58 protein-coding genes, 1 tRNA gene and 1 riboswitch (1 of these 60 only partly in view) are annotated in these 55545 nt (G+C 68.9%); of the genes, 20 read left to right on the forward strand and 39 right to left on the reverse strand.

Features of this window, described 5'->3' with window-relative positions:
* Positions 1 to 534 precede the first annotated feature (534 nt).
* The 4 genes from RS84_RS06715 to RS84_RS06730 form a co-directional block, all read right to left on the reverse strand.
* Positions 535 to 607: transfer RNA gene (locus tag RS84_RS06715), tRNA-Ala, on the reverse strand.
* 41 nt (positions 608 to 648) lie between these two features.
* Positions 649 to 1503: a hypothetical protein gene (locus RS84_RS06720; protein ID WP_045257031.1), complete on the reverse strand. Its 855-nt coding sequence runs from the start codon at positions 1501 to 1503 to the stop codon at positions 649 to 651.
* Positions 1504 to 1669: 166 nt separating this feature from the next.
* Entirely contained in the window at positions 1670 to 2500 is an 831-nt protein-coding gene (locus RS84_RS06725) for an SDR family oxidoreductase (protein ID WP_045257462.1), read from the reverse strand.
* Positions 2501 to 2535: 35 nt separating this feature from the next.
* A complete protein-coding gene (locus RS84_RS06730) occupies positions 2536 to 3297 on the reverse strand; it encodes an SDR family NAD(P)-dependent oxidoreductase (RefSeq protein ID WP_045257463.1) in 762 nt (253 codons plus the stop codon).
* Positions 3298 to 3549: 252 nt separating this feature from the next.
* Between RS84_RS06730 and RS84_RS06735 the strand changes: the two genes are divergently transcribed.
* The gene (locus RS84_RS06735; protein ID WP_045257032.1) at positions 3550 to 3909 is read left to right on the forward strand and encodes a DUF488 domain-containing protein; all 360 of its coding nucleotides are present in this window, start codon (positions 3550 to 3552) and stop codon (positions 3907 to 3909) included.
* Between the two features lie 113 nt (positions 3910 to 4022).
* Positions 4023 to 4748, forward strand: a complete 726-nt coding sequence (locus RS84_RS06740) for an aminoglycoside 3'-phosphotransferase (protein WP_045257033.1) — start codon at positions 4023 to 4025, stop codon at positions 4746 to 4748.
* 1 nt (position 4749) lies between these two features.
* On the opposite strand, the gene RS84_RS06745 is transcribed toward RS84_RS06740, so the two are convergent.
* From RS84_RS06745 to RS84_RS06755, 3 genes are all read right to left on the reverse strand, one after another.
* Positions 4750 to 5541 (reverse strand): energy-coupling factor transporter transmembrane component T family protein, encoded by a 792-nt coding sequence (locus RS84_RS06745; protein WP_045257034.1) that lies wholly within the window; start codon positions 5539 to 5541, stop codon positions 4750 to 4752.
* Positions 5538 to 6998 carry an ABC transporter ATP-binding protein gene (locus tag RS84_RS06750; protein ID WP_235281412.1) on the reverse strand — a complete coding sequence of 487 codons (1461 nt, stop codon included), beginning with the start codon at positions 6996 to 6998 and terminating at the stop codon, positions 5538 to 5540. Before RS84_RS06750 ends, RS84_RS06745 begins: the two co-directional genes overlap by 4 nt.
* A complete protein-coding gene (locus RS84_RS06755) occupies positions 6995 to 7633 on the reverse strand; it encodes an ECF transporter S component (RefSeq protein ID WP_045257035.1) in 639 nt (212 codons plus the stop codon). Before RS84_RS06755 ends, RS84_RS06750 begins: the two co-directional genes overlap by 4 nt.
* Positions 7624 to 7735: riboswitch (TPP riboswitch) on the reverse strand. It overlaps the preceding gene by 10 nt.
* A 55-nt stretch (positions 7736 to 7790) precedes the next feature.
* Between RS84_RS06755 and RS84_RS06760 the strand changes: the two genes are divergently transcribed.
* Positions 7791 to 9257, forward strand: a complete 1467-nt coding sequence (locus RS84_RS06760) for a hypothetical protein (RefSeq protein WP_052676261.1) — start codon at positions 7791 to 7793, stop codon at positions 9255 to 9257.
* 181 nt (positions 9258 to 9438) lie between these two features.
* Here RS84_RS06760 and RS84_RS06765 read toward each other — a convergent pair whose 3' ends face one another.
* Positions 9439 to 11694, reverse strand: coding sequence for an ABC transporter ATP-binding protein (locus RS84_RS06765; RefSeq protein WP_052676262.1), 2256 nt, complete (start codon positions 11692 to 11694; stop codon positions 9439 to 9441).
* Complete coding sequence (locus tag RS84_RS06770) at positions 11691 to 13418, reverse strand: ABC transporter ATP-binding protein (RefSeq protein WP_045257036.1); 1728 nt, start codon at positions 13416 to 13418, stop codon at positions 11691 to 11693. Before RS84_RS06770 ends, RS84_RS06765 begins: the two co-directional genes overlap by 4 nt.
* Before the next feature lie 263 nt (positions 13419 to 13681).
* On the opposite strand from RS84_RS06770, the gene RS84_RS06775 reads away from it, so the two are divergent.
* Together RS84_RS06775 and RS84_RS06780 are read left to right on the forward strand one after the other, a co-directional pair.
* Positions 13682 to 14698, forward strand: coding sequence for a hypothetical protein (locus tag RS84_RS06775; RefSeq protein WP_152641777.1), 1017 nt, complete (start codon positions 13682 to 13684; stop codon positions 14696 to 14698).
* Positions 14695 to 15066, forward strand: coding sequence for a GntR family transcriptional regulator (locus RS84_RS06780; protein WP_045257038.1), 372 nt, complete (start codon positions 14695 to 14697; stop codon positions 15064 to 15066). Before RS84_RS06775 ends, RS84_RS06780 begins: the two co-directional genes overlap by 4 nt.
* 14 nt (positions 15067 to 15080) lie before the next feature.
* Here RS84_RS06780 and RS84_RS06785 read toward each other — a convergent pair whose 3' ends face one another.
* A complete protein-coding gene (locus RS84_RS06785; RefSeq protein ID WP_045257039.1) occupies positions 15081 to 16142 on the reverse strand; it encodes an enoyl-CoA hydratase/isomerase family protein in 1062 nt (353 codons plus the stop codon).
* A gap of 111 nt (positions 16143 to 16253) precedes the next feature.
* On the opposite strand from RS84_RS06785, the gene RS84_RS19430 reads away from it, so the two are divergent.
* Entirely contained in the window at positions 16254 to 18113 is a 1860-nt protein-coding gene (locus tag RS84_RS19430) for an ATP-binding cassette domain-containing protein (protein ID WP_200891992.1), read from the forward strand.
* Positions 18114 to 18182: 69 nt separating this feature from the next.
* Here RS84_RS19430 and RS84_RS06795 read toward each other — a convergent pair whose 3' ends face one another.
* From RS84_RS06795 to hemE, 11 genes are all read right to left on the reverse strand, one after another.
* Entirely contained in the window at positions 18183 to 18632 is a 450-nt protein-coding gene (locus RS84_RS06795; protein WP_045257040.1) for a hypothetical protein, read from the reverse strand.
* Positions 18633 to 18739: 107 nt separating this feature from the next.
* Positions 18740 to 20062, reverse strand: coding sequence for a glutamate-1-semialdehyde 2,1-aminomutase (gene hemL / locus RS84_RS06800; RefSeq protein WP_045257041.1), 1323 nt, complete (start codon positions 20060 to 20062; stop codon positions 18740 to 18742).
* Between the two features lie 138 nt (positions 20063 to 20200).
* Positions 20201 to 21178, reverse strand: a complete 978-nt coding sequence (hemB, locus tag RS84_RS06805; protein ID WP_045257042.1) for a porphobilinogen synthase — start codon at positions 21176 to 21178, stop codon at positions 20201 to 20203.
* Complete coding sequence (locus tag RS84_RS06810; RefSeq protein WP_045257043.1) at positions 21175 to 21969, reverse strand: uroporphyrinogen-III synthase; 795 nt, start codon at positions 21967 to 21969, stop codon at positions 21175 to 21177. Before RS84_RS06810 ends, hemB begins: the two co-directional genes overlap by 4 nt.
* Complete coding sequence (gene hemC / locus RS84_RS06815) at positions 21966 to 22961, reverse strand: hydroxymethylbilane synthase (RefSeq protein ID WP_045257044.1); 996 nt, start codon at positions 22959 to 22961, stop codon at positions 21966 to 21968. Before hemC ends, RS84_RS06810 begins: the two co-directional genes overlap by 4 nt.
* A gap of 7 nt (positions 22962 to 22968) precedes the next feature.
* The gene (gene hemQ, locus RS84_RS06820) at positions 22969 to 23646 is read right to left on the reverse strand and encodes a hydrogen peroxide-dependent heme synthase (RefSeq protein WP_045257045.1); all 678 of its coding nucleotides are present in this window, start codon (positions 23644 to 23646) and stop codon (positions 22969 to 22971) included.
* A gap of 78 nt (positions 23647 to 23724) precedes the next feature.
* The gene (locus RS84_RS06825) at positions 23725 to 24012 is read right to left on the reverse strand and encodes a hypothetical protein (RefSeq protein WP_045257046.1); all 288 of its coding nucleotides are present in this window, start codon (positions 24010 to 24012) and stop codon (positions 23725 to 23727) included.
* Positions 23999 to 24406: a phage holin family protein gene (locus RS84_RS06830; RefSeq protein ID WP_045257047.1), complete on the reverse strand. Its 408-nt coding sequence runs from the start codon at positions 24404 to 24406 to the stop codon at positions 23999 to 24001. Before RS84_RS06830 ends, RS84_RS06825 begins: the two co-directional genes overlap by 14 nt.
* A 1-nt stretch (position 24407) precedes the next feature.
* A complete protein-coding gene (locus tag RS84_RS06835; RefSeq protein ID WP_045257048.1) occupies positions 24408 to 24812 on the reverse strand; it encodes a hypothetical protein in 405 nt (134 codons plus the stop codon).
* Positions 24813 to 24923: 111 nt separating this feature from the next.
* Positions 24924 to 26450, reverse strand: coding sequence for a protoporphyrinogen/coproporphyrinogen oxidase (locus RS84_RS06840; RefSeq protein WP_045257468.1), 1527 nt, complete (start codon positions 26448 to 26450; stop codon positions 24924 to 24926).
* Positions 26451 to 26595: 145 nt separating this feature from the next.
* Positions 26596 to 27618 carry a uroporphyrinogen decarboxylase gene (gene hemE / locus RS84_RS06845; RefSeq protein ID WP_045257049.1) on the reverse strand — a complete coding sequence of 341 codons (1023 nt, stop codon included), beginning with the start codon at positions 27616 to 27618 and terminating at the stop codon, positions 26596 to 26598.
* Positions 27619 to 27676: 58 nt separating this feature from the next.
* Here hemE and RS84_RS06850 point away from each other — a divergent pair, with 58 nt between their 5' ends.
* Together RS84_RS06850 and RS84_RS06855 are read left to right on the forward strand one after the other, a co-directional pair.
* Entirely contained in the window at positions 27677 to 28990 is a 1314-nt protein-coding gene (locus tag RS84_RS06850; RefSeq protein WP_045257050.1) for a glutamyl-tRNA reductase, read from the forward strand.
* 124 nt (positions 28991 to 29114) lie between these two features.
* The gene (locus RS84_RS06855) at positions 29115 to 29690 is read left to right on the forward strand and encodes an HhH-GPD-type base excision DNA repair protein (protein WP_045257051.1); all 576 of its coding nucleotides are present in this window, start codon (positions 29115 to 29117) and stop codon (positions 29688 to 29690) included.
* Between the two features lie 61 nt (positions 29691 to 29751).
* On the opposite strand, the gene RS84_RS06860 is transcribed toward RS84_RS06855, so the two are convergent.
* The gene (locus RS84_RS06860) at positions 29752 to 30366 is read right to left on the reverse strand and encodes a hypothetical protein (protein ID WP_045257052.1); all 615 of its coding nucleotides are present in this window, start codon (positions 30364 to 30366) and stop codon (positions 29752 to 29754) included.
* Positions 30367 to 30451: 85 nt separating this feature from the next.
* A complete protein-coding gene (locus tag RS84_RS06865; protein WP_045257053.1) occupies positions 30452 to 31585 on the reverse strand; it encodes an epoxide hydrolase family protein in 1134 nt (377 codons plus the stop codon).
* A gap of 69 nt (positions 31586 to 31654) precedes the next feature.
* On the opposite strand from RS84_RS06865, the gene RS84_RS06870 reads away from it, so the two are divergent.
* The gene (locus RS84_RS06870; RefSeq protein WP_045257054.1) at positions 31655 to 32665 is read left to right on the forward strand and encodes a helix-turn-helix transcriptional regulator; all 1011 of its coding nucleotides are present in this window, start codon (positions 31655 to 31657) and stop codon (positions 32663 to 32665) included.
* A 314-nt stretch (positions 32666 to 32979) separates the two neighbouring features.
* Here RS84_RS06870 and RS84_RS06875 read toward each other — a convergent pair whose 3' ends face one another.
* From RS84_RS06875 to RS84_RS06885, 3 genes are all read right to left on the reverse strand, one after another.
* Positions 32980 to 34365 (reverse strand): glycine--tRNA ligase, encoded by a 1386-nt coding sequence (locus RS84_RS06875; protein ID WP_045257055.1) that lies wholly within the window; start codon positions 34363 to 34365, stop codon positions 32980 to 32982.
* A 70-nt stretch (positions 34366 to 34435) separates the two neighbouring features.
* Positions 34436 to 35071, reverse strand: coding sequence for a hypothetical protein (locus RS84_RS06880; protein ID WP_052676263.1), 636 nt, complete (start codon positions 35069 to 35071; stop codon positions 34436 to 34438).
* 7 nt (positions 35072 to 35078) lie between these two features.
* Positions 35079 to 35768: a GNAT family N-acetyltransferase gene (locus RS84_RS06885; protein WP_045257056.1), complete on the reverse strand. Its 690-nt coding sequence runs from the start codon at positions 35766 to 35768 to the stop codon at positions 35079 to 35081.
* Between the two features lie 99 nt (positions 35769 to 35867).
* Here RS84_RS06885 and RS84_RS06890 point away from each other — a divergent pair, with 99 nt between their 5' ends.
* On the forward strand, positions 35868 to 36278 hold the full coding sequence (locus RS84_RS06890) for a VOC family protein (RefSeq protein ID WP_045257057.1): 411 nt from the start codon (positions 35868 to 35870) through the stop codon (positions 36276 to 36278).
* 34 nt (positions 36279 to 36312) lie between these two features.
* Here RS84_RS06890 and RS84_RS06895 read toward each other — a convergent pair whose 3' ends face one another.
* The 6 genes from RS84_RS06895 to RS84_RS06920 form a co-directional block, all read right to left on the reverse strand.
* Positions 36313 to 36906, reverse strand: a complete 594-nt coding sequence (locus RS84_RS06895) for a dihydrofolate reductase family protein (RefSeq protein WP_045257058.1) — start codon at positions 36904 to 36906, stop codon at positions 36313 to 36315.
* A 58-nt stretch (positions 36907 to 36964) separates the two neighbouring features.
* Positions 36965 to 37366: a hypothetical protein gene (locus RS84_RS06900; RefSeq protein ID WP_045257059.1), complete on the reverse strand. Its 402-nt coding sequence runs from the start codon at positions 37364 to 37366 to the stop codon at positions 36965 to 36967.
* Between the two features lie 25 nt (positions 37367 to 37391).
* The gene (locus RS84_RS06905; RefSeq protein ID WP_045257060.1) at positions 37392 to 38333 is read right to left on the reverse strand and encodes a serine hydrolase; all 942 of its coding nucleotides are present in this window, start codon (positions 38331 to 38333) and stop codon (positions 37392 to 37394) included.
* Positions 38334 to 38446: 113 nt separating this feature from the next.
* The gene (locus RS84_RS06910) at positions 38447 to 40405 is read right to left on the reverse strand and encodes a M13 family metallopeptidase (RefSeq protein WP_045257061.1); all 1959 of its coding nucleotides are present in this window, start codon (positions 40403 to 40405) and stop codon (positions 38447 to 38449) included.
* A gap of 45 nt (positions 40406 to 40450) precedes the next feature.
* Positions 40451 to 41608 carry a sensor histidine kinase gene (locus RS84_RS06915; protein ID WP_052676264.1) on the reverse strand — a complete coding sequence of 386 codons (1158 nt, stop codon included), beginning with the start codon at positions 41606 to 41608 and terminating at the stop codon, positions 40451 to 40453.
* A complete protein-coding gene (locus RS84_RS06920) occupies positions 41605 to 42300 on the reverse strand; it encodes a response regulator transcription factor (protein WP_045257063.1) in 696 nt (231 codons plus the stop codon). Before RS84_RS06920 ends, RS84_RS06915 begins: the two co-directional genes overlap by 4 nt.
* A 147-nt stretch (positions 42301 to 42447) precedes the next feature.
* On the opposite strand from RS84_RS06920, the gene RS84_RS06925 reads away from it, so the two are divergent.
* Both RS84_RS06925 and RS84_RS06930 read left to right on the forward strand, forming a co-directional pair.
* Positions 42448 to 42879, forward strand: a complete 432-nt coding sequence (locus tag RS84_RS06925) for a DM13 domain-containing protein (protein WP_045257064.1) — start codon at positions 42448 to 42450, stop codon at positions 42877 to 42879.
* A gap of 26 nt (positions 42880 to 42905) precedes the next feature.
* Positions 42906 to 43349 (forward strand): DoxX family protein, encoded by a 444-nt coding sequence (locus RS84_RS06930; RefSeq protein ID WP_235281413.1) that lies wholly within the window; start codon positions 42906 to 42908, stop codon positions 43347 to 43349.
* 16 nt (positions 43350 to 43365) lie between these two features.
* Here the strand turns inward: RS84_RS06930 and RS84_RS06935 are convergent, their stop codons facing one another.
* Positions 43366 to 43923, reverse strand: a complete 558-nt coding sequence (locus RS84_RS06935) for a DUF1992 domain-containing protein (protein ID WP_045257066.1) — start codon at positions 43921 to 43923, stop codon at positions 43366 to 43368.
* 81 nt (positions 43924 to 44004) lie between these two features.
* On the opposite strand from RS84_RS06935, the gene RS84_RS06940 reads away from it, so the two are divergent.
* Both RS84_RS06940 and RS84_RS06945 read left to right on the forward strand, forming a co-directional pair.
* Complete coding sequence (locus RS84_RS06940) at positions 44005 to 45315, forward strand: MATE family efflux transporter (protein WP_045257067.1); 1311 nt, start codon at positions 44005 to 44007, stop codon at positions 45313 to 45315.
* A gap of 137 nt (positions 45316 to 45452) precedes the next feature.
* Positions 45453 to 45677, forward strand: a complete 225-nt coding sequence (locus RS84_RS06945) for a hypothetical protein (protein ID WP_045257470.1) — start codon at positions 45453 to 45455, stop codon at positions 45675 to 45677.
* A 6-nt stretch (positions 45678 to 45683) separates the two neighbouring features.
* Here the strand turns inward: RS84_RS06945 and RS84_RS06950 are convergent, their stop codons facing one another.
* From RS84_RS06950 to RS84_RS06960, 3 genes are read right to left on the reverse strand one after another with little or no spacing between them, the layout of a single operon-like run.
* On the reverse strand, positions 45684 to 46091 hold the full coding sequence (locus RS84_RS06950) for a DUF732 domain-containing protein (RefSeq protein ID WP_045257068.1): 408 nt from the start codon (positions 46089 to 46091) through the stop codon (positions 45684 to 45686).
* Entirely contained in the window at positions 46088 to 46729 is a 642-nt protein-coding gene (locus RS84_RS06955; protein ID WP_045257069.1) for a TrmH family RNA methyltransferase, read from the reverse strand. The genes RS84_RS06950 and RS84_RS06955 overlap by 4 nt, the downstream gene beginning before the upstream one ends.
* A 35-nt stretch (positions 46730 to 46764) precedes the next feature.
* Positions 46765 to 47187: a hypothetical protein gene (locus RS84_RS06960; protein WP_045257070.1), complete on the reverse strand. Its 423-nt coding sequence runs from the start codon at positions 47185 to 47187 to the stop codon at positions 46765 to 46767.
* Between the two features lie 99 nt (positions 47188 to 47286).
* Between RS84_RS06960 and RS84_RS06965 the strand changes: the two genes are divergently transcribed.
* Positions 47287 to 48579: an Nramp family divalent metal transporter gene (locus RS84_RS06965; RefSeq protein WP_045257071.1), complete on the forward strand. Its 1293-nt coding sequence runs from the start codon at positions 47287 to 47289 to the stop codon at positions 48577 to 48579.
* Positions 48580 to 48687: 108 nt separating this feature from the next.
* Here RS84_RS06965 and RS84_RS06970 read toward each other — a convergent pair whose 3' ends face one another.
* Entirely contained in the window at positions 48688 to 51225 is a 2538-nt protein-coding gene (locus RS84_RS06970; RefSeq protein ID WP_045257072.1) for a rhamnogalacturonan lyase, read from the reverse strand.
* A 144-nt stretch (positions 51226 to 51369) separates the two neighbouring features.
* Between RS84_RS06970 and RS84_RS06975 the strand changes: the two genes are divergently transcribed.
* Genes RS84_RS06975 through RS84_RS19435 form a run of 5 tightly spaced genes read left to right on the forward strand, consistent with a single transcriptional unit; the run spans position 51370 to position 53896 of the window.
* On the forward strand, positions 51370 to 51663 hold the full coding sequence (locus tag RS84_RS06975; RefSeq protein WP_045257073.1) for a hypothetical protein: 294 nt from the start codon (positions 51370 to 51372) through the stop codon (positions 51661 to 51663).
* 9 nt (positions 51664 to 51672) lie between these two features.
* Entirely contained in the window at positions 51673 to 52302 is a 630-nt protein-coding gene (locus RS84_RS06980; RefSeq protein WP_045257074.1) for a metal-dependent transcriptional regulator, read from the forward strand.
* Between the two features lie 41 nt (positions 52303 to 52343).
* On the forward strand, positions 52344 to 53156 hold the full coding sequence (locus tag RS84_RS06985) for an HAD-IIA family hydrolase (protein ID WP_045257075.1): 813 nt from the start codon (positions 52344 to 52346) through the stop codon (positions 53154 to 53156).
* 3 nt (positions 53157 to 53159) lie between these two features.
* Positions 53160 to 53729, forward strand: coding sequence for a YdeI/OmpD-associated family protein (locus RS84_RS06990; protein ID WP_045257076.1), 570 nt, complete (start codon positions 53160 to 53162; stop codon positions 53727 to 53729).
* On the forward strand, positions 53726 to 53896 hold the full coding sequence (locus tag RS84_RS19435) for a hypothetical protein (protein ID WP_192625230.1): 171 nt from the start codon (positions 53726 to 53728) through the stop codon (positions 53894 to 53896). The genes RS84_RS06990 and RS84_RS19435 overlap by 4 nt, the downstream gene beginning before the upstream one ends.
* A 2-nt stretch (positions 53897 to 53898) precedes the next feature.
* Here the strand turns inward: RS84_RS19435 and RS84_RS06995 are convergent, their stop codons facing one another.
* Both RS84_RS06995 and RS84_RS07000 read right to left on the reverse strand, forming a co-directional pair.
* The gene (locus RS84_RS06995; protein ID WP_045257077.1) at positions 53899 to 55524 is read right to left on the reverse strand and encodes an ABC transporter ATP-binding protein; all 1626 of its coding nucleotides are present in this window, start codon (positions 55522 to 55524) and stop codon (positions 53899 to 53901) included.
* Positions 55521 to 55545: the 3' end of a serine hydrolase domain-containing protein gene (locus tag RS84_RS07000; protein WP_052676266.1), read on the reverse strand. 1061 nt of this gene lie beyond the right edge of the window; only the last 25 of its 1086 coding nucleotides appear in the window; the start codon falls outside the window, past its right edge — the gene reads right to left on this strand; it ends in the stop codon at positions 55521 to 55523. The genes RS84_RS06995 and RS84_RS07000 overlap by 4 nt, the downstream gene beginning before the upstream one ends.

Genomic DNA, 55545 nt, shown 5'->3' on the forward strand with positions numbered 1-55545 from the left:
CCCCACCGAAGTGGAGTCGAGGTTATTTGGCATTTGACAAGTGCACGCTGTTGAGTTCTCAAGGATCGGACGCTCCCCCGACCCAACCATCACAGTCAGGCCCGAAGGGCAACTTCTCAATCTTACCGAAGCGATCCGGCCTGTCAAATCGACACGCCGCAGGCTTCGAAGCTGATCTTGCTACCAGGCGCTTACCGCGCCGAGGCAACTTGACTAGCTTATCCGCTTCCCGATCGAAGTCAAATCGACTCGATCCGGATCCGGAAGCTCCACGTCAGACAGAAGTATGTCTGCGATCTTCTCCGAGGAGCTGATCGGGTGGAGGTGGTTCTCCGCTTGAGGGGGGTAAGGCTCTCGGCCTCTCCGCTTCCCTGTGGGGCGAACAAGTAATAAGTTACGTGGATTCCGGGGATCGGGCAAATCAGGCCGATCCGCCGGGCGTGTCGCGGATGGCGCCGCACATCGCGCGGCACATCTGGCGGAGACAGAAGAAGCCCCCTCCGAGCTGAGCTCGGACGGGGCTTCCTGGTTCTGTGGACCTAAGGGGATTCGAACCCCTGACCTCCTCGATGCGAACGAGGCGCGCTACCAACTGCGCCATAGGCCCTTGAACTCGTCTACGTTATCACGCAGATCCGGGCGTTCGCGTCATCCGGCCGATCGACGGGCGAGCAGCTCGCGGACATGCGCCTCGATCTCCGCATCGTCGACGAAGCCCATCTTCGCGTAGGGCGACGAAGCCGCGGGCAGCTGCACAGGAGCCGGCGGCGCCATCTGCTCTGCGCGCTCGCGCAGCTCGGCCAGTCGCGCGGCCTTGCGGCGCTCGGTCTGTGCGTCATGCTGAGCCATCGCCGCCTGCGCGCGCGACCCGCTCATCGAGACGAGAGGCTCCGGCAGCGGACGAGGAGTCCACGTGGCCGTGCCCTGATCGTGCAGGGGCGGCGCCTCCCGACGTTCTGCGGGTTCGCTCCGCTCCGTGCTCCGTCGCGCGGCACGGGCTGCCCGCGCTGCGACCGCGGACATCCGCTGCAGGATGGCTGATGCGATCACCACGACCGCACCGCCCAGCCACAGCAGCAGCTGCGCCTGCGTGGCGATGAGCTGCCACACGCCGACGCCGACGGCGGCGATTCCGAGGAACAGCAGCACGGTGGCGGTGAGACGGACACGACGACGGGCGCGCGCCTGACGCACCACGGGGTCGGCCTTCGTCGCAGCCAGCTCCTCGCGCAGCAGCATGAGCTCGGCCGCTTCCTTCTCGGACTGCAGCCGCTTTGCGAGCCTCTGTTGGGCGAGAGCCGTCCTGGCGGTCAGCTCGAGGCGGACCTCCCCGGGCGTCTCGCTCGTCTCGGCGAGCACGCGAAGAGCCTGATTCAGACGGACGGCATTGCGCTCCGCGGCGTTGTACTGGAAGCGCCCGCGCCACGACGGCAGCAGATAGAGCATCCACAGGAGCACAGCGACGAGGACGATCACGCCCCCACTCAGCACCGGCCCATCCATATCGACAACGGTAAGGGAACAGTGGCCCTGCGGGGGACGGCGCGAACGCGTGTCGCGATCGGATCACGACACAGTTCGGGGCCGACGCGCCTGATGTCGGATCGGATGACGGCATCCGCTCTTCGAAAAGCGTGTCGGCCCCGAGGCTGCGCCCGTGTGCAGGACCTCAGTCCAGGAAGATGTCCGGGAAGAGGCGGTCGTCCGGAGTGCCCGGAACCGCGGCGTACTTCGAGAAGTCGGTGACGCCGTCGGCCTCGAGGACATCCTCGACGATGAGCGTCTGACCCGTGTACTGCGCGGCGGGCTTGGTGAGCACCGAGTACGCGGCATCCGCATAGATCTCCGCGGTGCGGCTCGCAGCCATCACCTTGTCTCCGCCGAGCAGATTCTGAACGGCGGCCGTCGCGATCGTCGTGCGGGGCCAGAGGGTGTTCGCGGCGATCCCGTCGCGGGCGAACTCCGCAGCGAGGCCCATCGTGACCATCGTCATGCCGAACTTCGCGAGCGTGTATCCGGTGTGCGCGCCCAGCCACTTCGGGGTGGGATTCAGCGGCGGCGAGAGCGACAGGATGTGCGGGTTCGACGCGTCCCGCAGAACCGGCACCGCCGCGCGCGACAGCATGAACGTCCCTCGGACGTTGACGTCCTGCATCAGGTCGTACTTCTTCGCATTCAGCTCGAGAGATCGGGACAGATCGATCACGCTGGCGTTGTTGATGACGATGTCGATTCCGCCGAACTCGCCCTGCGTCTTGAGCACCGCTTCGGTGATGTCGTCGTCGTCGCGCACGTCGCCGACGATGGGCAGGGCCTGACCGCCGGCGGCGCGGATCTGCTCGGCCGCGGTGTGGATCGTGCCTTCGAGCTTCGGGTGCGGTGTGTCGGTCTTCGCGAGCATTGCGATGTTCGCGCCGTCTCGCGCCGCACGCAGCGCGATGGCGAGGCCGATACCGCGGCTGCCGCCCGACATCAGGATGGTCTTGCCTGCCAGTGACATGGTCGTCTCCTCGTTCGGGCTCATTTCAGCCGGGCTCATTTCGGCGCCATGCGGATCGCGCCGTCGAGACGGATCGTCTCGCCGTTCAGGTACGAGTTCTCGATGATCTGCTGCGCGAGGGCCGCGTACTCGTCAGGCCGGCCCAGTCGCGAGGGGAACGGGACCTGCTGTCCGAGAGAGTCCTGCGCGGCCTGCGGCAGGCCCATCAGCATGGGCGTCTCCATGATTCCTGGCGCGATCGTGCAGACGCGGATGCCGTGGCGCGCGAGCTCGCGGGCGACGGGGAGCGTCATGGCGTGCACCCCGCCCTTCGACGCCGAGTAGGCGGGCTGGCCGATCTGGCCGTCGAACGCCGCCACACTCGCGGTGTTGATGATCACGCCGCGCTCCCCGGATTCGGTGGGGTCGTTCTTCGCGATCACGGCGGATGCCTGAGAGAGGACGTTGAACGTGCCGACGAGGTTGATGCGGATGATCCGCTCGAAGTCGGCGAGCACCGCAGGGTTGCCGTCGCGGTCGAGCACCTTGGCGGGCGGGGCGATACCTGCGCAGTTCACGACGATGCGCAGTGGAGCCGCGGCCTGGGCAGCGGCGACTGCCGCCTGGATCTCGTCGACGCTCGTCACATCGGCTGGGGCGAACTGCCCGCCGAGCTCTTCTGCGAGCTCGGCGCCCTTCGAGGACGCCAAGTCGACGATGGTGACATGACCGCCCTGGGCGGCGATGCGGCGGGCGGTGGCGAGGCCGAGCCCGGAGGCGCCGCCGGTGATCAGCGCGCCGTGACCTGTGATCTGCATCGTGAGTTCTCCTTCGAACATCGTTGCGCGGGCATCGGAGACCAGACCCTGCGTGTGCGACTGAGTACCAGCATAAGTGGTCCCGAGTGTCGTGAGCATCCGCGTGCCCGGATGCGCTCAGACTAGGACATCGTGAGCGGTGAGGCGACTGGCCGGGCGCGGTTCCGACGGGTTCCAGGCGAGGTGACCGCGCAGGAGTGAGCGAAGACTCCGAGACTGGCGGGACGATGCGGGACGCGGGATGCTGAAGGCATGGACCTTCGTCGCAAGCGAGCGTATGACACCGCCGATCCCTCAGACGGGTTCCGCGTGCTCGTCGACCGGCTGTGGCCCCGAGGCGTCTCCAAGGAGCGTGCCGCGATCGATCTGTGGGCGAAGGACACGGCGCCCACCCCTGAGCTCCGGCACGACTGGCATGCGGCTCCGGACAGCGAATGGGGCGTCTACGCCGACCGCTACCGCGCGCAGCTCGCTGGCGAATCGGGCCCAGCGCTTCGGGAGCTCACCGACGCGCTGCGGCAGCATCCGATCGTCACCCTCGTCTACGCGGCGCACGACCCTGAGCACAACCACGCCGTCGTGCTGGAAGAGGCACTGCGCGCGCTGCTCTGAACGCCAGTCGGTTCACGACTCCTCAACAAGCGAGCAGATCGGGCACCGATCAGCCGGATCCCACCGATTCTGCGCCATTCTTGAGGAGTCATGAACAGCCCCTGGTGCACCCTGTGAGCATTCCCGCCCTCGACATAGTCGTGCCCGAGCGCGTGCGCGAGCTGGCGCGCGGCGCGGCCCTCACCCCGGTGTGGCTGAACAACATCGGCGGGCTGACCTTCCGCACCGGCGACGGCCGCTACATCAAATGGGGGCCGCACGATGCCGAGGCGAACATGCGCGACGAGGCGGAGCGCATGCGCTGGGCATCGCGGTGGATCACGGTGCCTGACGTGCTCGAGCAGGGCCAGGACAGCGAGCAGGAGTGGCTTGTCACGATCGCGCTCGATGGCCGCAGCGCCGCGGATCCGCGCTGGCGAGAGGACCCCGAGCGCGCGGTCCGCGCCGTGGGCGAAGGTCTGCGGATGCTGCACGACAAGCTGCCCGTCGAGGAATGCCCGTGGGAGTGGAGCATCGATTCCCGCATCGCCCGCGCCGCTGAACGAGGCACTTTCGTACCGGCCGATCTGCGTGAGGCGCCGTCGATCGACCGCCTCGTCGTGTGCCATGGAGACGCGTGCCTGCCGAACACGCTGCTCGCCGATGACGGCGCTGTGGCAGGCCATGTGGATCTGGCTGCCCTCGGCACCGCCGATCGCTGGGCGGACATCGCGGTCGCCTCGATGAGCACGATCTGGAACCTCGGCGAGGGATGGGAGGACACGCTCATCGAGGCCTACGGCGTGGAACCGGATCGTGCGCGCCTCGAGTTCTACCGCCGGCTCTGGAACGAGACCTGACTCAGCCGCCGAGCACGAAGTTCCACGCCCCCGTCGCCACGGCCGCCCAGATCGCCACCACGGGGATCACACACGCGACGAGGACGAGACCGGTGTCGCGCCGCGTCCACACCGATTCCCTCGCCCACGACCGCTCCCCCGAGCCGCCGAAGCCGCGCGCCTCCATGGCCGTGGCGAGCGACGACCCGCGTCTGATCGCGAGCACGAAGAGGGCGAACGCCATCCCGAGCGTGCGGCGGATGCGTCCCTGATCGGCGACTCCGCGAGCACGGCGTGCAAGCGCGAGAGCGCGCCAGTCGTCTGCGAGGAGTCCCAGCATCCGCATCCCGGCGAGCGCGCCGATCACGAACCGAGCCGGCAGCCGCACCCGCTGCGCCAGATCGTCGGCGAGGTCGGTGGGATCGACCGTCACGAAGAGCACGACCGAAGGCAGCCCGATCGCGAGGACGCGCACGGCCGTCGCCGCTGCGAGCGAGAGAGACCCGTCGCTCACCCTGATCAGCATCCACTCGAAGTGCACCGCCCCGCTCGGTGCGCCGTACAGCGCGATCGTCACGGCGCTCAGAGGCGCGGCGACCCACAGCACGGCCGTCCTGGTCCAGAACTCGCGGGCGCCGAGACCGGCGAGAAGCAGCAGGGGGATCTCGAGGATCAGAGCGACGGATGCCGACACCACGTCGATCGACGCGATCAGCGGCACCGCGATCAGCAGCGCTGCCGCGAGCTTCGCGAGCGCCGACCGCGGCGCGATCGGACCGCGGCGCTCGACGCGCGCGGTGAGCGGATCGATCATGCCCCCACCTCGAATCGGCGAGCGTGCAGCGCCCGGAGCACCGCCTCGTCGTGGCTGATCGCGACGATCGCGGCCCCGTCGTCGCGGAGGCCGGCGATGATGGCGACGAGCTCGGCCCAGGTGGTCGCATCCTGCCCGAAGGTCGGCTCGTCGAGCACGATCATCTGGGGGCGGGTGGCGAGCGCGGCGGCGACCGTGAGCCGGCGCTTCTCTCCACCGGAGAGCGTGTAAGGGTTCGCCTCCGCGAGCGCCGAGAGTCTCAGGCGCTCGAGAAGCTCGCCGGTGCGGCGTGCGATCTCGGCGTCGTCGAGGCGCAGAGCGCGGGGTCCCACGGCGAGCTCCTCGCGCACGGTCTTCGCGAGCAGCTGGTGCTCCGGAGTCTGCAGGACCGTCGCGATCCGGGTGAGCAGAGCCTTCGACGACCAGCGGAACGGGTCGGTCCCCTCGCCCGACGACAGCGCCGTCGTGGCGGCGACCCGGCCGGACTCGGCGGGGATGAGCCCGGCGACCGTCAGCCCGAGCGTGGATTTGCCCGCTCCGTTGGGACCGGTGACCCCGATCACCTCCCCCGCGTGCACGTCGAGGTCGAAGGGTCCCGCCACGGGCACGCCACGGCTGCGCGCCACCGTCAGGCCGCGCACGTCGAGCAGGCTCTCTCCGGGGGCGAGCGCGGGCGGGGGCGGCACCGCCGGCGGATGCCCCGGCACCCAGACGCCGGATGCCGCGAGCTCCTGCCCGCGCGCACCGAGCACGTCGTCCGGCGAGCCGTCGGCGAGCACGATCGTGCCCTCGGGCTCCACGCCGAGCACGATCACGCGGTCGACGAGCGGCAGCCAGACGTCGATGCGGTGCTCGATCACGACGAGAGTGGCGCCGGTGACCTCGAGGGCCGCGGCGACGGCGTCGCGCACGTCCTGCACCCCCACGGGGTCGAGGTTGGCGGTCGGCTCGTCGAGGAGGATCGCTCCGGGGCGCATCGCCAGTACACCGGCGAGTGCCAGTCGCTGCTTCTGCCCGCCGGACAGCGCGGCCGTCGAGCGGTCGAGCGGCACGTCGAGCCGCACAGCATCCGTCGCCGAGCGCACTCGCTGCCAGATCTCGTCACGCGGCACGCCGAGGTTCTCGCAGCCGAAGGCGACGTCGTCGCCGACCCGGGCGAGCATGGTCTGCGTGTCGGGGTCCTGGATCACCATTCCCACGCGACCGCGCGTCTGCGCAGCCGGCACGCCGTCGACGAGAAGCGAGCCGTGCGTCTCGCCCTCATCCGCGCCGCCGAGCACGCCGCCGAACCCCTGCAGCAGGGTCGATTTGCCCGACCCCGAGGCGCCGAGCAGGAGCACCCGCTCCCCCGGCTCGATGCGGAGGTCGATGTCCCGCACCGCCCAGCGCCGTCGCGTCGCATAGCGCCAGCCCCAGCCGCGCGCCTCGAGCGCGGCAGGGTGCGCCAGGTCCGTCACACCCGTGCGGCGACCTCGCGACCGGCGGCGAAGCGGCTCAGCGCACCGGTCGCGGCGAGGCCGCGGGCGATCAGCCACGCACCGATACCGGCGATGACGGCACCCGAGACGGTGCTCGAGGCGATGTAGATGACGGTGAACGCCGTGTCGGCTCCGGCGTACCAGAGGATCACGTCGTTGATGCCGCACGCGACGCCGGCCGCCGCACCCGCGAGGATCGCGACCGGCAGCTTCCACACTCCGTAGAGGAACAGCAGGAAGATGAGCTCGGCTCCGAGCCCCTGCACGAGACCCGAGACGATCGTGAGCGGACCCCACACGTTGCCGACGAGCGCCGAGATGACCGCCGCGACCAGTTCGGTGTACAGCGCGGCACCCGGCTTGCGGATGATCAGCCCGCCGAGCACTCCGGCGATCAGCCAGGGGCCGTTGACGAGTGCCTGGACGCCGGGCAGCAGCGGCTCGAGCAGCAGGCTCGGGCCCTGGTAGCCGACGTTCCACAGCAGGAAGATCAGGGCGCAGGCCACCGCGATCACGCTGGCCACGACGATGTCGACGACGCGCCACCGCCACAGCTGGGCGTTGCGAAGACCGGATGCCGTCCCGGTGGTGGACGCGGACGTGGAAGTACTCATCTGAACTCCTCCCTGCGCCGGCATTATCCGGATCAGGTTCGACGGTCGAAGCGCGATTCGCTCCCTCTCAGCCCGGCTCGCCGGACTCCCGTGGTTGTTCTGTCGATCTTACCCGTCGTATCGGTGTTCTGTGAGCGGAGTTCGGTACCGTAGGCAGGTGACCGCACCTGACTCCGCCGAGGCCACTGCACCCGTCGGCGATGACGCGACGACGGACGCCGCGGCAGGAGCGTTCGACGATCTCGACGCACTGGTCTCGGCCTCCGACGCCCCCGACGCCCGGTGGGCCGAGGGCGACGAGCACGCCACCGCCCTCACCTGGATCGACGCCGCAGCGGTCGCAGACGCGTCGCCGTCCGCCGATGACGAGCGGGGCGCGGCGCTCTTCAGCGGCGCTCACCTTCGACCGGCCGTCACCCGCCCCGGCATCCTCGTGCCGGTCGGCGTCCTGGTGGCCCTCGTCGGCGCGTACACCGGCACCACTCTGCTGTGGCCGCTGACCGAGGTCGCACCGAAGGTGCAGACGGTGGAGTTCGCGACAACTCCGGCCCAGGCCGCGGCGATCACGTGGCCGGCGCAGGGAAGCGCCGCCGTGGGCATCGCCGGCGTCGGCACGCTCTCCTCATCGACCGATCCCGCCGCGATCGCCAGCATCTCCAAGGTGGTCTCAGCCATGATGGTGCTCGATCGGATGCCGCTGGCCCCCGGAGAGCAGGGCCCCTCTTTCTCGTTCACGAAGGCCGACAGCCAGTCCTTCCTCACCTACCTGCGCAGCGATCAGTCCGCGCTCGACGTCCCCGTGGGCGGGTCTCTCACCGAGTATCAGATGCTGCAGGGCGTGCTGCTGGGGTCGGCGAACAACTACATCGACAGGCTCGCGAAGGAGATCTGGGGATCGGATGCCGCCTTCGCCGATGCCGCGGCGACCTGGCTGAGCGAACGCGGCCTCACCGGAATCACGATCAAGTCGCCCTCGGGGTTCGATGAGCGAAACGTGGCGACGCCAGAGGCGCTGATCGCCGTGGCCGAGAAGGCCATGCAGAATCCGGTGTTCGCCGAGATCGTGGGCACGACCTCGGTGGATCTGCCCGGCGCTGGCACTGTGCGGAACACCAACGGGATGATGGCGGATGCCGGAGTCGTCGGCGTCAAGACCGGCACCCTCCACGAGAGCTGGAATCTGCTCACGGCGAAGGACGTGAAGGTCGGCGACACGACCCTGCGGCTGTACGCGTCGGTGCTCACCCAGGACGACGACGACATGCGCCTCGCGTCGACGCGTTCGCTGTTCTCGCAGGTCGAGAGCGAACTGCAGGCTCAGGCGCCGACGGTGCCGGAGGGCACGGTCGTCGGCACCGTGGAGACTCTCTGGGGCGCGGCCGTCGACGTGGTGACCGATGCCGACGCCGACGTGGTGCTGTGGAACGGCGGTGCAGCGACGACGACCGTCGAGTTCGATCTCGCGGACAAGCGCAAGGCCGGTGCGGAAGTCGGCACGCTCACGACGACCGGCCCCCTGAACACCGCGTCGACGGGGCTGACGCTCGCGGCTGCCGTGCAGGAGCCGAGCCCTTGGTGGCGGCTCACGCATCCGCTGGAACTGTTCGGCCTGGCCGAACGGTAGAGCGCACGGTTACGACGCGGGCCTGAGGTCCGGCTACGGGCGCGACCTCGCGATTCGCGCACGAGACCCACGCCACGCACGCGGACCTCATGCAGAAAGCAGGAGTTCAGCGGGTGCCGCGTGGCAGAAGACGCAGATGCCCCGCCCCAGGATTCCGGGGCGGGGCATCTGACTGCGCGGCTCAGGCCGTGGGTGCTTCGCCCTGGTTCTCAGCGACGGCTTCTGTCGCAGCGATCTCGGCAGCCGGGTTCGCAGCGCCGACTGAGGCGCCGACGCGCGCCGCATCCGCTTCGGCTTCGGCATCTCCCGTGACGACGACCGGAGTCGTCCCTGTGAGAGCCTCTTCGGCGTCGATGTCGGCGGCCGCCTGCTCGAACTGCGACTGGTACAGGCGCCAGTAGGCGCCCTGCGCCGTGATGAGCTCGTCGTGCGTGCCCTTCTCGACGATGTCGCCGTGCTCCATCACGAGGATCAGGTCGGCGTCGCGGATCGTCGACAGACGGTGAGCGATCACGAAGGACGTGCGTCCTTCGCGCAGCGCCGCCATCGCGTGCTGCAGCAGCAGCTCGGTGCGGGTGTCGACGGCCGACGTCGCCTCGTCGAGGATGAGGATCGACGGCTGGGCGACGAACGCACGGGCGATCGTGATCAGCTGACGTTCTCCGGCCGAGACGTTGGACGCGTCCTCGTCGAGCACGGTGTCGTAGCCCTCGGGGAGCGCGTGCACGAAGCGGTCGACGTACGTCGCCTTGGCGGCGGCGAGGACTTCCTCGTCGGTCGCGGTGGAGCGGCCGTAGCGGATGTTCTCGCGGATGCTGCCGGCGAACAGCCACGGGTCCTGCAGCACCATGCCGGTGCGCGAGCGCAGGTCGTCGCGCGTCATCTCGGAGATGTCCTGCCCGTCGAGCAGGATGCGGCCGCCGCTGAGCTCGTAGAACCGCATGATGAGGTTCACCAGCGTTGTCTTGCCGGCGCCGGTCGGGCCGACGATCGCCACCGTCTGACCCGGCTCGACCTGGAAGGAGAGATCGGTGATGAGCGGACGGTCCTCCGAATAGGAGAACGCGACGTGCTCGAACTCGATGACGCCCTTGCCGTCGACGACCGTGGGGGCGTCGTCGGCATCCGGGTCCTGCTCGTCCTCGTCGAGCAGCTGGAAGACGCGCTCCGCGGATGCGGTGCCCGACTGCACGACCGCCGCCATGCCGCCGAGTTCGGCCAGCGGCTGCGAGAACTGCTGCGAGTACTGGATGAACGCCTGCACGTCGCCGAGTCGCAGCTGACCGCTGGCGACCATCAGACCGCCCAGGACCGCCAGGGCCGCGTAGCTGAGGCTTCCGACGAAGGTCATCGCCGGCATGATGATGCCCGAGAGGAACTGCGCCTTGAACGCGGACTGGAACAGCTCCTCGTTCTCGACCTGGAACTTGTCGAGTGCGTCCTGCTCGCGGCCGAAGACCTTGACCAGGGCGTGGCCCGAGAAGGCCTCCTCGACACGCGCGTTCAGACGGCCGACCTTGCGCCACTGGGCGCCGAAGGCCTTCTGAGAGCGCGGACCGATGATCCCGAAGATCACTCCCATGAGGGGGAGGGCGATCAGGGCCACGAGAGCGAGCTGCCACGAGATCGAGAACATCATGACCAGGACGCCGACGACGGTGAGCACCGAGGTGAGGGCTCCCGAGAGCGACTGCTGCATGGTCTGCGTGATGTTGTCGATGTCGTTCGTGACGCGGGAGATCAGCTCGCCGCGCTGCACCTTGTCGAAGTACGACAGCGGCAGACGGTTGATCTTCGCCTCGACGTCCTCGCGCAGGCGCCACATCGTGCGCACCATGATGACGTTGATGACGTAGCCCTGGATCCAGCTGAGCAGCGCCGAGACCACGTAGATGGCGAGGACGGCGGCGATGATCCAGCGCATCGCGTCGAAATCGATGCCCGCACCGACCGTGAAGTCGTTCATGGCGGCGATCTGGTTGGCGAAGTCGGTCTGACCGAACTGCCGCAGCTGCTCGATGACCTCGCTCTTCGTCGTGCCCTCGGGGAACCCGGGGAAATCGCCGTTCGGCTTCGCGAGCTCGTTCGAGATGAACCCGGCGTACACGAGGTTGGTCGCCTCGCTGAGCACCTTGGGCGCCGCCACGGACAGCACGACGCCGACGGCGCCGAGGAACGAGACGAACACGAACCAGACGGCGGAGGGCTTGAGCAGTCCGATCATCCGGGCGAAGCTCTTGCCGAAGTTGTCGGCCTTGCCCGGTGCGACGCTGTCCCAGTCGCCGGAGTTCTGCCGCGCCTGCTCGGCGAGCTCGGCCTCGTACTTCTCCTCGGCCGTCAGTTCGCGCTCGGCGACGGGTGCTGCGGCCTTGCCGCGGCCTCTGGTCCGCTTGGGTCCTGATCCGGTCGAAGGGCTCGACGTGGTGTTGTCGCTCATGCGTCCACCCCCAGCTGCGACTCGACGATCTCGCGGTAGGTCTCGCTGGTCTCGAGCAGCTCTTCGTGGGTGCCCACTCCGACCATGGTTCCTCCTTCAAGGACGACGATGCGATCGGCATCCGTGACCGTCGACACGCGCTGCGCGACGACGATCTTCGTGACGTGCGGGAGCTCCCGCCAGAGAGCCTGCCTCAGCCGGGCGTCGGTGGTCAGATCCAGCGCCGAGAACGAGTCGTCGAAGACGAGGATCTGCGGCTGGTGCACGATCGCGCGGGCGATCGCGAGACGCTGGCGCTGTCCGCCGGAGACGTTCGTGCCGCCCTGGGCGATGCGCGAGTCGAGCCCGTCGGGCATCTCTTCGACGAAGTCGCGTCCCTGTGCGATCTCGAGCGCGTGCCAGAGCTCCTCGTCGGTGGCGTCCTCGCGGCCGTAGCGGAGGTTCGATGCCACGGTCCCGGTGAACAGGAACGGGCGCTGCGGCACGAGGCCGATGCTGTCCCAGAGGGACTCGACGTCGGCCTCGCGCACGTCGGTGCCCCCGACGAACACGCCGCCGCCGGTCACGTCGAACAGCCGGGGGATCAGCGAGACGAGCGTGGTCTTGCCCGCGCCGGTGGAGCCGACGATCGCGACGGTCTCTCCCGGCTGCGCGGCGAAGCTGATGCCCGACAGCACCGGCGACTCCGCACCCGGATACGTGAACTCCACGCCGTCGAAGGCGACGGCGCCGGGAGTCGGGAACGCCGTGACGCCGTTCTCGGGACGGGTCATCGTGGACTCGGCGTCGAGCACCTCGCCCACGCGCTCGGCCGAGACGGCCGCGCGGGGGATCATCATGGCCATGAAGCTGGACATGATGACGCCCATCATGATCTGGCCGATGTACTGCATGAACGCGAACAGCGTGCCCACCTCGACGGTGCCCGCATTGACCTCGATGCCACCGAACCAGATGACGGCGACGACGGTGACGTTCAGGATCAGCATGAACATCGGGAAGAGCAGCACGAAGAGCGAGCCGATCTTGCGGCCGACCACCATGATGTCGGTGTTCGCGCCGCGGAAGCGCTCCTCCTCGATGTCCTCGCGCACGAAGGCGCGCACGACGCGGACGCCTGTCAGCTGCTCGCGCATGATGCGGTTGACGTTGTCGATCTTCTTCTGCATGCTCCGGAACAGCGGCACCATGCGGCTGATGATCAGCAGCGCCACGATCAGCATGACCGGGACCGAGACGGCGATCAGCCAACTCAGGCTCGCGTTCGTGATGACGGCCATGATGATGCCGCCGATCGCGAGCAGGGGCGCCGTGACGAACATCGTCGCACCCATCATCGCGAGCATCTGCACCTGCTGCACGTCGTTGGTGTTGCGGGTGATCAGCGAACCGGCGCCGAACTGCGAGACCTCGCGCTCGGAGAAGCCGCTCACCTTGGCGAAGACATCGGCGCGGATGTCGCGCCCGGCGCCCATCGCAGCCCGGGCCGCGAAGTAGGTCGCGATGATCGAGGCGACGATCTGGCCGAGCGAGACGAACAGCATGAACAGCCCGGTGCGCCAGATGTAGTCTGTGTCGCCCTGGGCGACGCCCTTGTCGATGAGGTCCTTGTTCAGGGTCGGCAGGTAGAGCGAGGCGAGAGCGCTGGCGAACTGGAACACCAGGACGCCGACGAGAAGCCATCGGTATTTGGAGAGATAGCGGACGAGGATTTTCCCGAGCACAGGCGGACTTCCTTGTGGGATCGAAGTGCGGATTTCTCAGCGAGCGGATGCCGGCAGACAATCAGCCGCATCACAGAGTGCCACGTGCCACGGACATTCGCATCCCCCACAGGGATGACCTTCGCTGACAGCGAACCTTTTCGTCCTGGCCAGCGGTTTCTGCACTGAGGACAAGAGCGGATCACTCGCCATCAATCAGCTTGTATTGATTTGTCGTTACAAGTTGTGCTATTCATATGACACAAGATCTCGTCGGAGGCAACATGTCGCGCAGCACCGTCACACCCGTAGAAGTCCTCGACTGGGCAATCGCACAGCCGTGGCTCGCGCTCATCTTCGGCGCGGCCGTCGCCATTGGGATCACGATCCTCCGTCCCAGTCGCCCCGCGCGCGCGGATTCGGATTCATCGTTCGAGCGTCGGGGGCGGGCACGATATGCGCCGGAAAGCCGAACGATCCTGTGGACGGCGTTCGCCGTCGTAGTCATCGTCATCGCTGAGCACTTCATCCGTTCCTACGTCGTGAACATGAATGGCGTCATCTCGTGGTGGCGCTTCGCGACTCCGCTGTTCGTCGCCGGGTTGGGTATAGCCGCTCTGGTCGCGTTCATCTCCACGACCGGCAGCGAGCACTCCGAACGCCCTGTGCTCGGAGGACCTCGACGGACCTGGCTCTCCTTCGTCCCGAGTGCGGCGACCATCGGCTGGTCGATCGTGTTCCTCGTCCTGATCGCCACAACTATCATCGCGGGCCTCCTCTCGTCTGCCGACCCGCAGGGCCGTTTCGTATACCTCGAGATCCCGATCCCGAACGAACTGGATGTCGACCCGCTCCGCATCTGGTTCTTCGGTTGGGCGTACGGCACACCGACTCTCATCGCCCTGGCGATGCTCTCGGTGTTCACCGCTATGGCATTGCACGCGAACGCCGTTCGGCCGTTCCTTCGTCCGGAGACCGTTGTCCGCGAGAGCATCGAGCGCCGGCAGATCGCAACCAGCACTGTGCAACTCACGACGGCGGCCATGTTGCTCTCCCTCGGTGATGCATGGCAGTTCATCGCGTCGTCCGGCGCCTCGACTCGGCTCGACGTTCTAGGCGATGGCCCCACCCAGACATACGACGTGGTCTGGCGTGGCGCTGAGATCGCGACAGCGCTCGGGCGGATCGCGCCTCTTCTTGAGATCACCGCGTTCACGATCCTGTTCTTGGCGATGCGTCAACTGCGCACGGCCGACGCCACTGATAGCGCTGCGGAGGACCTGACGGTGGCCACGGCATGACAGTTCAACCGATCGTGCCCTCGCCCGACGAGTCATCATCCGCACGGGAAATCTACCGACAGCTGCGGGGGCTGATCCTCGCAGGACACCTTGGAGCCGGAGAGCGCCTACCGCCCGTGCGCCAGACCGCCACCGACCTCGGCGTCGCTCCGGGTACTGCCGCAAAGGCCTACAAGATGCTCGAGAATGAGGGGCTGGTGGTCACCCGGACTGCCGCCGGCACGCGAGTTTCGGCATCCGCCGCGATCCTGCCTCTCCCGGTTCTGCGACATATCCGTGCTCTGATCGAGAGCGCAGAGGAGAACGGCAGCGGTCTCGACGACGTGGCTGGCGTGCTTCGCGCGATCTGGCAGGCGCGCACGTTCTGATCGTTCACCGCGATTCAGAAGAGCGGGCGCTGCGGCACGTACGCCCTGGCGTCGGCTCCGGCATCGGGGCCCAGCTCGGCGATGGTCGCCGGGTCCCACCTCGGATTGCGGTCCTTGTCGACCAGCTGCGCGCGAATGCCCTCGACGAGATCGGGATGCTGGGTGACGAACCACATCACACGGCGGTACTCGCTCTCCAGCGCTGCACGCAGGTCGGGCAGGGCGCGCGCCTCGCGCACGGCGTCGAGCGTGACGGCGAGACCGGTGGGCGCGAGGCCTTCGAGCAGATCGGCGATGGCTGCGGCATCCGTCGTCCCCTGCGCCTGCAGCCGGGCGACGATCTCGGCGACCGTGTCCTCCGAGAAGGCATCGTCGATCCATTCGCGGGAAGCGGGCAGCTCGGACGGATCGGGGGTCTCGTCGAACAGCAGCACGATCTCGGCGGGACCCGTGGGGTCGGCGCGGTAGGCGAGCGCCTCCCGCAGCGCGCCGAGACGGTCGGACGGGACGAAGTGATCCGCGAAGCCGAGATAGACGGCATCCGCTCCGCTCATGGTGCCGCCCGTGAGCCCGAAGTACTCCCCGAAGCGTCCGGGGGCGCGACCCAGCAGCCAGGTGCCGCCCACGTCGGGAGTGAAGCCGATGCGCGTCTCGGGCATCGCGAGCTTCGAGCGCTCGGTGACGATGCGGATGGCCGCGTGCCCGGCCAGCCCGATGCCGCCGCCCATGGTGATGCCGTCGGCGATCGCCACGATCGGCTTGGGGTATTCGGCGATCATCGCGTTCATGGCGTACTCGGCACGGAAGAACTCGATCGTCTCGGCGGAGCGGCCCGAGACGATCTGCGCGTGCAGCTCGCGGACGTCTCCTCCTGCGCACATGCCGCGCTCTCCTGCGCCGTCGATCATCACGATCTGCACGTCGGTGTCATCGACCCAGGCCTCAAGAGCCGCCGTGATCTGCGTGATCATGCCGAGGTCGAGGGCGTTGATCGCCTCAGGACGGTTCAGCGTGAGCCGGCCCAGGGCTCCCTCGGTGCGGACGATGACGCGCTCAGCGGCGGTGGGTTCGGTCACGAGAGCCAGGCTACTCCGTCTGATCTGTCGGCATTCCACAGCGGAAATGCGCGATCGTACAGCTTTTCCGGCAGGATAGATGGAACTGCCCAAGCAAGAAAGGGGCCGCGCATGCCCGAAGGACACGTGCTCGAGTTCACGCGCGTCACGAAGCGATTCAACGACGTGACGGCGGTGTCCGACTTCTCGGCGCGCGTCGAACCAGGCGTCGTCACGGCGTTCCTCGGCCCGAACGGAGCAGGGAAGACCACGACGCTGCGTATCCTGCTCGGTCAGGTTCGGCCGACCAGCGGCACGGCGACCATCGGCGGAGTCGCCTACGCCGACCTGCGGACGCCGCTCAAGACGATCGGCTCGGTTCTCGAAGAGACCGTGTACCGACCGCGGCGAAGCGCAGCGCGGCAGCTCACGATCGCCGCGAAGGCGAACGGCATCCCGCTGTCGCGCGTCGATGAGGTGCTCGCGCTCGTGGGCCTGGACGGCGAGCGCGAAGGCCGCATCGGCAGCTTCTCGCTCGGCATGCGCCAGCGGCTCAGCGTCGCGCACGCCCTGCTCGGCGACGCCGGCACGCTCGTGTTCGACGAGCCGGCGAACGGCCTCGACCCTGAGGGCATCCGCTGGATGCGACTGCTCATGCGCCGCCTCGCAGATGAAGGCCGCACTGTCCTGGTGTCATCACACGTGCTCAGCGAGGTCGAGCAGGTCGCCGACCACGTGCTCGTGCTCTCGAAGGGCCAGCTGGTCCTCTCCAGCGGCATCGAGAGCCTCGCCGATCCGGCATCCGGCTCGGTCGTCGTCGACGCCGCCGACCGCGTCGCGCTCACCGCGGCCCTCGCAGAGGCCGGCTTCGAGGTCGAGGTGCTGCGCTCCGGACTCACCGTGCGCGGCGGAGACGCCAAGACCGTCGGCGCGCTGGCGGCATCGGCCGGGATCGCGCTGAGCACCCTCGTGCAGCGAGGCCCGACGCTGGAGGACGTGTTCATCGACCTCGTGCGCGGGGGGAAGTTCGAGCCGCGCCCGGCGATCGCCGCGAGCGACGACGTCGAGGCCGATGCACCCGTCGAAGGCGAAGCGTCACGCCCGGATGCCGACGCGGGTGCCGTCGTCGGCGCCGCTGAGGGCGCGGATGCCGGGGCTGACGGGGTCGCGGTCGATGTCGCGACGGACGGCGATGTCGAAGCGTCGCTGCCGGATGCGGAGACCGATGACGTGGCCGTCGCCGATGCGGAGGGTGAAGGCGCCGAGGCTGCGACTGACGTGGATGAGGCGGAGACTGCAGCTTCGCCGGAGGTCATCGAGGAGGAGACGAGCGAGGGCCCCGAGGCGCCCGACACTGAGTCCGCGAACCCCGATGAGGACCGCGCCGAAGGCGATGACGAGACGACGCAGTCGGATGCCGCGAACGACGATGCCGAGGCGGTCGATGGCGGCCAGAGCGAGCCCGGCCCGTCTTTCGATGAGATCCTGTTCGGGTCCGGTTCCGCCGCGACGGAATCATCCGTCCTCGACGACCCAGCCGGGTCGGAGCAGGAGCATGCAGGCACGGAGGTCTTCGCAGGCCTCGGCGACGAGGCCTCTGACGACGATGCCCTCGCGGGTGACGACAGCGCCTCCGAGAGCGCGGCTGACGAGCAGGGCGAGATCGCCGACGCTTCCGCGCCGGAGAGCGACGAGAACGAGGACCCGCGTTCTGCGGCCGTGAGCTCGATGCTCGCGGCCGCAGCTCGCGCCTATTACGAGGACGAGCCGCAGCCGTACCCGTTCGGGGAGAAGGCCGAGGGCGAGGGCCCCGCCGACGGCGAGCACCACGAGGGCGAACACCACCACGAGGGCGAGCAGCACCACGACGGTGAGCAGCACCACGAGGGTGAGCAGCACCACGAAGGCGAGCAGCACCACGAGGACGAGCACCACCACGAAGGTGAGCACCACGACGGTGAGCACCACGACGGTGAGCACCACCGCTACTGATCGGCTCAAGAACGTCAGAACCCCTCCGCACTCATCTGTGCGGAGGGGTTCTTCGTCTGTCGGCGGCCGTCAGGCGGGACGGGGGCGGATGACCGGTCGCTTGCTGCCCTTCGACACCGGAGTAGGCGCGGTCGCCACGATCTCCTCGACGTCGGCGGGCTCTGTCGACACGTCGAGACGGAGCGCCTGAGTCAACGCGAGACCATGGCGCGTGGTGAGGATCAGCCGGCGGTAGTCGTCGTCACCTTCGAGGTCGATCACGACGCTCGGGCGGCGACGGCGGATCAGCACGAAGTCCACACTGCCGGCGGCCTTCCACGATCCTGCCGCGAGCACGCCCGGAATGTGAGTGCCAGGGCCGGGGACTCCCCGCAGCCATGTCCACGCGTCATCCGTCAGCTGCACCTTGGTGATGGTGTCGCGCGCCACTCGGACGTTGTCGCGATGGAAGCTCGCCGCACGCTCGATCGGCGAGAGCACGATCTCGAGTTGCGTCTGATCCAGGAGCAACGTCACCATGCACCTAGTCTGCCAGCGCATTCCTGACGGATGTCTGGAACATGCTCACAGGAACACAACGATCCCGCGCGAACCGCACGAAAGCAGCACACCGAAGCTGACGGGGCTCAAGCCTGCGCGTCGGCGGCGGCCCGCGCCGCTGCGGGCAGGGCTGCCTCGATCAGCCGCATCTCCTCCTCGCCATGCGCGGCAGTGAGGAACCACGCCTCGAACACACTCGGCGGCAGCGCGACGCCCTGCTCGCGCATCGAGTGGAAGAACGGGGCGTAGCGGAACGAGTCCTGCGCTTGCGCCTCGGCGTAGTCGCGCGGAGCCGACGCCCGGAACGACGCATTGAAAAGGTTGCCTGCCTTCGCGACGGAGTGGACGACTCCGGCCTCGGTCAACGCTCCTCCCAGGGCTGCGACGAGACGAGCGGATGCCGCGTCGATCGTTTCATACACCTCGGTCGTCGCGAGGCGCAGCGTCGCAAGGCCCGCCGCGACAGACAGCGGGTTCCCCGACAGGGTGCCCGCCTGGTAAACGGGGCCGAGCGGCGCGAGAAGGTCCATGATCTCGGCCCGGCCGCCGAGTGCGGCCAGCGGCATCCCTCCGCCGACGACCTTGCCGAAGGTGATGATGTCGGGCAGATAGTCCTCGCCGGCTGCAGCCTGCAGGCCCCAGAATCCGGCGGGATGCACCCGGAAACCGGTGAGCACCTCGTCGAGGATCATCAGCGCGCCGTGCTCGTGCGCGGTGTCGGCGATGAGCTTGTTGAAGCCCGGAACCGGGGCGACCACCCCCATGTTGGCCGCGGATGCTTCGACGATCACCGCCGCGATGCGATCGCCGTGCTCGGCGAAGACCGTGTCGAGGGCGTCTGGGTCGTTGTATCCGATGACCAGCGTCTGCGCGGCGATCGGCGCGGGCACACCGGCCGAGCCGGGGAGCGCCATGGTGGCGACGCCCGAGCCCGCCTGCGCGAGCAGACCGTCGGAGTGCCCGTGATAGTGGCCGGCGAACTTCACGAGAAGGTCGCGTCCGGTCGCGCCCCGCGCGAGGCGGATCGCCGTCATCGTCGCCTCGGTTCCGGTGGACACGAGCCGCACCCGCTCGACGGGACGCACCTCGCCGAACCGCACGCGCTCCGCGATGAGGGCCGCGAGCTCCACCTCGCCCTCTGTGGGCGCACCGAACGAGAGACCGCGGGTCGCGGCATCCTGCACGGCCGACACCACCTCGGGGTGGGCGTGTCCGAGAAGAGCGGGGCCCCACGACGCGACGAGGTCGACGTACACGTTGCCCGCGGCATCCGTCACCCTCGCCCCCGAGGCCGACGCCAGGAAGCGGGGGGTGCCGCCTACCGAACCGTACGCTCGAACGGGCGAGTTCACACCTCCGGGCGTGACCGCACGGGCGGCAGCGAACAGGTCGTCATTGCGATCGGTCATGTGTCCATTCTCTCGCAGCCTCGTTTCGTCTCGCTTCGCTCGCTCAACGACCGGAGAGGCAGCCTCGTTTCGTCTCGCTTCGCTCGCTCGACGACCGAGCCGCGCGAGCCGACGACCGCGGGTGGAGACGTGGTTCGATCAGGCGCGCAGCCAGCCGGCGGCCTCGGTCGCCCAGTAGGTCAGCACGACATCTGCGCCCGCGCGACGAATCGACAGCAGCGACTCCAGAACGGCCGCGCGGCGATCGATCCACCCGTTCGCTGCGGCGGCCTCGATCATCGCGTACTCACCGGACACCTGGTATGCCCACACCGGAATACTGACGGTGTCGCGCACCTCCCGAAGCACGTCGAGGAACGCCATCGCCGGCTTGACCATGACGATATCGGCGCCTTCCGCCTCGTCGACGACGGCCTCGCGAACACCCTCGCGGCGGTTGCCGGGGTCGAGCTGGTAGGTGCGCCGATCGCCCTTGAGCTGCGAGTCGACGGCCTCGCGGAACGGGCCGTAGAACGCGCTCGCGTACTTCGCGGCGTAGGCGAGCAGCAGAGTGTCGGTGAAGCCCTCTGCGTCGAGCGCCGCGCGGATGACGGCGACCTGACCGTCCATCATCCCCGAGAGCCCGAGCAGCTGCGAGCCGGCGCGCGCTTGGGCGAGAGCCATCGAGACGTACCGCTCGAGGGTCGCGTCGTTGTCGACCGAGCCGTCATCGGCGAGCACGCCGCAGTGGCCGTGGTCGGTGAACTCGTCGAGGCACAGGTCGGTCTGAACAACCAGGGCGTCGCCGACCTCGGATGCCAGGGCCTCGGTCGCGAGGTTCAGGATGCCGCGCGGATCGTCCGCGCCGGAGCCCTGCGCATCGCGCACCGCGGGCACGCCGAACAGCATCACGCCGCCGACGCCGGCCTCGGCCGCCTCGACGGCCGCCGAGCGCAGCGAGTCCATCGAGTGCTGCACGACCCCGGGCATAGACCCGATCGCCATTGGAGACGAGAGCCCCTCCCGCACGAACATCGGCAGCACCAGCTGGCGCGGATCGAGGGAGGTCTCGCGAACGAGCGAGCGCACGGCGGGCGACTGCCTCAGCCGGCGCATGCGAACCTCGGGGAACGTCACGGCGCCAGCTCGTCCGCCGCATGCGGCAGCGTGAACTGCGACACCGCATCGATGAGAGCATCCACCGTCTGCCTGTCTGCCACGACAGTGATCGGGAGTCCGGCCTTGAGCGCGTCTTTCGCCGTGCGAGGACCGATCGCCGCGAGGAGCGTCTCGTCGGGGATGTCGGGGAACTGCTCGCGTACCTGCTGGGCGACCGAGCCGCTGGTGATGAGGATCGCGTTGATCCTGCCGTTCTGCACGTCGCGCTTGATCCTGTCTGTGACGGGAACGCCGACCGTGCGGTACGCGACGACGCTGTCGACGTCGTGTCCCGCCTTCTTCAGGAGCTTGCTCAGCACCGGCTTCGCGATCTCACTGCGCAGCGCCAGGATCCGCCGAGATGCACCACCCTCGAGCCCGATGATCTGCTCGGCCATGCCCTCGGCGGAGTTGTCGTCCTCGGGCACGAGCGCGACCTCGTAGCCCACTGCCTGCAGGGCGGCCGCAGTGGTCTCGCCGACCGCGGCGATCCTCGTGGTGCGCGGCACGACCGCGCGGTGCGCGAACATGACGTCGACCGTGGTGGCGCTCGTGACCGTCAGCCAGTCGTAGGCGCCGTCGGCGAGCTTCTCCAGCGCACGATCGAGAGCCGCCTGATCGGTGGTCGGTGCGAAGTTGATCAGCGGCGCGACGACGGGAACGGCTCCCTGCGAACGCAGACTCGCTGCCACGCCGTCACCCCACGGTCCGCCGCGCGGAACGAGGACTCGCCAGCCGTCCAGCGGCCGGTCGTGATGAATTTCAGTCATGAGGAATGCTCTCGGGAGACGAGGTCAGCCGCCCCTTGTTCGAGCAGCCGACGGGCAAGATTCAACCCGAGCGCGCGTGCTGCGTGCATCGGGTCTGCACCATCGGCAGCATCCGCTCCATTGCCACTGCCGCTCCGATGAATATACTCCCCGTTCAGGTCTTCCGTGACGTCGAGACCGATTCGTTGCGCTCCATCCGCGGCGTAGACCACGGTCCTGACGCGCACCGACGATCCCGCGACGACGGCATGAGCGGCCATCGGCGCCTGGCATCCGGCGTCGAGGCCTTCGAGGATCGCGCGTTCGACCGTGATCGCCAGCCGGGTCTGCTGATCATCCAGTGCAGCCAGGGCGGCGAGCAGCTCGGGGTCGGCATCCGTCGTCGTCTCGACGGCCAGCGAGCCCTGGCCAGGAGCGGTGGGCCATTCGGCGAGGCCGAGCTCCTCGCGGCGCAGCGGTGAGTCCGAGCCGAGGCGCGAAAGGCCGGCCGCGGCGAGGATGACGGCATCCAGCTCGCCCGTCGCCACCTTCTGCAGTCGCGAGTCGACATTGCCGCGGATGTCCACGACGTCCGCGTGCGGAGCGCGGATGTGCACCTGTGCGATGCGACGCGGCGAGCCGGTGCCGATCCGGCTTCCCGGCGTCAGCTGGTGAAGGGGGATGCCGTCACGAGTGATCGCGACGTCGCGCGCATCCTCGCGCACCGGCGTGGCCGCGATCACGAGACCGTCCGGTTGCGCCGTGGGGAGGTCCTTCAGCGAGTGCACGAGGAAGTCGCACTCCCCCGCGAGCAGCGCTTCGCGCAGCCGCGTCGCGAAGATGCCCTGGCCGCCGATCAGCGACAGCGAGGCGCGGTTCGTATCGCCCTCGCTCGTGATCGGCACGAGCTCGACGGAGCGGCCGATGATCTTCTCGAGTGCGGCGGCGACGTGGCCGGACTGCGCCTGCGCGAGTGCGCTGCGGCGAGTCCCCAACCTGATCGGAGTGCTCATCGCCGACCTACTGCAGCACGTCCGCGATCTCGTCGAAGCGGAGCCTGCGCCCCGTGTAGAAGGGCACCTCCTCCTTCACATACCGACGGGCGTCGGTGTAACGGAGATCGCGCATGAGGTCGACGAGCTCGGTGACGTCGTCGGCCTCGAGCGGCAGGATCCACTCGTAGTCGCCGAGCGCGAAGGCCGCGACCGTGTTCGCGATGACCCCGGTGAAGGCGGCGCCCTTGCGGCCGTGGTCGGCGAGCATCTTGCGTCGCTCCTCTTCGGGCGCGAGGTACCACTCGGGGGTGCGGACGAAAGGATAGAGGCAGAGCCAATCCTTGGGCTCGACGCCGCGAAGGAAGCCGGGGACGTGCTGGCGGTTGAACTCCGCGTCGCGATGCACACCCATCACGTTCCAGACCGGCAGCAGGGTGCGAAGCAGCTCGGTGCGGCGCAGACGGCGCAGGGCCTTCTGCAGATCTTCGGCGGTCTCGCCGTGCAGCCACACCATCAGGTCGGCGTCTGCCTTGAGCCCCGAGACGTCGTAGAAGCCCCGGACGGTGACCCCGGAGTCCTCGATGTAGGACACGATCGTCTCGAGCTCGGTGGAGTCGGACTCGGTCACCGGGACGTCGGGATTACGTCGCCAGACCGCCCAGAGGGTGAAGCCGGATGGGTTCTCTTCGCGCTCGTCGGACATGCATCCAGTCTGCCCCCTTTATGCGGAGGGTGCGAACCGGCCCTTCGACGGGCTCAGGGACCCATGCGGGGCGACGCGTCAGCGGGAGACGGCGCGGGCGATCACCCAGACGGCGCTGCCGACGACGGCCGCGATCCCCACGGCGGCGGCGATGGCCCCGACAGGATTGCGGTCGGCGAAACGGCGAGCCTTGACCGCTGCCCGAGCGGAGGCCTTCTCGATGCGCCGAGGGAAGTTGCCCTTCACCTCGATCGCGGCGAGGGCCGCCTTGAGCTCGGCACGTGCAGAGGCGACAGGGTCGGCGATGCCGAGCGGAACCGCGGTCTTCGGCAGGGCAGACGTCGGTGCGGAGTCAGAAGTCGTCATGGCCGGATCCCTTCGCGAGCTTGATGTCGGTGGCGACGGCCTGCGCGGGGTTCTCGCGGGAGAGGACCTTGCGGAATCGCAGGAACCCGAGCAGGCCGAAGAAGAGCATCGCCAGGATCAGGATGCCGAAGACGGCGAGAGCGGAGAGCCACACCGGCCACCACGACGAGAGACCGGCGATCGCGAAGACGAGGATCACGGGCACCGCCCAGAACAGGAAGAACAGGGCGACGAGGAACCAGACCGATCCGACGCCCGCATCCTTCGAGGTCTTCGAGATCCACGCCTTGGCCGCGTTGATCTCGGCCTTGACGAGATTCGTGACGAGCTCAGGCAGGTCCCCGAGAAGCGTCAGCAGGCTGTCGTCCGCGCGATCCCGGTACGGACGAGCCATCTCAGTCGTCCGCCTTCGCTTCGGCGCTCTTCGCAGACGAGGACTTCGAGGCGGTGACCTTCGCGGCCGTCTTGCGCGCTTCAGCGGTGGCGGCATCCGTCGCCTTCGCGACGTCTTCAGCGGCGTCCTTGCCCGTCGCGATCGCCGAGTCGAGCTTCTGGCCGGGAGTCCCGTCGCCACCCACCGACTTCGCGACCTTGACCACGCCGGTCCAGATGGCACCGGGAACCGCCGCCGCCTTGTCGCCGACGAAGCCCTTGACCTTCGTGACCTGCTCCTGCACCGGGTCGAGGTTCCAGACCTTCAGCCACTGTGTCTTGATCTGCTCATAGCGCTCGCGACCTGCGCGCGTGCCGAGCACGTATCCGACGCCGAGTCCGACGACGAGTCCGATCTTCCCTTTCATGGGGTCTCCTCTCGTTACAGTCCAGCAACTCGTGGCGTGCCAGGCTCCCAGCGTAGCCCCATATGCCGATTTCGGCATCTACCCGTCAGGGGGTTGACAGGATGACGCCGGTCACCTCCAGAGCAGGCTGTGGCGGAGGCGGTCGGCCTCTTGCTTCGCATCCGGGATCACCTGCGCGAGTCCGGTGCCGGCGAGCCAGGCGCCGACCACGGCGAGCCCCGGCACCGCCTGCACTGCGGCGCGAGCAGCCGCTCGCCGCTCGCCGGATCCGATGATCGACGCGGGCTGGGACTGCACGAAGCGTGCGCGGTGGGCGGCGACGAGCTGGGAGTCGCGAAGCGTCTCACCGAGCAGAGCGGATGCTTCGCTCAGCGCGAGGCGTGCGGCGGCGTCGTCGTCGAGGTCTGCCGTCGCCGCCGACTCCCCCTGCGCGCCGAAGGAGACGCGCACGACTTCTCGGCCCCGTGCCGCGTCGCGCACCCACGACCACTTGGCCGTCGAGTGGGTGAGCGCCTTGGCGGTGTGCGAACCGGGGACGGTGAGGGCTCCCGTGCCGCGCGGCGCGGCCTCGAGGCCCGGCGCGTCGAGCATCAGCGTGACGACCTCGATCTCAGGGGCCTGCGATGCCGGGGTCGCCGCGAGGGCGGGGGCGCAGCCACCGAGGAGGTCTCTGGCCGCAGCCTCCGGGGTGGCCACGATGACGGCGTCTGCGCTCAGCGCGAACTCCTCGAGCCCGGCCGTCTGCGCCTGCGCAGCATCCGCTCCGTCTCCGTCGGCGTCGCCGGCCGGGTGCCCCCCTGCCGCCCTCTGCGCCGTCACCGTCCATTCGTCGCCCTCTCGGGCGACCCCCGTCACGGCGGTCTCGAGCAGCACTTCTGCGCCGAGTCGGGCGAGATCGGCGACCACCGCGTCGACGAGGAGGCTCAGGCCTCCGTCGATGCCCTCCACCGCTGACCCAGGCGCCTTCGCTGCACGCGCCGCTCCTTCCTGGCGCAGCGCCTGCACCGCTCCGGAGAGGGAGCCGGCGGTCGTGAGAGCGGCGTTGAGCCCCGGAGCCGCGATGTCGACGTCCACGTCTTCAGGCGCCGCGGAGTACACGCCCGTCGTGACGGGAGCGACGAGGCGGTCACGCACCTTGCGGCCCATCCGCGAGGTGACGAGCCGGCCCAGGCTGTGGCTGTGTCCGATCGTGAGCGGCGGACGGATCCGGTCGAGGTAGGCGCGCCACACGCCCGACCAGCCGATGATGCGCCGCACGTCCTCCTGGAACGGGTTCGCGGGGATGCCGAGGATGCCGCCGACCGGCAGCGGAGCGGCGTCGATGCGGGGGATGCCGGCGAGCCATGCTCCCCCGGGGGCAGGGGACACGATGCGGTCCCCGAGGCCGAGTTCCTCCACGAGGGCGCGGACGTGTCCGCCACGCGTCGCGAAGCTCTCCGCACCGGCGTCGACGGTCACGCCGTCCAGGGTCGCGCGGCGAATCGCTCCGCCTGCGGCATCCGCTGCCTCCAGGAGAACCACCTGCATGCCGACCTTCGCGCATTCGCGCGCCGCGATGAGACCGCCGATGCCGCCGCCGATCACGATGACGCGGGTCTCGGCGGCACGGGCTGCGAGGGCTGGGGGCTCTTCGGTCATGCCCACGATTCTCTCAGGCCTCGGCAGTGCTGCCGTCTCGGCATCCGCTCACACCGCCCGTTCGTCGATGAGCGCCTCTGCGCCAGCCCGTTCCCGTCGCGGGCCTGGCCGGCTCATGACGAGGCGACCTGAGCGGAAGGTCGAGTCAGCGGGAGTGCACGAGCTCGACGATGCGGGTGAGCTGATCGGGATCGGTCTCGGGCGGCACGCCGTGTCCGAGGTTGAGGATGTGCCCGCGGGCCGCCCGCCCGCGGTCGAGCACGTCGAGCACGTGCGCCTCGAGTACAGGCCAGGGCGCCCCGAGCAGGGCGGGATCGATGTTGCCCTGGACCGTGACATCCGGCCCGAGGATCGCAGCGGCCTCGTCGAGGGGCTGACGCCAGTCGACGCCCACACCGTCGGCGACCCCGTCCAGACGCATGTCGGCGAGGAACGGCCCGGTGCCGACGCCGAAGTGGATGGTCGGGATGCCGATGCCCTGCAGCGCCGCGTGCGAGTGCGGGGCCACGAAGGCTCGGTAGTCGGCCGGGCTGAGGGAGCCCGCCCAGGAGTCGAAGAGCTGCACGACGGATGCTCCGGCATCCCGCTGGATCTCGAGGAAGCGCCGCGAGACCTGCGCCAGCCAGCCCGCCAGCCGATTCCAGGAGTCGGGGTCGGCGTGCATCATGGCGCGCGCCCGCAGGTGCTCTTTCGACGGGCCACCCTCGACGAGGTACGCGGCCAGCGTGAAGGGCGCTCCGGCGAAGCCGATCAGCGGGGTGTCGCCCAGCTCGTCGGTCACGATCCTCACGGCGGCGGCGATAGCCGTCCCGTCGAGATCGGCCGGATCGATGGCGGTCAGGCGGGCGACGTCATCTGCCGTGCGCACCGGATTCGCGAACACCGGACCGCGCCCTGGCTCGATCACCACGTCGACACCCGCGAGGCGCAGCGGAATAACGATGTCGCTGAAGAAGACGGCTGCGTCGACGCCGTGCCGACGCACCGGCTGCAGCGTGATCTCGGCAGCGAGATCGGGAGTGAGGCACGCGTCCAGCATCCGTGTTCCGACGCGCAGCTCGCGGTACTCGGGCAGCGAACGACCCGCCTGCCGCATGAACCACACCGGCGTCTGAGCGGGGCGGTCGCCCACGAGGGCGCGGACGAGCGGAGCGTCGGAGAGGGCCATGCGTCCATCCTTTCATCCGTGAAACACCCCTGTTACCGATCGCCGGTACAATCGAAGGGTGCTGCTGTGTGTCACGGCGAGTCACAAGACCGCCTCCTTCGACTTGCTCGAACGCCTGAGCCGCACCCCCGATGACGTCGCATCCACCCTTGTGGAGCTGGCGCCGTGCGTGCAGGGTGCGGTCGTTCTCGCGACGTGCAACCGGTTCGAGGCGTACGTGGAACTCGACGAACCCGTCACGGCGGCCGGTGCGATCGGCGTCGAAGCGGTGCTCGAGGCGGTCGAATCGACCACCGGCGTCACCGCTCGCGAACTCGACGGCGCGTACGCTGTGCACGCCGGCCGCCGCGTCGCCGAGCACCTGTTCTCCGTCGCATCCGGTCTCGAGTCGGTCGTCTCGGGCGAAGGCGAGATCGCCGGTCAGGTGCGCCGCGCACTCAAGACCGCCCGCAAGGACGGCACCACCTCGCCCGAGCTCGAGCGCCTGTTCCAGCGCGCCAGCCAGGCGCAGCGCAAGGTCAAGAACGTCACAGCCCTCGGCCGCGCCGGCCGCTCGCTCGTGCGTCTCGCCCTCGAGCTCGCCGACAGCCGCATCGCCGACTGGTCGGCAGAACGCGTGCTGCTCGTCGGCACGGGCGCTTACGCGGCAGTGACGCTCGCGACTCTGCGTGAGCGCGGGGCCGAGAACATCTCGGTGTACTCGCCATCGGGAAGGGCCGAGATCTTCGCCGCGAAGCACGGCATCCGTCCCGTCGCCGAAGCCGACTACGCCCGCACTGCCGCCCGCTCGAGCCTGCTGATCACCTGCACCACTGCGACCGAGCCTGTGCTCGGCCTCGAGCAGCTGCAGCGGCCGGTCGGCATCGCCGCGGCCGGCTGCCCGGTCGGCGCGTCGACAGGCTCAGCACCCCATAGCCAGCTGGTCGTGGATCTGGGCATGCCCCGCAACGTCGACCCGGCGATCGCAAGCCTCGAGGGCGTCGCGCTGCTCGACCTCGAGACGATCCGCCTGCACGCGCCTCTCGAAGAGCTGCAGGCGACGGATGCTGCGCGCAGCGTCGTCCGCGAAGCCGCCGACACGTTCCACGTGGTGGGCGCACGGCAGAGCGTCACCCCTTCCGTCGTCGCGCTGCGCTCGCACATCTTCTCGCTGCTCGACACCGAGATCGCCAGGGCTCGAGCCCGCGGCGACGAAGACGGCAAGGTCGAGCAGGCGCTGCGGCATCTCGCCGGAGTGCTGCTGCACACGCCGACCACTCGCGCGCACGAGCTCGCCGCCTCGGGTCGCGCCGATGACTTCGCGGCCGCCCTCGCCACGCTCTACGGCATCGAGCCCGAGCAGCCCGGCGCCGCGGCATCCGCCACCGCCTGAACCGGCTCGGGCTGTGTGCACTCTCCTCGGAGATGTGCGCTTCCCTCGGACGCATGCCCTGGATTCATCCGAGGCAGGCGAACATCACCGAGGCGGGCGCACGCAACGGTGCGAGACTGGACACATGGCCCTTCACATCACCGGAGACACCGCCGCAGACACACTGCTGACCGAGAACCCGCTGGCACTGCTGGTCGGGATGCTGCTCGACCAGCAGGTTCCCATGGAGACCGCCTTCGCCGGTCCGCTCAAGATCGAGCAGCGCACGGGAGCGACGGACGCCGCCGCGATCGCGCGCATGGATCCCGACGAGTTCCTCGAGGCTTTCAAGCAGACTCCTGCCGTGCACCGGTTCCCCGGCTCGATGGCCGCTCGCGTGCAGACGCTGTGCCAGGACCTCGTCGACCAGTGGGGCGGCGACGCCGCGAACCTGTGGACAGAGGGCGATCCGTCCGGACCCGAGGTGCTCAAGCGGCTGAAGACACTGCCGGGGTTCGGCGAGCAGAAGGCGAAGATCTTCCTCGCTCTGCTCGGCAAGCAGTACGGATTCACAGGAGAGGGCTGGCGCGAAGCATCCGCTCCCTACGGCGAAGAGGGCTCGTACCGCAGCGTCGCCGACATCGTCTCGCCCGAGTCGCTCACCAAGGTGCGCGAGCACAAGAAGGCGATGAAGGCTGCCGCGAAGGCGCCGAAGGCCTGAGGAGCCACCGCTCCAGACGGTGATTCGCTTGCCCGTACACCACTGAGGCTTGGCGCCGACGTCACGGGCCGAGCGCGTCGGCATCCTCTGTGCGGCCGGCCCGGATGCCCAGGACGACCGCAAGTATGCCGAGAAGCATCACGCCGGTTCCGGGGACCTCGAAGAGGATTCTCCGTGGCACCGCCGCGGCATCGGCGAACGTGACCATGATCAGCGCCGCCATCGCGATACCCGATCCGACGAGCACCCAGGCCGGGGCCCAGCTCCACGGCCGCGGCAGCGCATCGACGAAGCCGATGAGGAGCACGGCGGCGACGGTGATCAGGAACAGCACGGCGTAGTACGGGAGCATCAGGGCGCCCCACGCGTCTTCCTCGGCGTTCGGGTTCCCCGGGATCTCCGGCGTGAGGGAGCTGAGAAGGTTCAGCATCGGTGTGCTCGCGAGGGCGAGCTGCAGCAGGACGACGGTCGTGGCGATCGGACGCCGACCCGTGATGCTCCCGGCCCTCCCGAGACCGATCACGAGGATGAGCACTCCGAGTGCCCACAGCACCTCTCGTGCCCCGCTGAATGACGAGAGCTCGAATCTCGCGACGAAGCCCACCACCGCTGACAGCACCAGCAGGATGCCGCCCACCACCCAGGTGCGTCGGCGCTGCCGCCTCTCATCGGTCATGACCTCACCGTATCGGGCCTGCCGGACGGAGCGTCCGTACGGCAGGCCCGAAGTAGGGCTCCAGGGCGAAGACGGATGCCGGGGCTCAGCGCAGCCCGGCGAAGAACGCACGGATGTCGCCGACGACGACCTCCGGACGCTCGATCGCGGCGAAGTGCCCGCCCTCGTCGAAGCGGCTCCAGTGCACGATATTCGAGTTGTCGCGCTCGGCGAAGACGCGGATCGTCTGGAAGTCGTCCTTGAAGACCGCGACCCCGGTCGGCGCCGCATTGACCTGCGGCTCGGCTTCGACGCGAGCGTTCTCGAGGTAGCTGCGGGACATGCCGGATGCCGCGTTCGCGAACCAGTTCACGCTGACCTCGAGCAGGATCTTCTCCAGTGGCACGAGCGAGGTGCCATTGCCGAAGGAGTTGAACAGCTCGCTGTAGGCGAGCAGACCGATCGGCGAGTCGCTGATGCCCACCGACACCGTCTGCGGGCGCGAGGCGTTCATCGTGTTGTAGCCGCCGACCGACTGGAACCACTGCATGTGCTCGAGCCCGGCGTAGTCCTGCGGCTCCAGCCTCTCGAACTCGGCCGGGTCACCCGAGGGGAACGAGAACAGCTGCAGCACGTGCAGCCCGAGGAAGCCGTCGGGGTTCAGCAGGCCCAGCTCACGGGCGACCATCGCTCCGTTGTCGGAGCCGTGGATGCCGTAGCTGTCGTACCCGAGACCGCGCATCAGCTGGTCGTAGGCTGCCGCGACCTTCGCGGTCGTCCAGCCGGCGGAGGCCAGGGGCTGCGAGAAGCCGTAGCCGGGAGCATCCGGGATCACCACGTCGAACGCGTCCTCCGCGCGGCCGCCATGCGCGACAGGGTCGGTGAGCAGCTCGATCATGTCGAGATAGTCGACCGCGGACCCGGGGTAGGTGTGCGCGAGTAGCAACGGTGTTGCCCCCTCATGCGCAGAGCGGACGTGGATGAAGTGGATGCTCTGTCCGTCGATCTCGGTCGTGAAGTGCGGGAACGAGTTGATGCGCTCCTGCGCGGCTTCCCAGTCGAAGTCGCGCCAGGCGGCGAGCGCCTCGCGGAGGTAGGAGTTCGGGGTGCCGGCGTCCCAGTCATCGGTCGGGGACGGCTGCGGAAGGCGGGTGCGGGCCAGGCGGTCCTGCAGATCGGCGACCTCGGCTGCGGTGACCGAGACGGTGAAGGGGCTGAAGGTGAGGTTCGTGTTTTCCATGTCTCGAGAGTAGAAACGCAATAGGCTGTATTCGTTCCTAATACTCGAACTTCTTTCGAGAGGGTGCCGATGGCCGATCCGACCGCCCGGCTTCTTGCACTGCTCGGCCTGCTGCAGACCGGCGTCGAGCGCTCTGGACGCGAGCTCGCCGAGCGGCTCGACGTCTCGGGACGGACGATCCGTCACGACGTCGACAGACTTCGCGAACTCGGCTATCCCGTCGACGCGAGTCGCGGCTCGACGGGCGGGTACCGGCTCGGTGCCGGAGGGAAGCTGCCACCGCTGCTGCTCGACGACGCTGAGGCGGTGGCGGTCACGGTCGGGCTGAGGGCCGCGGCCGGCATCGCGGGAGTGGCCGAATCAGGAGCGAGGGCCCTCGCGAAGCTCGAGCAGGTACTGCCGTCGCACCTCCGCCCCACGGTCGACGCACTTCGCTCGAGCGTCGACCGCGCGCCCGAGAACAACGACACCGACGCACCCGACCCCGAAGTCGACGCGGCGACGCTTCAGGCCATCGCCGGCGCCATCCGCAACCAGGAGTGGCTGCGCTTCGACTACGAAGGCGACCCGGTGCTGGTGGAGCCGTACCGGCTGCTGACCTGGCATCGACGCTGGTACCTAGTGGCGCGCGATCCCGAGTCGGGCGAGTGGGGCACGTACCGCGTGGACTGGATGCGTCTGAGGATGCCGACGCGGCGGCGCTTCGACCCGCATCCGCTTCCCGGCGGCGACTACACGGCATTCGCGATGCGCACGATCGCGGTGAGCGGCTGGATCGTGCACGCCCGGCTGCGCATCGACGGGCCTGCGGAGGCCGTGCTCGACCGAATTCACGCGGCAGTCGGCGTGGTGGAGCCGGTCGACGAGACACACTGCATCCTCGTCACGGGCGCGGACAGCCTCGACACGGTGGCGGCATACATCGGGATGCTGATGATGGACTTCACAGTCGAGAGCCCACCCGAGCTGATCCCCCGCCTGCAGCTGCTGTCTGAGCGCTATGCGCGCGCGGTCGCCGGCAGCCCGGCGGCTCCGGCATCCGCTCCTGCTCCGGCATCCGGTCCTGTCGCGGAGCCGTGACGTCGAAACCCCCACCTGTTGCCGAGACCCCCACCTATTCGCGTGAACACGTGGGGGTCTGGGCAATAAGTGGGGGTCTCGGCAATAAGTAGGGGTCTCGTCGACGCAGCGTGACTCGGGGGTGCGGAGCCGCGGCGACATGATGCAGCGACGGCGCCTCCGCGGGGCCTGCCCGTGCGTTCTGAAGCGAAACCCCCACCTGCTGCCGAGACCCCCACCTGTTTGCGTGAACAAGTGGGGGTCTGGGCACTAAGTGGGGGTTTCGGCGACGCGACGGCCGCGACGACGCGACGGACGCGATGCTGCGGGCGGGGTCAGGCGCCCTTCAGACGCTCCGCGAGGTACTGCTCGAGCTCGTCGATCGAGACGCGCTCCTGAGCCATGGTGTCGCGGTCGCGCACGGTGACGGCGCGGTCGTCGAGGGAGTCGAAGTCGACCGTGACGCAGAACGGCGTGCCGATCTCGTCCTGACGGCGGTAGCGGCGGCCGATGGCTCCCGCGTCGTCGAAGTCGATCGCCCACGAGCCGCGCAGGGTGTCGGCGACCTCGCGTGCCAGCGGCGAGAGGTTCTCGTTGCGGCTCAGCGGAAGCACGGCGACCTTGACAGGAGCCAGACGCGGGTCGAGACGGAGCACGGTGCGAACGTCGGTGCCGCCCTTGGCGTTGGGTACCTCCTCCTCGACATAGGCGTCGACGAGGAATGCCATCATGGCGCGGGTGAGACCGAACGAGGGCTCGATCACGTAGGGGGTGTAGCGCTCGCCCGAGGCCTGGTCGAAGTACGACAGCGATGAGCCCGAGGCCTCGCTGTGGCTCGACAGGTCGTAGTCGGTGCGGTTGGCGACGCCCATGAGCTCGCCCCACTCCTTGCCCTGGAAGCCGAAGCGGTACTCGACGTCGATCGTGCCGGCCGAGTAGTGCGCGCGGTCCTCCTCGGGAACATCGAACTGGCGCATGTTCTCGGGGTCGATGCCCAGGTCGATGAACCAGTTCCAGCAGGCTTCGACCCAGTGCTCGAACCACTCCTGCGCCTCGGCGGGAGGCGTGAAGTACTCGATCTCCATCTGCTCGAACTCGCGGGTGCGGAAGATGAAGTTTCCGGGAGTGATCTCGTTGCGGAACGCCTTGCCGACCTGGCCGATGCCGAACGGCGGCTTCTTACGCGAGGCTGTGAGCACGTTCGTGAAGTTCACGAAGATGCCCTGTGCGGTCTCGGGGCGCAGGAAGTACAGGCCCGACTCATCGTCGACGACGCCGAGGTAGGTCTTCACGAGGCCGGAGAACGCCTTCGGCTCGGTGTACTGGCCCTTGGTGCCGCAGTTCGGGCACGGGATGTCGGCGAGGCCGTTCTCGGCCGTGCGGCCCTTGCGCGCCTCGAAGTCCTCGATGAGGTTGTCAGCGCGGAAGCGCTTGTGGCACTGCAGGCACTCGACCAGCGGGTCGGTGAACGTCGCGACGTGGCCGGAGGCCTCCCAGACGCGCTTGGGCAGGATGATGCTGGAGTCGAGGCCGACCATGTCGCCGCGTCCGCGCACGAACGTCTGCCACCACTGCCGGCGGATGTTCTCCTTGAGCTCCGTGCCGAGGGGTCCGTAGTCCCAGGCGGAACGCGAACCGCCGTAGATCTCACCCGCTTGGAAGACGAACCCGCGGTGGCGGGCAAGGGCGATGACCTTGTCTAGACGGGACTGTTCGGCCACGGTGGCTCCAATGGTCGGATGCGGGTGAGAAACCCGTGAACACGGGCCAGATCATTCTATCCGCGCACGCTCAGTCTGCTGATGCGGGTCGTCCGTGCGGGAACGCCTCGCCGCCGCCTGCGGCCAGCGCCTCGGCCACGATGCGGAGGTGATCCTGCAGCATGTCATCGGGCATCGCCGGCATGGCCTGCTCCCAGTACGGCAGGATGGCGCCGCGCCCCTGCATCATGCCCGCCGGACGCGCGTACGCCCACAGGTGCAGGTGGGCCGAGCCGTCGTTCCAGCGGGAGAAGTGGCAGCGCGCGACGGCCGGGATCGCCTTGGTCGCCTCCGACAGTCGCTGCAGCATCGGGCCGAGGCCGGAGAGCACGTCGATCGGGGCGTCTTCGAGCCGGACATGACGCCGCGGGGCAAGACTGCCAACGAAAGGAAGTCCGAGCCCGCCCTCGAACCCGGAACTCACCTGCCAGTCGTCGTCCTGCCAGATCGTGTACCTCGACGGCTTACAGTGCCCGCATTCCGAAGGGTCGAGTTCTCCGTGACGAGGCTTCTCGGGGACGAGCATCTCATCCAAGGGTAGAAGTTCGAAGGAGGCGATGCTTGGCGCAGGGCCGCTGCCGGGGATGCGGGCGGTGTCGAGGGTCTGCCCGACGGGTGCCCATCGATGCCAGGCGCTGTCGGCGGGATGCTGGTCGAGATCGGTCATGACCCGCTCACTCCGTGAAGAGGTACCCGCGCTCGACGTCGAAGCCCGCGATGCGCAGGCCACGCTCGAGCCTCTCCTCCATCTCGGAGCGCAGGCGCAGACGCCACTCGTGCGCAGCGGCCGGATCCGTCGCCCGCATGGACTCGACATCCGACGGAATGGCCAGGGTGTCGACCACGGCGTCGGATGCCGGAGGCTTCGCGATGTCGGCCAGCGCCCACTCCACGTCGAGCCGGTCGCTCTCGTCTCCTGCATCCCCTCCCCCGAAGATGCCGTACTGGTTCACGGCGTAGCCGGTGACGCGGGCACCGAGCACCGTGAGGAAGAAGTGCGCGTTGCGCGCCACGAGCGGGTCGAAGGTCCAGCTGATCCGGCCGACCTCGCGCGAGAACGCCCACTGCCGCTGGTGCTCTTTGAGCTCGCGCCCCCATCCGCGACCGCGGTACTCGGGGAGAAGCGCGGTGATGTGCGAGTGCATCGCACGGCGGCCGGGCTCGCCGAAGAACGCGATCGACGCGCCGACCATCTTCTCCTCGCCGCCCTCGTCGTCGAAGAGCCCGACCACGTAGTTGCCCGACTGCTGCAGCGCGCGCAAGGTGCCGGCGTCGATGACGCGCTCCTTGCCGCGGATCGCATCGAGCACGCCCTGCGCATCGATGATCAGTTCAACGGTGTCGAGATCTCGGATGGTTCGCACGAACCCAGTCTGCCCCTCCGCCCGCGATCGCGGAAACGGCACTCGGGCGAATCGCGCTTCCGCTCCGCCGATGTCGGATGCCGGTGCCAGACTCGAGCCATGCAGCAGCGCGTCAGCTTCATCACCCTCGCCGTGTCGGATCTCGAGCGCAGCCGCGCCTTCTACGTCGACGGACTCGGCTGGCAGCCGATCTTCGCCGGCGACGATGTGCTCATGTTTCCAGTCGCCGACAAGGTGATCCTGTCGCTGTGGTCGGTCGAGGGCTTCACCGCCGAGATCGGCGAGGCCCCGGCATCCGGTGTCGCCCCGATCACGCTCTCGCACAATCTCGTGACTCCTGCCGAGGTCGACGACGTGCTCGCCGAGGCTGCGCTGCTCGGCGCGCCGGTGAGCCCGGGTGTGCAGCGGGAATGGGGCGGATACTCGGGCTACTTCACCGATCCCGACGGCTTCCGCTGGGAGATCGCCGTCAACCCGGGTGAGACCGGGGACTTCGTGCTGCCGTCGTGATCGGCATCCGTCACTTCCCGGCTGGCGACCGAGATCAGATCCGGCGGTAGGTGACGTGCGTGACCATCGGGGTCGCGCGCACGGAGATCTGCTCCAGCCTCTGCGGCGGAACGCCGTCGAAGATCCGCTCCCCCGCACCGAGGATGCAGGGAGTGATGTGCAGCCGCAGCTCGTCGAGCAGCCCGGCGGCGAGGAACTGGTTCACCGTGGCCGCTCCCCCGGCGACCGAGATGTTGCGGTCGCCCGCTTCGCTCCGTGCGCGATCCAGGGCGGATCGGATGCCGTCGGTGACGAAGTGGAACGTGGTCCCGCCTTCCATCTCGATCGGCTCGTGCGGAAAATGGGTGAGCACGAACACGGGACCGTGATAGGGCGGGTTCGGGCCCCACCACCCGCGCCAGTCGCGATCCCACTCCCCGCGTACAGGTCCGAACATGTTGCGCCCCATGACCGTCGCTCCCGAGTCCACGATCGCGTCGACCTCGACCCGGTTCTCCTCGTACGCATCGAACATCCAGCCGTGCAGCCACGTCTCGTCGATGTCGCCGAAAGGCGCTTCCTCCCGCTGGTTCACGCCAGCCGCGAAGCCGTCGGCAGAAACAGAGATGTCGCTGTAGACATTGCCCATCGCCGGCTCCTCCCGATATGCGGGTCGACTCAGGTCTACGCCCTTCAGCGGCGGCGCGTCAACGGGAGATGGTTCGAGGGTCGGGGTCGCCGTCACGCGGGGAGCGCAGCCGATCGGGGATCGGCCATGCCAGCGTGAACTGAGTCGTGGCCGGGCGAGTCATATCGCCGAAGTCGTCGATCTTCACGACGATCCTCCCTGGCGAGACCTCATCGTCGGGCGTCACCTCCACGATGCGCACGCGCAGCGGGCGGTCGGCCTCACCCTCCAGCATCCAGGGCTCGGCGAGCCAGGCGATGCCGTGACCCTCGAGAGCCGCCTCGGCATCGAGCCACTCGACGGGGCCGGACACCGGGCGCCCGAGGACGTCGACGGCCGCCCAGTCATCGCCTGCAGGATGAATCCAGCCGAGGAGTTCGCCGTCATCTCGGCGATGCGGGGTCCAGTCGGGGTAGGGCATGTCTCGATGGTAGACGGGGTGAGAACTAGTGCGTGTACTCCATGAGCTCGACGCCGAGCACACGGAAGGCGTCGTGTGCGCGGAGCCGGTGCGCGATCGAGAGGTCGTCGAAGCAGACGATGAGCGAGTAGGCGACGCCGGCTCGAGGACCTGCGAGCACCCCGGCCTCGGCCCGGACGCCACGGTCGCGTCCGGTCTTGTTGATGAACAGCAGGCCGTGGGCGTCGTGGTCGTGCGCGAACGGATCGAGGCCCGTGGATGCCGCGACGAGGCTGAGATCCTGGTTCAGGCTCAACCACTCGGACACCTGGGCGCTGACCGCCGCATCCACGACCTGCGAGTTCACGAGGGCGGAGAACAGGCCCGCGAGCTCGCGGGACGAACCCACGGCTACGTGGGGCGCGTCGTCGGGGCCGCGCTGGTCGCGGAACCGGTCGAGAAGCGCGGTGCGACGCAGGCCCAGAGACTCGATGCGCTCACGCACGCGGTCGTGGCCGACCTTCTGCAGCAGGGCGTTCGCCGCGATCGGGTCACCGGCAGCCGCGGCGAGAACCGCGAGGTCCTCCAGCGGCAGCGCCGGCGCGTGCAGATGGCGCCACACGCCGGACGTCAGCACCTGCTCGGTCGCCGTGCGCTCGACGATCTCGAGCGGATCGAGGGTTCCGGCCTCGAACGCTGCCGCGACCTCGACGAGCAGCGGCACCACGCCGAGGCCCGCGATCGGCATGGTGACGTGATCGTCGCCGGAGAGCACGTGCACGTGGGAATCGAGGTCGACGACGTGCACCGACACCTGCGCGCCGGCATCCGCCAGCGTCTCGAGCGAACGCAGGGTAGAGGTGAACGACCGCCGTCCGATAGCCGCCCGGCGCGGCAGTCGCCTCGTGGCGCGCTGAGAGCGCCGACCTGACGAGGAGTCAGAGCTCGACGAGTGGCGGAAGCCTTCGACCGGCTCAGGAGCGCCCACGCGTGATCCTTTGAGGGGGGTTGGATTGCGGGATGCAGCGGGGATGCGCTCCCCAGCAGCACGGATATCGTAACCCTCGGGAGTGAGGATCCTTCACGAACTCCGGAGAATGGTCACCAGATCGTCACACGGGCGTCTTGCGGGAGCCAGAGAGCGTCGGATTCCGTGACGTCGAAGGCCTCGTAGAACGCGTCGATGTTGCGCACGATCTGGTTGCAACGGAACTCGGTCGGCGAATGCGGGTCGATCGTCAGCAGGCGCAGCGTCTCGGCCTCACGGCTCTTCTGCTGCCACACCTGCGCCCACGACAGCAGCAGCCGCTGCACGCCCGTGAAGCCGTCGATGACCGGGGCCTCGGCGCCGCCGAGCGACAGCTCGTAGGCCTTGAGCGCGATGCCCAGGCCGCCCAGGTCGCCGATGTTCTCGCCGATCGTGAGGGCGCCGTTCACGTGATGCTCGGCGTCGAGTCCCTCGGGCACGAGAGCGTCGTACTGCTCGATCAGCGCCTTCGTACGCTCCTCGAAGGCCGAGCGGTCGGCATCCGTCCACCAGTCCTCGAGCTTGCCGTCGCCGTCGTAGCGGCTGCCCTGGTCATCGAAGCCGTGACCGATCTCGTGGCCGATCACCGCGCCGATGCCGCCGTAGTTCGCGGCGGCATCGCGGCCCGCGTCGAAGAACGGGTACTGGAGGATGGCCGCAGGGAAGACGATCTCGTTCATCGACGGGTTGTAGTACGCGTTGACCATCTGCGGCGGCATGTGCCACTCGGAGCGGTCGATGGGCTCCCCGACCTTGTCGATGTGGCGGTCGTGCTCGAAGATCGCCGCGCGCCGCACGTTGCCGAACAGGTCGTCGCGGTCGATCACCAGGGAGGAGTAATCGCGCCACACGTCGGGGTGACCGATCTTCGGAGTGAACGCGTCGAGCTTGGCGAGCGCGCGCTCGCGGGTCTCGGGGGTCATCCATTCGAGAGTCGTGATGCTCTGCCGGTACGCCTCGATGAGGTTGCCGACCAGCTCGTCCATCGCGGCCTTCGCCGTCGGCGGATAGTGCCGCTCGACGTAGACCTTGCCGATCGCCTCGCCGAGCGCGCCCTCGGTGACCGAGACGCCGCGCTTCCAGCGCTCGCGGATGCTGGGCACGCCCGAGAGCTCGGTGCCGTAGAAGGAGAAGTTCTCCTGCACCAGGTCGTCGGTGAGGTAGGGAGCCGCCGCGTGCACGACCTGCGAGCGCAGCCACGCCTTCCAGTCGTCGAGCCGCTCGGGCACGAGCAGCGAGCCGAGGGCCTCGAAGAAGCTCGGCTGCGAGACGACGGCCTCGTCGAGGGCGACGGGGTTCGAGGGGCTGACGCCCTCGCGCCACGGAGCGAGATCGACGCCGACGAGCTCCTGCAGCTCGGCCCAGGTCTTGAGGTTGTAGGTCTCGACCGCGTCGCGGCTGCGCACGTTGTCCCAATGATGCGAGGCGAGCTCGGTCTCGAGCGCGATCGCACGGTCGGCCTGCGCCGCAGCATCCGCGATCCCGGCCAGGGCGAGCAACCGCTCGAGGTGCTCGCGGTACTTCGCCCGAGTCTCCTCGAAGGTGTCGAGCCGGTAGTAGCTCTCGTCGGGCAGCGACAGGCCGCCCTGCAGCAGCACAGGCAGATACCGCTCGGGGTCGCCGGGGTCGCCGTCGACGTACAGGCCGATCAGGTGCGCGCGACCGTCGCGATCGTAGGCGCCGGCGGTGCGCAGGAACGAGGGGATGCTGTCGAGCGCGTCGACCTCGGCGAGGGTCTCGGCGAGCGGCGCGACCCCGGCGGCGTCGATGCGCGCGGTGTCCATGAAGCTCGCGAACAGGTCGCCGATCTTGCGGGCCAGCGTGCCCTGCTCAGCATCCTGCGAGTCCTCGATGATCGCCCTGACGTCTTTCTCGGCCTGCTCGGCGAGCATGTGGAACGCACCCCAGCGGGCCTTGTCGGCCGGGATCTCGGTGCGGGCGAACCAGGTGCCGTTGACGTGGCGGTACAGGTCGTCCTGCGGACGGATGTCGGAGCTGAACTCTTCGATGGCGAGGCCTGCGGGGAGGGTCATGGAGACAGCCTATGCGGCGTTCCCGACATCGTGGGCGGGACCGGCTCAGACCCGCTCGACGTCAGCTCCGAAGGGCAGCAGCACGTTCATCTGGAAGCCCTCGCCCGTGATCTCGGCCACGACGTCCCCGCCGTGGGCACGCGCGAGGCCGCGCGCGATCGACAGACCGAGTCCCGCTCCCGACGACACGAGATCATCGGGTGCCGAGCCGCGCGCGGGATCGGCCCGCCAGCCGACGTCGAACATGCGATCCAGGTCTTCCACGGCAACCCCCGATCCATGGTCGAGGATGCCGAGCACCAGGCGGTCGCGATCGGGTTCGGTCGCCGAGATCACGATGTCGCTGCCGGTCGGCGCATGTCTGATGGCGTTGGCCAGAAGATTCGCGATGATGCGTCCGAGTTGATGCGGGTCCGCCCACAGCACCTGGCCGTCGATGCCCCGTTCGACGATGCGCACGCCTCGTCGGTCTGCAGCGATCCGCACATCGGCCACGGCGTCGGAGACCACATCCCGCAGCCCGACCTGCTCCGTGCGCAGCTGCACCGCGCCCGAGGTGAGCTTCGACAGTTCGAACAGATCGTCGACCATGCGGCTCATCGTCTCGACCTGAGCGCGCACCTCTCCGGCGAAGCGCTCCGGGGCGTCCGCCGCGCCCTCCTCGATGGTCTCGGCAAGAGCGCGCACCGCGGTGAGAGGGGTCCGCAGATCATGCGAGATCCAGGCGAAGAACCGGCGTCGTGCGGAGTCCAGCTGCTCGAGCTCGGCGCGCGCGGCCTCGACCTTGTGCGACACCGCGGCGAGCTGCGCCGACAGCTCGTCGATCTCGCCCCAGCCCGAGGGCTCGGCATCCACCACCGCACCTCCGCCCACCCGCTCGAGCGAGGCCGAGAGTCTGCCGAACGACCGCCTGGCCGCCCGCGAGACCACCCAGGCGACCACCAGCGCGAGCACGAGCGAGACCCCGATCACAGCGACGAGCACAGCGAGGTCGTGGTCGGAGATGTACATCTCGATCGAGATCGCCAGGACGGATGCCGCCATCGCGGCCGTGCCGGCGCAGGCGACGATCAGAAGCTGAGCCGTCATGGTGCGGCGGCGGACAAGACGCAGCGCCAGGAGGGCCACGGAGGAGACGGCGGCGGAGCATCCGACAGACGTCAGGATGATGAGTCCGATGTCGGCCGGGGCGAGCGCCATCATCGCAGGCGCCCCTGCGGAGAGAAACAGTAGCCGGCGCCCCACTCGGTGTGCAGGTGTCGGGGGTCCTGCGGATCGAGCTCGATCTTCTCGCGCAGGCGGCGCACGTGCACCGTGACGGTCGACGCCTCCCCGACGCTCCACCCCCACACCTCGCGGAGGATCTCGTCTCGTGCGATCACGCGGTCGGGGTTCCTCACGAGGAATGCGAGCAGGTCGTGCTCCCGGGCAGTCAGAGCGACCTCGGCGCCGCGCACCCAGACGCGCCGCCGCGCGGGGTCGATCCGGAAATCGCCGTCGGAGATCTCTCCCGATGATGCCGCGGAGCGAGCACGGCGCACCAGCGCTCCCACTCGCAGCAGCAGCTCCCGCAGAGAGAAGGGCTTCGTGAGATAGTCGTCGACTCCGGACTCGAGTCCGTCGATGCGGTCCTCCACCTGCCCCAGCGCCGTCAGCATCATGATCGGCACGTCCGACACCGCGCGGATCTGCTCGCACAGCTCGTCGCCGCTGATTCCCGGCAGCATCCGGTCGACGATCAGGACGTCGGGGATGCGCTCGGCGAGCGCAGATCGCGCCGACAGGCCGTCGCCGAACGCGTCGACAGCGTAGCCGTTGGCGCGCAGATAGGCGTCGACGGCTGCTCGAACCGTCGGATCGTCCTCCACGACGACGACGCGGGCCCTCTCATCCATGCGGTCGACACTAGTCGCGCGATCGGTCGGCGCGAGCGGTTCCTTACGATCACGAAAGGACTCCGCGGTCGCGGCATCCGGCTCCGTAGCGTGCTGCGCAGTGCAATCCGATGCGGCATCCCGCCGCGCAGCGAACAGGAGAATCCCATGCGCAAGATCGCCCTCGCCGCCACCGCGGCTCTCGCCCTCTCGCTCTCGCTCACCGCGTGCAGCTCGACTGGCTCCGACACGGGCATGAAGCCGGAACCGTCCATGTCTCAGAGCACCGACATGGGCATGGAGAAGACCGGAGACTTCATGGGCCTGAACGACAAGACCGTGCAGGGCTCGGTCACGGTCGCGGACGGCACGCTGACCCTGTCGGGCTTCTCCTCGGACGAGGGTCCCGATCTGCACATCTATCTGACGACGGGAACCGATGAGGCCGCGGTCGAGGCCGGCACCATGGTGGATGCCGTCTCGTTCGACACGGCGTCCCAGACGTTCACGCTGAAGGACGTCGACACCGCCGACTTCACCTATGTCGTGATCCACTGCGACAAGGCCAAGGCGGTGTTCGGCGCCGCGAAGCTCTCATGATCGGCACCGGCCGGAGGGGCCCTCTCGTGGCGTCGCTGTTCGGCGGCGCGGCGAGAGTGGCGGTCGGGATGCTCTGGCTAGCGGAGGGCGTGCTGAAGTATCGGGCCGGTTTCGGCGCGGCCGACATCGAACTTGTGGTCCAGAGCACGGGAGGCAACAGCCGCGTGCCGTGGTGGTTCGAGCCGCTCGGCGCGTTCATGGGCGCGGCATCCGGACTGTTCGGAGTCGTGATCCCGGCGCTGGAGGTTCTGCTCGGGGTGATGCTGGTCGCGGGGGTATTCAGCCGGCTGACGGCTTTCGCCTCGATCGGCACCCTGATGCTGTACTGGAGCTCGGATCAGCTGATCGCCCAGTACCCCGTCATGGTGCTGCTGTCGGCGCTCGTGATCGCCTCGCCCGCGGCCGGTCGATTCGGGGTCGACGGGTGGTGGCGACGGAGGACTGCGGCTCCGGATCGGGCCGTCGAGTAACCCGGGACGGCGCCTGTCAGCTGCGACGGCGGATGCCGAAGCGGCGCCGCCTGGGCCGCGCGGCCTCGTCCGAGGCCGCGCGTGCCGCCTGCCGCGCCGCCCGGCGCTCGGCCCAGGCGGCGACCTCGGCGTCGACGTCGCGCGGCTGCGTGACCACCGGAGGCCCGCCCATCAGCTGCCGACTGGCCTCGAGCACGCGGCGGTTGAAGTCCTCGAGCACGTCGCGCACGTCCGACTCACGGCCGAGCAGGTCGAGATGCTCGTCGAGCTCTCGGTCTTCGGCGCGGAGGAGGATCGCCGGCGGCCCGAGGCCCGTGAGATTCTCGGTCTCGATCTTGCGGCGGATCCACCAGTCGGGGTCGTGGTGGTCGCCCAGCCCCTCGATCGGCTTGCCCGCGCCGGGAAGATCGTCGAAGTCCCCGCGGCGGATCGCCACCTGGATCGCACTCTCGATGTAGGCGGCTCTGTCCACCGCCGCACCCGCGCCGGGAGCCGTGCCGGTGTCGGCATCCGTCTCGCCGTCGCTCTGCTGCCGCGCGCGGTATCTGGCCGCGGCCTCTCGTGGATCGGTCATGTGTGCACCTCCGACTGATTCCAGGGTACGACGGCCACGCGCCCGCGTCGCGGTGTCTCCGCGTCCCCCTAGGCTCGGAGGGTGAGTCTGAACCGCGAGATCCTGCGCCTCGCCGTGCCCGCGCTGGGCGCGCTGATCGCCGAGCCCGCGTTCCTCATCGTCGACGCCGCCCTGGTCGGGCACCTCGGCACCCGGCCCCTCGCGGGCCTCGGCATCGCGAGCGCCGTACTGCAGACGATCGTGGGACTCATGGTGTTCCTCGCCTACTCGACGACTCCGGCTGTCGCGCGAAGGTTCGGGGCCGGCCAGCCGGGAGACGCCGTGAGCATCGGCATCAACGGCATGTGGCTCGCGCTCGGTCTCGGCGCGGTGCTGGCGGTGGCAGGCGCCGTGGCCTCGCCCTGGCTCGTGTCGCTCTTCGGGGCGAGCGAGGCCGTCGCCGCGGAGGCGAACGCCTATCTCGTGATCTCGATGTGGGGCCTGCCCGCCATGCTCATCGTGTTCGCCGCGACCGGGCTCCTCCGCGGCATGCAGGACACGATGACACCGCTGTGGATCGCCGGCCTAGGGTTCGGCGCGAACGCTGTGCTCAATTACCTCTTCATCTACGGGCTCGCCTGGGGCATCGCCGGATCGGCCGCGGGCACCGTCACTGCGCAATGGGGCATGGTCGCCGCCTACGTGCTGGTCGTGCAGCGCCTCGCCACGAAGCACAGCGCCTCGATGCGCGCGCACGGCGGCGGCATCCGCAGCACCGCGCAGTCCGGTGGCTGGCTGTTCCTGCGCACCGTCAGCCTGCGGGTGGCGCTGCTCGCGACCGTCGGCATCGCGACGGGGATCGGCACGGCCGAGCTCGCCGGCTGGCAGATCGTCTTCACGATCTTCTCGGCCGCGGCGTTCGCCCTCGACGCCCTCGCGATCGCCGCCCAGGCGCTGATCGGGAAGGAGCTGGGCGCGGGCGACGAGGCGCAGGTGCACCGCGTTCTGGGCCGCACGGTCGCCTGGGGGGCCTGGTTCGGCGTGATCGTCGGCCTGCTGATCGGCGCACTCTCGGGAGTCCTCGGGATCGTGTTCACGGGCGACCCCGCCGTCGCCGCCCTCGTGCAGCCCGCGCTGGTCGTGCTCGCGATCGCCCAGCCGATCGCCGGGGTCGTGTTCGTGCTCGACGGCGTGCTGATGGGCGCGAACGACGCGAAGTACCTCGCGATCGCCGGCGGGCTCAACCTCGTGCCGTTCCTGCCAACGCTGTGGATCATCGCGGCGACCGGCATCGGCGGGGCAGCCGGGCTCGTCTGGCTCGCCGTCGCCTTCTTCGGCGTCTACCTGCTCGCCCGCCTGGGCACCCTGGGCTGGCGAGTGCGCTCGGGGCGCTGGGTGACCGTCGGCGGCTGAGCGGCACCTTTCCTGCACGATGCTCGCCCGCATCGAGTTATCCACCACTCACGTGTCTTCCGGCTTTCCGGCCGACCCCACGCCCGCGGGTCCTGGCAGTATCGCCGGGACAGGTTCACAATAGGGAGGTGCTCACCGTGACCGAACCGCAGGTATGGACGCTGATCGGCGTCTTCGCCACCGCGCTCTTCGGCATGATCACGCTCATGTCGACGATGTTCATCCGGATCATCAGGACCGAGATCGGCTCGCTCAAGACGGAGATGTCCTCGGAGTTCCGTGGGATCAATCAGCGCATCGATCGGCTCGACGCCGACGTCAACGCGCTCATGAAGCACGCGTTCGGCATCGACCGCGGCTGAGCCGGCTCAGACCGCCCCCTCGCCGAGCTTGTCGACGTGCTCCGGGCACAACACGGTCACCGACGGCTCCACGAACGCCGCCACCATCGCGTCATTGAACCGGTTCTGCTGGAGAGCGTCGGTCAGCTCGAACATGGTCGTCCCGAAATCGAGCTGTTCGCAGATGAACCAGCTGACGCCGATGATCTCGCGGTCCGACCACCGATTCAGGTCGTCGACCGCGGCCTCGCGCACTTGAGTGGCGAGCGCGATCTCGACGTCGGAGAGCGGCTCGGGCGTCCCCTCGGGTGCGGGCGTGTACTGCGTCACGACCACGGTCGGCTCCGGCGATGGCGCACCCTCGGTCACCGCGGTGCAGCCGGTGAGCGTGAAGGCGGCCACCGGCACGAGGGCGATCTTCAGAGCGATCCTCACGCGGCATACCTCCGGCACCACTCGTACATGATCACGGCGGCGGCCGCGCTCGCGTTGATCGATCGGGTCGAGCCGTACTGCGTGATCTCGATGTGGGCGGATGCCGCGGCGAGCGCCTCATCCGAGAGCCCGGGCCCCTCCTGACCGAACAGCAGCACGCAGCACTCCGGCAGCTCAGCCCGATCGACCGGCACCGCGCCATCGACGTTGTCGACCGCGATGATCGGGATGCCGGCATCCGCAGCCCAGGCGGCGAACGCCTCGACCGTCTCGTGATGCAACACGTGCTGGTAGCGGTCGGTGACCATCGCCCCGCGCTTGTTCCACCGGCGCCGCCCGATGATGTGCACGGTGTCGGCGAGGAACGCGTTGGCGCTGCGCACGATCGAGCCGATGTTCATGTCGTGCTGCCAGTTCTCGATCGCTACGTGGAACGGATGCCGCTGCAGATCGAGATCGGCGACGATCGCCTCCATGCGCCAGTAGCGGTAGCGATCGATCACGTTGCGGGTGTCGCCGTGAGCGAGCAGCTCGGGGTCGTAATGCGCCTCTTCGGGCCACTCCCCCTGCCAGGGGCCGACACCGTACCCCGGCTGCGCCGAATCCTGGGTCGCTGAGCCCGCCTGCGCGTCGTCCATCAGGCCAGCGTATCCGCGGCCGTCGCCGGCGCCGTTCAGTCGATGATGACGAAGAGCGTGCTCGACCACATCGTGAACCACAGCCCGGCGATCGCGAGCAGCGGCAGCAGCGCGACCACCCGGCGCGCGGCGCCTCCGTACCGCAGGGCGAAGGCCGTGACCACGACGGCCACGACCGTCGCGATGAGCGCGGCGATCGTGATGGGCCAGCCGGTCTGGGTGTCGCCCGCCTCCCAGTCGCACAGGCGACCGGCCGGCATGAAGGTGATCTCCGCGGTCCGCAGCGTGTTGTCGTGGGGCTCCACCCCCGGAGGAAGCTCGCTCGCCCAGCAGGAGTCGATCACATCCGCTCCGGCATCCACGCCCTGCGAGATGGCTGCCGTCGCCACGGGGAATACGCTCAGTACGCCCAGCAGCAGGAGCACCCACCAGGCGGTGCTCGTCCTCGTCAGCGACATCTTCCCTCCCCGTTCTGTGTAGCACGCGCCGCCTCGGACACCGTGAACCGTCGATCGATTGTTATTTAGGTTCACCGAAAAAATCGATAAGATTTCGGCATGCCTAAAACCACCGCGGTCGAAGAGGTCCGCGCCGCAGTCGCCCCCCGCAGTCTGTGGCTGCTCGGCCCCGCGCTCGTCGCGGGGGTCGCCTATCTCGACCCCGGCAACGTGGCGAGCAACATGACCGCCGGGGCGCAGTACGGCTATCTGCTCGTGTGGGTCGTCCTCGCCGGAAACGTCATGGCCTGGCTCATCCAGTACCTCTCCGCCAAGCTCGGCGTCGTCACCGGCCAGAGTCTGCCCGAGATGCTCGGCTCGCGGCTGCGGAACAGATGGGCCCGGCGGGCGTACTGGCTGCAGGCCGAACTCGTCGCGATGGCCACCGACCTCGCCGAGGTGATCGGCGGCGCCGTCGCACTGAACCTGCTCTTCCACGTGCCGCTGCTGTTGGGCGGCTTCATCACGGGCGCGGTGTCGATGATCGTCCTCGCGGTGCAGAGCCGTCGCGGTCCGCGGCACTTCGAGTTCGTGATCATCGCCCTCATGGCGATCATCACGTTCGGCTTCGTCGCGGGCGTCTTCGTCGCACCACCTGATCCGGCCGGCGTCGTCGGCGGCATCGTGCCGCGCTTCGAGGGAGCCGGCTCGGTGCTGCTCGCGGCATCCATCCTGGGCGCGACGATCATGCCGCACGCGATCTACGCGCACTCCTCGCTGGCCCGCGATCGCTTCGGCTCCTCAGGGCGACGCGGCGAGGAGACGGATGCTGCGGCAGAAGCCGCGCGAACCGAGCCCTCGCGCATCCGCCGCCTGCTGACGGCCACCCGGTGGGACGTGTCGATCGCGATGATCATCGCCGGCTCGGTCAACCTCTGCATCCTGCTGCTCGCCGCCGCGAACCTCGCGGGCGTGGAAGGGACCGACTCGCTCGAGGGCGCGCACGCGGCGCTCGCCGCGGGCCTCGGCCCCGTGGTCGCGACGTTCTTCGCCGTCGGCCTGCTGGCATCAGGGCTCGCGTCGACCTCCGTGGGCGCCTACGCGGGGGCCGAGATCATGCACGGCCTGCTGCACGTGCGGATCCCCCTGCTGGCGCGGCGCCTCGTCACACTGATCCCCGCGCTCGTCATCCTCGGGCTCGGCGTCGACCCCACACTCGCACTCGTGCTCAGTCAGGTCGCGCTGTCGTTCGGCATCCCCTTCGCGCTGATTCCCCTCGTCGCCCTCACGGCGCAGCGGCGCACGCTCGGGGCATACGCGAACCGCGCCTGGACGACGGTCGCGGGGGTGGTCGCATCCGTTCTCCTGATCGCGCTCAACGGCGCACTGCTCTGGCTGCTGCTCACCGCATAGTCCGCTCCGGTTCCGCCCCACGCCACCCCCGTTCCGCCCGCGAGCCCGGTCGAGAATCCTGCGATTCGTCGACCGGGCTCGCGAGAGGAGCTGATCAGCCAGGCACCGTCAACCGGTGAACTCAGTCGCCCACGTCGATTCGGCGCCATCGGCGATGCGGAACCACGCGTCGGGCACCGCGACGACGGTCACGTCGCCGACCACGCGGACCTTGTTCGATGTCGCCTTCACGCCGTTCACGTAGTAGCTCACGCCCGACGTGCCAGAGGGCAGCCGCACCTCGTCGTGCGCGGCACCCGGGCGGTCCTTGAACGTCGGCGCGAGCGGCGTGAGCGCTGTCGTCAGCACGGGCACGTCCGACCAGTCGATGTCGCTCGCGAGGTAGTACGAGGTGTACGCGGGCTGGTTGTACGTCGTCTGCTGACGAGCGGTCTCGGCCCGGTACTGCACGTCGTGCATCAGGGTCGTGAGCTTGTGCTGCGTCACCTCTGTCGTGGTGTAGAACCGGAGAGCGCTCGAGTCGGCCGTGCGCACGAGGAGCTCCTCGCGCCAGTCCCCGAGCACATCGGCGACGAGCGAGGGGTTGCCCTTGGTGCCGTTGTTGGTCAGCGTTCCCGTTGCGGTGAGCAGGGTGCCCCGCGTCCAGTCGTCGATCGTCGGGGTCGCGGTGCCGCTGCCGTTCACGATCTGCGTCGTGCCGTCACCCGCCCAGCGGATCGACATGTTCGTGCGAGGGTTCGTCGCGGAGAGCACCTGCCCCTTGGCGCTCAGAAGCCCGCTCGCGTCGGTGCCGCCGGGCATGCTCGCCCACACTTCGATGCCGGGGACGTCCGGTCGCACGTCGCCGACCATCGCGCGGCCGGTGTCCTTGCCGGAGTAGGCGCCGAACAGGGGCACGCCGGTGGCCGCATCGCGCAGCACCGAGCCATAGGGCGCATAGGTGCCGCCCTCGTGCGCGGTCCAGATCTCCATCCCCGGACGGCTCGGATCGATGTCGGCCACATGCATGGCGTCGCCGTGCCCGAGACGCACGTCGGCACCAGGGTCCGCGCTGCCCTCGGGCAGCACGTCGTGCGAGCTGTACAGCACGCTGCCGTCGTCGTCGATGGTGGCCGATCCGTACACGAGCTCCTGCGTGCCGTCGCCGTCGACATCCGCCGTGCTGAGCGAGTGGTCACCCTGCGTCGTGATGCCGCCGTAGACCGGGTCGGTGCCGTCGCGGCCGTGCGGGGAGTCATTGAACGGATTCGTCATCGGCACCTGTCCGCTGTCGACCTGCCAGCGCTGAGTGAGCTGCTCACCGTCCCAGTCGAGCGTCGTGATGGTGGTTCGCGTGTAGTAGCCGCGGGCGAAGACCGCTGACGGATGCTGACCGTCGAAGTAGCCGACGCCCGACAGGAACCGGTCGACCCGGTTGGCCGGCTCGATGCGGGCCATGGCGTAGTCGCCCCAGAGCAGGCCGTCATCTCCGCGCTCGGTGGGGTAGTCGATCGTCTCCAGCTCGGCGCCGCTCGCGCTGTCGAACACCGTGAGGTACTCCGGCCCGTCGACGATGAAGCCCTCGAACTCGCGCAGCAGGTTCTTGGCGCTGCGGCTCGGCGCGTACACGTCGATGAACGTGTCGGCGAGCTCTTGCGCACCCTCGCGGCTCAGCGGATACTCATGGGTGACCGGCATCCCCCATGCCTCTTCGAGCGTGGCGGGCCACTGGCCGGAGATCACCTCGGGTCGCTCGCTCCACCCGAGGAACATGTCGACGAGGTGCTCCTCGTAATCGGCGGCGCTGAGCCGGTAGTCGTCGGTGTTCGCGTAGCCGGCCTCGAGATCGGCTCCGGGCATCGTGATGTACTTCTCGCTCGCGATCGATCCGTCGGCGGCATAGCTGATCGACTTCGTGCCGGGTGCCGTCTTCAGCATCGTCTCCGATCGTCCGTCGCCGTCGAAGTCGTAGACGAGGAACTGCGTGTAGTGCGCGCCCGCGCGGATGTTCACGCCCAGGTCGAGACGGTTCAGCAGCGTGCCGTCGAGTTCGTAGGTGTCGATGTAGACGCTGCCGGTGTAGCCGCGCTGCGACACGTCCTTCGAGTTCGATGGGTCCCACTTCACGACGTACTCGTACTGGCCGTCGCCGTCGACATCGCCGACCGAGACGTCGTTGGCGGAGTACGTGTACGCCTCGCCCTTGGGGGTCACGCCGTCGGCGGGCTTCGTGAGCGGCAGATCGTGGTGTCCCTGCGCCCAGGCGGTGACGGGGGCGGAAGCGTCGAGCTCGACGCCGTTGAGGACGGGGGCGACCGTGTAGCTCGAGGTCGCGGCGCCATCGGCGTCGGCGTAGCTCGTGCTGTCGGTCACGACCGCGATGCGCTCGCCGTCGCGGTAGATCGCGAAGTCGGGCCCGGCGAGCCCGGTGTCGGTCGAGCCGGTCGTCTCCGAGGCGAGCAGGCGCCAGCTGAGGAAGACGCCCTCGGCGGTGGACACCGCGACGACACCGCGATCGAGCGTCTCGAGCTGCGGAGCGGTGGCTGCCGGGTGACGGTCTATCGGGAGGACGGAGGCGGATGCCGCCTGCGCGCCGCCCGCGAGCAGGCACCCGCTGGTGACCACAGCGACGGCGGCGAGGAACGGATGGGACCGGGGATTCTTCATCGAATACTCCTGAGCGAATGTCGGGGAAGCGTTTTCCGTGCCCGCCCGAAGGTACGCGCTCATCCGGCGCGGGTCAAGGTTTTTGACACGATTCATTCCTGCATCGGCACGGGCTCACGACGCAGAGCGGATACGCTGAAGCACATGCCCGCAGCATCCGTCGTCCGCCTTCTCACGTGGATCGGGCTCGCGACCGGGCTGCTCGGGGGCCTGCTCATCGCGTTCCCGAACGTGCTGCCCGCAGGAGGCCCGTGGGTGCAGCTCGCCCTGGGCATTGCGACGCTCGTCCTGGCGTTCCGCGCCCGCAAGATCGGCATCGCCAAGATCGACGGATTCGACGGCCGCCTGTCGCTCGCGGCGGCCCTGCTCGGATTCCTCGTCGTCTTCTTCGCCGGTCAGGTCGCCTTCGGCATCCTCGTCGACGTCGCGAATCCCTAGGCTGGAACCGTGGCCTCCCCCGCAGCTGACGACTACCTCAAGACCGTCTACGCGCACACCGAATGGCAGGATGCGCCGATCACGCCGTCGGTGCTCGCCGCCAAGCTCGGCATCGCACCGTCGAGCGTGACCGAGATGGTCAAGAAGCTCGCCGCAGCCGGGCTCGTCTCGCACGTGCCCTACGGGGCCGTGCGGTTGACGGATGCCGGCACCGAGCGCGCGCTCGCGATCATCCGTCGGCACCGTCTGATCGAGACCTGGCTGGTGCGCGAGTTCGGCTACGGCTGGGACGAGGTGCACGACGAGGCCGAGGTGCTGGAGCACACGATCAGCGACCGACTGCTCGAGGGCATCGACGCCCGTCTCGGCCGGCCCCGCTTCGACCCGCACGGCGACGCGATTCCGGATGCCGCGGGCCGGGTCGAGCGCGCGCCGTTCGTGCTGCTCGCCGACGCGCGTCCAGGGCATGTGGGTCGGGTGCTGCGCGTGAGCGACCAGGACCCTGCGGTCCTGCGCGTGATCGAGGCCGCCGGGGTCGACGTGGGCACCGAAGTCACGGTGACCGCCGACGGGATCACGGTCGACGGCGCTCCGGTCGCGGTGGGCGACGCCGCCGACGTGATCTGGCTCAGCGCCTGAGCTCTCTCCGCCGCGTCACCTGCTCCCTCTAGGCTGTGCACATGGCACAACGCGACGACATCGAATGCTGGCTCACCGACATGGACGGCGTGCTCGTCCATGAGAACGACGCCATCCCCGGGGCGTCCGAACTGCTCGCCGGGTGGGAGAGCTCCGGCATCCCGTACCTGGTGCTGACGAACAACTCGATCTTCACGGCCCGCGACCTCTCCGCCCGCCTGCGCACGAGCGGGCTGCACGTGCCGGAGGACCGCATCTGGACGTCCGCGCTCGCGACCGCCGACTTCCTGAAGCAGCAGCTGCCAGGGGGCTCGGCCTTCGTGATCGGCGAGGCCGGCATCCTCACCGCCCTGCACGACGCCGGCTTCATCATGACCGAGACGAACCCCGACTTCGTGGTCGTCGGCGAGACGCGCAACTACTCGTTCGAGGCGATCACGAAGGCGATCCGCCTCATCAACGACGGTGCGCGGTTCATCGTCACGAACCCGGATGCCACGGGTCCGAGCGCCGACGGACCGCTCCCCGCGACCGGCGCGATCGCGGCGCTCATCACCAAGGCCACCGGCAAGGAGCCGTACGTCGTCGGCAAGCCGAACCCGATGATGTTCCGCTCGGCTCTGAACAAGATCGGCGCGCATTCCAAGCGCACCGGCATGATCGGCGACCGTATGGACACCGACGTCGTCGCGGGCATCGAGGCGGGCCTGCACACCGTGCTCGTGCTCACCGGAATCAGCGACCAGGCCGAGATCGAGAAGTACCCGTTCCGCCCCGACGAGATCGTTCAGTCGGTCGCCGACCTGCTGCCGCGCATCACCGAGACGATCCCGACGGTGAAGACCAAGAAGTGACGCATGGGCGTTCTCGACGACGGTGAGCGGGTTCGGGCAGCGGATGCCGACGCCTGGCGCGCGTGGCTGGAGGAGAACCACGAGCGAGCGTCGGGCGTGTGGCTGCTGAGCGTGCGCGGCAATGCGAACGCCGGCGTCGGCTACGAGGATGCGGTGCGCCAGGCTCTTTGCTTCGGCTGGATCGACGGCCCCGTGCGCACCTTCGACGACCAGACGGTCGGGCAGTGGTTCTCGCCGCGACGTCCGTCGAGCGGCTGGGCGGCGACCAACAAGGCGCGCATCGCTGAACTCGAGGCCGCAGGGATGCTGGCGTCCGCCGGCATCCGGGTGCTCGACGCCGCAAAGGCCAACGGCTCATGGGAGGTGCTCGACGGGCCGGAGGCAGGCATCGAGCCACCCGAGTTCGCCGCCGCACTCGATGCCGTGCCCGCCGCCCGCGCGAACTGGGACGCGTTCCCGAAGTCGGCCAAGAAGCTCGGTCTCACGAACATCGCCATGGCCAAGCGTCCGGAGACCCGCGCGGCGCGGATCGCGAAGATCGTGGCGGATGCCGCAGAAGGCAGGCGTCCGTGAGCCAGAACGATCTGCTGTTCCTCGTCGTCACGCTGAGCCTGGCGACCTCGCTCGTGGTGATGGTCGTGCGGTTCTTCGCCTCGCGCCGCCGCGGTGGGGGCGACACGTCCGACGGCCGCGCGGGCTGGTGGGAGGGCCCCTGGGACGACGACGACCGGCGGCGCTGAGGTCACGACGCCAGCGACGCCCCCGGGATCGCAGCGAGCAGCTCCCGCGTGTACGGGTGCTGAGGGTCGTCGAAGAGCCGCTCAGGCGTGCCGCTCTCGACGATGACGCCGCGCTGCATCACGTGCACCTCGTCGGAGATCATCCGCACGACCGCGAGATCGTGGCTGATGAACAGGTAGCTCAGCCCGAGTCGCGCCTGCAGCGAGCCCAGCAGCTCGAGGATCTGCGCCTGCACCAGCACGTCCAGCGCCGAGACGGCCTCGTCGAGCACGACAAGCTCGGGCTCCAGCGCGAGGGCGCGGGCGATCGCGACCCGCTGACGTTGACCGCCTGACAGCTCGTGCGGCAGCCGCTCGCCCATCGCGGCGGGCAGCGCGACCTGTTCGAGGAGTTCGCGCACGCGCGCACGTCGGCTCTCGGACGTGCCGACCCGATGCACCCGCAGGGGCTCGGCGATCGACTCCGCGACGGTGTAGCGCGGATCGAGCGATGCGTAGGGGTTCTGGAACACGGGCTGCACCCTGCGGCGCAGCGCGAACAGCTCCCGACGCCGGAGTCCGGTGAGGTCGATGCCGTCGAACAGGATCGACCCCGCGGTCGCGTCTTCGAGACCGAGCACCATGTTCGCCGTGGTGGACTTCCCCGACCCCGATTCGCCGACGATCGAGACGGTCGTTCCGCGTGCGATCGTGAAGCTCACGCCGTCGACCGCGGTGAACGTCTGGGGCTCCCCCGGCTTGGGTGCTCGCAGCGCGAACTCCTTGCGCAGGTCGCGCACCTCCACGAACGGTGTCACGTCGCGGCGCTCCGGCCGGTCGCGCTGATCGCGACGCGACGCGAGACTCGGAGCTGCGGCGATGAGCTGCTTCGTGTACTCGTGCCGGGGGTTGCCGAGGACCTCCTCCGAGGTCCCTTCTTCGACGATCCTGCCGCGGAACATCACGACGATCCGGTCGGCGCGCTCCGCGGCGAGCGCGAGATCGTGCGTGATCAGGAACACCGCGGTTCCGAGTTCGCCGGTCAGCTCGTCGAGCTGGTCGAGGATCCGACGCTGCACTGTGACGTCGAGGGCGGACGTGGGCTCATCCGCGATCAGGAGCTTCGGGCGGCAGGCGAGCCCCATCGCGATCAGCACGCGCTGACGCATGCCACCCGAGAACTCGTGCGGATATTGGCGGGCACGGTGCGCGGCATCGGAGATCCCCACCATCTCCAGCAGCTCGACGACCCGCTCCGCCGTCTCCGCCCCGGAAGTGCGCCCGTGCACCTCGAGCGCCTCGCCGATCTGCGCGCCGACGCGCATCAGCGGATTCAGGTTCGACATCGGATCCTGCGGGACGAGACCGATCCCCGCGCCGCGCAGCGACACCATCGCATTCTCGCCGAGCTCGGTGAGCTCGCGACCGTCGAAGCGGATGCTTCCCGCGGTGATGACCCCGTTCTCCGGGAGCAGCCTGTTCACCGCCGCGGCCGTCGTCGACTTCCCCGAGCCGGACTCGCCGACGATCGCGACGGTCTCTCCGGCGGCGACGTCGATGCTGATATCGCTGATCGCGGTGACGAGCTCTCCGCCGGTGCGGAAGGCGACGGCCAGGCCGCTGATGCTCAGAACGGGCGCGGTGCTCATGGTGTTCTCGTTCCTTCGTCG

The sequence above is a fragment of the Microbacterium hydrocarbonoxydans genome (assembly GCF_000956475.1).
GTDB lineage: Bacteria > Actinomycetota > Actinomycetes > Actinomycetales > Microbacteriaceae > Microbacterium > Microbacterium hydrocarbonoxydans_A.

Excerpts from the sequence above, each read along its gene's own strand:
- RS84_RS06720 (WP_045257031.1), bottom strand. The coding sequence starts at position 1,503 with ATGGATGGGCCGGTGCTGAGTGGGGGCGTGATCGTCCTCGTCGCTGTG.
- RS84_RS06725 (WP_045257462.1), bottom strand. The coding sequence starts at position 2,500 with ATGTCACTGGCAGGCAAGACCATCCTGATGTCGGGCGGCAGCCGCGGT.
- RS84_RS06730 (WP_045257463.1), bottom strand. The coding sequence starts at position 3,297 with ATGCAGATCACAGGTCACGGCGCGCTGATCACCGGCGGCGCCTCCGGG.
- RS84_RS06735 (WP_045257032.1), top strand. The coding sequence starts at position 3,550 with ATGGACCTTCGTCGCAAGCGAGCGTATGACACCGCCGATCCCTCAGAC.
- RS84_RS06745 (WP_045257034.1), bottom strand. The coding sequence starts at position 5,541 with ATGATCGATCCGCTCACCGCGCGCGTCGAGCGCCGCGGTCCGATCGCG.
- RS84_RS06755 (WP_045257035.1), bottom strand. The coding sequence starts at position 7,633 with ATGAGTACTTCCACGTCCGCGTCCACCACCGGGACGGCATCCGGTCTT.
- RS84_RS06765 (WP_052676262.1), bottom strand. The coding sequence starts at position 11,694 with ATGAGCGACAACACCACGTCGAGCCCTTCGACCGGATCAGGACCCAAG.
- RS84_RS06775 (WP_152641777.1), top strand. The coding sequence starts at position 13,682 with ATGTCGCGCAGCACCGTCACACCCGTAGAAGTCCTCGACTGGGCAATC.
- RS84_RS06780 (WP_045257038.1), top strand. The coding sequence starts at position 14,695 with ATGACAGTTCAACCGATCGTGCCCTCGCCCGACGAGTCATCATCCGCA.
- RS84_RS19430 (WP_200891992.1), top strand. The coding sequence starts at position 16,254 with ATGCCCGAAGGACACGTGCTCGAGTTCACGCGCGTCACGAAGCGATTC.
- RS84_RS06795 (WP_045257040.1), bottom strand. The coding sequence starts at position 18,632 with ATGGTGACGTTGCTCCTGGATCAGACGCAACTCGAGATCGTGCTCTCG.
- hemL (WP_045257041.1), bottom strand. The coding sequence starts at position 20,062 with ATGACCGATCGCAATGACGACCTGTTCGCTGCCGCCCGTGCGGTCACG.
- RS84_RS06810 (WP_045257043.1), bottom strand. The coding sequence starts at position 21,969 with ATGACTGAAATTCATCACGACCGGCCGCTGGACGGCTGGCGAGTCCTC.
- hemC (WP_045257044.1), bottom strand. The coding sequence starts at position 22,961 with ATGAGCACTCCGATCAGGTTGGGGACTCGCCGCAGCGCACTCGCGCAG.
- hemQ (WP_045257045.1), bottom strand. The coding sequence starts at position 23,646 with ATGTCCGACGAGCGCGAAGAGAACCCATCCGGCTTCACCCTCTGGGCG.
- RS84_RS06825 (WP_045257046.1), bottom strand. The coding sequence starts at position 24,012 with ATGACGACTTCTGACTCCGCACCGACGTCTGCCCTGCCGAAGACCGCG.
- RS84_RS06830 (WP_045257047.1), bottom strand. The coding sequence starts at position 24,406 with ATGGCTCGTCCGTACCGGGATCGCGCGGACGACAGCCTGCTGACGCTT.
- RS84_RS06835 (WP_045257048.1), bottom strand. The coding sequence starts at position 24,812 with ATGAAAGGGAAGATCGGACTCGTCGTCGGACTCGGCGTCGGATACGTG.
- RS84_RS06840 (WP_045257468.1), bottom strand. The coding sequence starts at position 26,450 with ATGACCGAAGAGCCCCCAGCCCTCGCAGCCCGTGCCGCCGAGACCCGC.
- hemE (WP_045257049.1), bottom strand. The coding sequence starts at position 27,618 with ATGGCCCTCTCCGACGCTCCGCTCGTCCGCGCCCTCGTGGGCGACCGC.
- RS84_RS06855 (WP_045257051.1), top strand. The coding sequence starts at position 29,115 with ATGGCCCTTCACATCACCGGAGACACCGCCGCAGACACACTGCTGACC.
- RS84_RS06860 (WP_045257052.1), bottom strand. The coding sequence starts at position 30,366 with ATGACCGATGAGAGGCGGCAGCGCCGACGCACCTGGGTGGTGGGCGGC.
- RS84_RS06865 (WP_045257053.1), bottom strand. The coding sequence starts at position 31,585 with ATGGAAAACACGAACCTCACCTTCAGCCCCTTCACCGTCTCGGTCACC.
- RS84_RS06870 (WP_045257054.1), top strand. The coding sequence starts at position 31,655 with ATGGCCGATCCGACCGCCCGGCTTCTTGCACTGCTCGGCCTGCTGCAG.
- RS84_RS06880 (WP_052676263.1), bottom strand. The coding sequence starts at position 35,071 with ATGACCGATCTCGACCAGCATCCCGCCGACAGCGCCTGGCATCGATGG.
- RS84_RS06890 (WP_045257057.1), top strand. The coding sequence starts at position 35,868 with ATGCAGCAGCGCGTCAGCTTCATCACCCTCGCCGTGTCGGATCTCGAG.
- RS84_RS06895 (WP_045257058.1), bottom strand. The coding sequence starts at position 36,906 with ATGGGCAATGTCTACAGCGACATCTCTGTTTCTGCCGACGGCTTCGCG.
- RS84_RS06900 (WP_045257059.1), bottom strand. The coding sequence starts at position 37,366 with ATGCCCTACCCCGACTGGACCCCGCATCGCCGAGATGACGGCGAACTC.
- RS84_RS06910 (WP_045257061.1), bottom strand. The coding sequence starts at position 40,405 with ATGACCCTCCCCGCAGGCCTCGCCATCGAAGAGTTCAGCTCCGACATC.
- RS84_RS06915 (WP_052676264.1), bottom strand. The coding sequence starts at position 41,608 with ATGATGGCGCTCGCCCCGGCCGACATCGGACTCATCATCCTGACGTCT.
- RS84_RS06920 (WP_045257063.1), bottom strand. The coding sequence starts at position 42,300 with ATGGATGAGAGGGCCCGCGTCGTCGTCGTGGAGGACGATCCGACGGTT.
- RS84_RS06925 (WP_045257064.1), top strand. The coding sequence starts at position 42,448 with ATGCGCAAGATCGCCCTCGCCGCCACCGCGGCTCTCGCCCTCTCGCTC.
- RS84_RS06935 (WP_045257066.1), bottom strand. The coding sequence starts at position 43,923 with ATGACCGATCCACGAGAGGCCGCGGCCAGATACCGCGCGCGGCAGCAG.
- RS84_RS06955 (WP_045257069.1), bottom strand. The coding sequence starts at position 46,729 with ATGGACGACGCGCAGGCGGGCTCAGCGACCCAGGATTCGGCGCAGCCG.
- RS84_RS06960 (WP_045257070.1), bottom strand. The coding sequence starts at position 47,187 with ATGTCGCTGACGAGGACGAGCACCGCCTGGTGGGTGCTCCTGCTGCTG.
- RS84_RS06965 (WP_045257071.1), top strand. The coding sequence starts at position 47,287 with ATGCCTAAAACCACCGCGGTCGAAGAGGTCCGCGCCGCAGTCGCCCCC.
- RS84_RS06970 (WP_045257072.1), bottom strand. The coding sequence starts at position 51,225 with ATGAAGAATCCCCGGTCCCATCCGTTCCTCGCCGCCGTCGCTGTGGTC.
- RS84_RS06975 (WP_045257073.1), top strand. The coding sequence starts at position 51,370 with ATGCCCGCAGCATCCGTCGTCCGCCTTCTCACGTGGATCGGGCTCGCG.
- RS84_RS06985 (WP_045257075.1), top strand. The coding sequence starts at position 52,344 with ATGGCACAACGCGACGACATCGAATGCTGGCTCACCGACATGGACGGC.
- RS84_RS06990 (WP_045257076.1), top strand. The coding sequence starts at position 53,160 with ATGGGCGTTCTCGACGACGGTGAGCGGGTTCGGGCAGCGGATGCCGAC.
- RS84_RS06995 (WP_045257077.1), bottom strand. The coding sequence starts at position 55,524 with ATGAGCACCGCGCCCGTTCTGAGCATCAGCGGCCTGGCCGTCGCCTTC.